This is a genomic window from Phormidesmis sp. 146-12 (genome assembly GCF_052939495.1).
Map to the genome: position 1 here is coordinate 1 of NZ_JBJPHS010000052.1, position 47,519 is coordinate 47,519.

Consider the following 47,519-nt stretch of genomic DNA (forward strand, 5'->3'; position numbering starts at 1 on the left):
GCCAAACTTTAGCTCAATCTGCTGACCTTGCTCAAAAATGGGCGAACCGTGAGTTGTTCGATCGGTAATGCAGAAATACGATCGCATCCCAGAGGTTTTGTGAAGTGCGCGCTGCTTCGCAGATACCGCAAGGGTCTCGTTCTGATGGTCGGTACCTTCAGTAAGCTTCGCGCTTCGCTTGGTCTTACTAATCGCGCTCAGTTATCGATCGCGCTTCCAACCAAGCCTCTAAATCAGCCAAAGTTGTGAAGTTGAGTAAGGCTTTGCTGAGGTCTTCGAGGAGTGGTAAGGAAAGAGAAGAAAGACGCGACCCTAGCGGTATCTGCGTAGCAGCGCGCATATTCTCAGAAAGTTCCTGCCTTAATCGTCGGGTTAATTGTCGGGTGATTAGCGATCGCCTCTTCTCCGCGTCCTTCTTCCAAAATCGCTTGATAAGTCACTGATTCCCGCATCACATCTCTCCTGATTAGTTGCGAAATCACTGCTGCCTCAAATTTTAGCCCCGAGAGCACATAAGTTGCTGCCATCGCTTCATGTTGCTTGCAAAAAAGTAACAGAATCAGCGCGAATCGGTTCGATACTGAGTTCGGTTTTGAGCACTTCAACTGAGACTTGAGGCGTACCGAGAACCCAACTAGCAAAGCGAGCGGGATGTTTTTCGGAAAGCAGCTTGCAGAGATTATCAAATGACATCAGAAGGCGGACTCAATGGCTTTCATAGTTCACCAGACGTTTGACTAATCTTTAGAAGCCAGTCTATCGGGATAAGACTCGCACCTTTTCTAAAAATTATCTGACCTTATTGCAAAATAGTCTCATCTAAGCATAAGATAAATGCAATTGAATTGCAGCCCTCCACCATCGATATTAATGAGTGGAGAAGTTTCATCTGTCCGATTTTCTTCAAAACGTTGCTGAAAAAGTGGGTTCGCTTGACTTGACCTGAGTTTCTGTTATTTGCTACGAGGATTAACTGTGAAGATTTCTCAATTATTCTATCCGGTCATCTGCATTACTAGCTTACTTCTAGCAGCGCGATCGGCTTATGCAAACCTGTTTTCTGTAAACGTTGCTCAGTCTACTAACCTACAAGACGCACCAGAAGTTTCTCGCGTGAAAGAGTTTCAGCAACCTTCTACGAATGCTCAACAGTTGGTACAGTCGCCGCCAACTATAGGAACTGAGCCAGAGGAGGAGATTACGGTAACCGGGACACGCACTCCTCGCTTACTCAACAACTCGGCGGGTACGATTTCGATATTTGATATCCAAGACTTAGAAAATACTTTTGTCCGTGATATTGGCTGAATGTAGGTGTGTTTAATCTGCTTAACCAGAAATACTTTCAGTGGTCAGATGTGCGCGGGGTTAGTGTGAACGATCGTAGCTTAGATCTCTACACTCAGCCTGGGATCAATGTAGCTGCTAGTTTGACAATTCGTTTTTAGTAGTAACTTAGTAACAAGGAGAAACGTGAATGACTGCACAATTTAGACAGATCATGCTGATGGTGGAGGATGTCTTAGCTACGGTTGAGTTTTATCACAAGGGGCTAGGACTCACCGTAAAGACAGCAAGCCCCTCCTGGGCAGAATTAGAGGCAAATGGAACGACGATCGCACTTCATGCTTCCCGCGAAAAACCACAGATTGGAAGCTCTCCAATTTTGAGCTTTCATGTTGCGGATGTATATGTAGCGATCGAAGATCTAGAAGCAATGGGCGCAAGGCTAGAAGGTCAAGTTCGGCAGCCTTCGTTTGGCAAAGTAGCAGCCGTTCGGACTCCTGATGGACATCTTCTCAGCTTACTAGAACCCGTCGATGATGAGCTATTGCGTAGTCTGCTTCACAACTCACACAACACAAAAGCATAATCTATGTCTCAGCAGCCTGTTCTCAAAGTGACAGCCCTACTCCTTGGAGTGTTTTTAGTTGCTTGTACTACCTCAAACGTCCAGCAGCCCCCGATGACACCCGTTTCGACGACAACACAAACCACACCGACTAGAGTTTCCAGGGTGGTTGCGCTCACTTCACTCTCCGCCGATATCATTCACCGCTTAGATAAAACTAAGTTGATCGGAATGCCAGGAAGCCGATTGCTCAGTCCAAATCCTGAGTTTGCTCAAGTTACCAAGGTTAGTGAGGGACGATCGCAGCCTAATCTAGAAAAAATCGTTGCTCTCAAACCAGATTTTGTGATTGGGGCTGCCGGATTTCATGATCCGATTGTCAACAGGCTCAAGTCGATGGGTATCAAAACTTTATTGACAAAAGTGGATAGTTGGCAATCACTCAATGAGTTAACGAGTGCGATCGCAGCTATTCTCCAGTCTGATCCGCAACCTTTACTAAAGCACTATCAGACTTTTATCGAACCGACAAACCAGCCTGCTTCCACCTTAGTTTTGGTCAGCCGTCAACCAATTCTTGCTCCCAATAAAACGAGTTGGGCAGGAGATTTACTAACTCAGTTTAGGACAAAAAATTTAGTTGCTGAGTTACAGGGACAAAGCCAGTTTGGAGGATACATTACGCTTTCAGCAGAGAAGGTTTTGCAGACAAATCCAGAAGTGCTAATTCTAGTTGATACAGGACAGGGAGAAGTCGAAAAATTTAAATCAGAACCCTTTTGGAGCAAGCTTAAAGCAACGCAAAACAATCGAGTTTATACATTTGATTACTACGGCTTGGTAAATCCGGGAAGTATCGATGCGATCGAGAAGGCCTGTACTCAGCTACAACAGATATTCAGCCAGAAAATACCCTGAGAACTTCTCAAATCTGCGTAAGCAAGTTGTGAACTAATCTCAAAAGAAGCGGCTTTGACGATGATTGCTCGGTCGCGGGGTGTGTTGGAAACCAAATGCTTTAATCGAGCAGCTAGAGCTGTAGCTTAAAGCCGAATCAGATAAAAATCAGAGCAATTGGAGGTTGAATCATGTTTCAGTTTGGCATCGAACATGAAGTCGCTTTTCTTAACAAACACGGGAAGTTTGCTGATTTTTCTTGCACTCAATTTGCAGACTTTGATCAAATCATTCGAGCATTACCCATCTACTCAGAAGACTATGCTCATTTGCGAATTGGAGATGCTGGAATTAAGCAAAAACGTTGGTATATAGAAGGCTTTGAGCGATTTGCAAACTCTGAAAAAGTAATCGATTGTGTCCCTAAAGGGATTGAAATCAGAACGACGATTCACTCGACAATTCAAGGTGCGATCGCTGAGTTGTCTCATAGTTTTGATTTGCTGCGAGAGGTCTCTACAAAGTTTGGGTTCACGCCCGTATTAGTCAGTTTCAATCCATTTCATACTAGCTTTTCTCCTGACCCACCGCTCAATGAGTACGAGATTCAACGCAGAAAAGCCTCACCCGAAAAACAGACGGCAAATATTCCAATGCTCACTTATGGGCCAGATCTCAACCTTTCAAGGGTAGGCTTGTCCACCATTCGCTTAATTGATATTGGTAAAAAACTGACGTTTTACAGTCCTTATCTAGTTCCTTTTAGCTTTAGTTCTCCCTTTCGAGGAGGTAGTTGTTGGCGCGGACTTTCAGCCCGAACGTTTGAGCGAACTGGAGCTAGACCTTCAGTCATGGTTTTTTTAGAAAGACAACAAGATTTGATTAAAAGTACGCCCTCTCTCACCAAAATTGCTCGCCTCGCGGCGGAAGTAGGCAGAATTGAGTTTAAGGCGTTTGATAGCTGTGATGATTTTGGACTTTATGCGGCTCTTTTGGCTTTATTGAAAGGCTTGATTTTAGAGGACTCTCTGACAGGTCGCGCCACAATTCCTGACGCAAAACTTCACCAACAAGCCGCGATCGCAGGTTTTGACAGCCCAGCAATTTTGCTTCCAGCAATCCAGGTTCTAAACGCAGCAGAAGCAGCCCTAGAAGGCGATCGAGATGTCGATTTACTCATACCGTTGAGAAAGTCTTTAGAAAACCAAAAAACACCTGCACATAGACTGATTGATACCTACAAGCAGGTAGGCAGTATCGAGGCGGCACTCCAACAAACTTATGCAAATTAAATGAGAATATCTTGCATTAGTCTTGCATTAGTAGAGTCATTGAGCTAACCTTTTGGTTGAGGAAGAACACAATCGATCGTAGGCAATACGTTGAAGCATCAGGGTTGGACGGATGCCTGCATGACAGTAAGAGATTTTTTTAGCTAGAGATTCAGCAGAACCTCACAGGAGCGGCTATGAGCCAATTTTTCTGTGCCCAGATGTCTCGCGAATCGGGAGAAGACATCATCGGCAGCGCCCCAGACCATCTGATGTATGTGTTGATTGAATGCCCCTATCCCTGGGCTGCAAATGAGTTTGATTCAAAAGCAGTGCCTCCTAATCTAAAAGCGTTCGTGGATGACCTTAAACAGGCAAAGTTCCCGATTCGATTTCTACTATTTGTGGGAGAACGCCACGCGCCAACTCGGACACGAGTCATGATTTTTCGCAAACCTCAAGGTCTGAGCAGGGGGTATCATAAGCGGGAATTTGAAGTGGGTACGATCGAACAGGTTGCTCCACTCCTTCAGCAGTATTTGACGAATAAAGGCTTAGACATCGACTGCCAAGAGACAACCACTCAAGACATTTTTGTTTGTACTCATGGCAGCCATGATAAGTGCTGTGCAAAGTTTGGGCACCCATTTTATCGTCAAGCGTTAGCGACTATCAATCAGCTACAGATTCACACTCAGATTTGGCAGGTCAGTCACATTGGAGGACATCGATTTGCACCAACGATCGTGACGTTTCCAGACGGTCGATACTACGGCGCACTGGATAACGCAGCGTTTACGGCAATCATGCAGCGAACGGGAGATATTCAATATTTGCAGCAAGTCTATCGCGGCTGGGGAGTTTTGCCAAATCAAGTTCAGGTAGTCGAAAGAGAAATCGCGCTACACCAAGGCTGGAAATGGTTTGAGTATCAGGTGGTTTACAAAATTCTGAATACAGACCAAAAGATATATCCAATGCACATAGAACTACAAGGTAAAAAGTTAGGAGAGCAAACGCTAATCTACACTGCAACTGTAATTGAGGGTGAAACGAGCCATTTAATCAGTTCTTGCAGTCACGATCGACCTTCTAAATTGACTCAGCTTGTTGTCAAAAATCTGCGTCTACATACAGAGCCTCAGCCCTCTTACTGGACGTGTTCACCTAGAAGACAAGGCGGTTGTTTGCAGGTATCTGGTCAATCACAACCAACGCCTCACAGTTAGTAGCCTCGCTGTTAGTAAGAGTAGCAAGGACACCAAACCAAAGACTCAAAGCTTACCAAAGTCCAAAGTCCCTAAAATATTTGTAGCTATCAACCAATAGACTTCCTGCGCGAATCCGGAAACGCCCCCTAAATCCCCCACAAGTGAGGGACTTTGAGCCAAGACTTGCGGTTTCAAAGTCCCCCAGAATGGGGGATTTAGGGGGCACAAGCCGACCCAAACGGAGCACGACCTAAGAGCAGGTGACATCAAAATTCTATTCATGCAGGAGGTGTAATGTACAAACCTTCTTAATCGTGCAACAAGATACGATGCTTGCGAAGGGGGGTTAGTTTTCCTTGACGTTCTAAATTTTTGAGTAGCCGTGTCACTGTGACCCGCGTTGTGCCGATAATTTCAGCCATGATTTGATGAGTTAACCGCATTTCAATGACTCGCCCTTGCTCGACTTCATCCCCAAATCGTTGCGCTAACCATTCCAGCAGCTTTAGCAACCGCAATGTTGTTTGTTTGGTTTGTAAGATGTTCACCAATGCTTCAAGATGCTGGACATGACGAAATAGCACATCAGTCAGGTGATGGTTAGATAAAACAAGCTCACTCATTCGCACTGGAGTCAAACACTCAATTTGGTAGGGATCAATTTGAGACAGTGGTTTGCCAACTATGTCACCCGTTCCCCAGATTCCCAGCGTTGTGACTTCACCCATGATGTCCCAGGTCAACGCCCTAACAAAACCACTTTCGATTTTCCATAAACGATCGCAGGACAAAGGCACAATGTCGCGATGTTGAAACGATCGCTCTGTATTCTGTGAAACAAGCTGCGACGGGTCGATCGACCACGCATTAGTCTGTATGGACAGCAATTCTTCAGTCAGGGTCAGTCGAGGAAAGCATTGAGGTTGCATTGTTCTTCACAGTTAAAATGAGCTTAGGCTTGAGGTCAGATTTGAGATGTCCCACGGTGCATTTGAAAGGGTACTCACCCGTAGAGTAACCGCATTCGTCACAGAGAACTTGAGGCGATCGTTTCAGTCGTTTTAACCCATCTTCTATCGCTAAAGATATCGCACCACCGAATTCTCACAACTCAAATAGGAAGCGATATTCATGAAAATCAGTTGTTTCTCAACGCTAAACGCTCAATCCAAAAAATATTCACGCCGTTAGAGATAGATTGCGTGAACGTGAATTGACCGATTGCCAAAACTCAAGCAGTCGGCTACTAACTAGCTCAGGATAAAAGTAATGAAAGAAATGACGACCCTCTGGACACTCCCATAGCCGATCTTCAAGCTTCATCCAGGGGAGCCAGTTTGACTGACCTAATGGATCGATGATTGAATCCGTCTGACTGCGACACACCAGCAGCGGCATTGAGACTCCGCCCTTAGACAACTCAGTGAGCTTAAACAAAGAGTGGGGACAGGGAGCCAAATCTAAGTCACGATCGAGCGCATCTAGCGAATTCTTAATCGGATAAGGCAACTGTTTTCCAAACAGACTCAACGCCATTTGAGCCAAAATTTGTTGGCGGCTACAAGGCAGTAAGTGCAGTTGAGTGTAGTAGTGGCTGTGCCAAGTGAGTGCGGGTTGGGCCGCGATCGAGAGTAGACAAAGTGATTTAACTCGCTCAGGGTAAAGCCGCGCATAAAGTAAACCTACGACTCCACTTATGCCGTGTCCTGCAAGATGAACGGGACGATTGTGAGCTTTGAGATACTCATGCAGTAGCGCGACAGCGGTTGCTAGACAGCTTCCTTCATCTGGTGTCTGATAGTACTCCCACTGCAAAACTTTAACTTGCTCAGATAGATGTTTCAGTAGTGGCTGATTGAGGCGCGTTAAACTTGGACTGGCACTAAGCCACAGAACGTCGTAAGACATGAAAACTCCCAAAAGAGGTGAGGTGAGGTAAATTTTCAGTAGATTATCATCTGTTTGGGACTAGACTTACAATCCAAATGCTTGCCTGAGTTGAGCAACCCAGGTTTTAATACGATCGTGAGTTAGCTCTGGTTGGTTATCCTCATCGATCGCGAGTCCCACAAATTTTCCATTACGAACTGCTTTTGATTCCTGATGTTCGTAGCCCTCAGACGACCAGTATCCAACCGTTTCACCGCCTAGACTAGAGATTTTTTCTTCCAAAATTCCCATCGCATCTTGAAAGTTATCAGCATATCCAATCTGATCACCTGCGCCAAAATAAGCGACTTTCTTCCCGCTAAAGTCAATGTTGTCTAATTCATCAAAAAAACCATCCCAGTCAGCTTGTAGTTCCCCGATGTTCCAGGTGGGGCACCCAATGATCAAGCATTCATAATCTTCAAAATCACTGGTGTCAGCGGCAGAAATGTCATACAGCGTCACAGCACTTTCACCGCCAAATTCTTCTTGAATTTTTTCTGCAATCGTTTGAGTGTTACCCGTTTGAGTTCCCCAAAACAAACCAATCTTAGACATGATAGACTCCTGTTGTGTATCAAAAGTTTTAAGCTGTAGCGCGTTTTAGCGTTTCTACTTGTGAAGGTTACACGGACTCGTGCTGGGTCAAATCGCCAACTACAGATTAATGACCCAGGCTGATTCGTCAATGCTGTGATCAGGTTTATAGCGATTGAGTAGAAAGATCAGGTGCGATCTCTTTGAGATACCCGCAAGGGATTGCGTCTGTAGCGTGTGAACGGTATTTGCGGGGATAAACACAAACATTCCAGGTTCTAATTTGACAAGCTCATCATTGACGGTGAGGTTACCATTGCCTTCCAAGACTGCGATCGTTACATCTTGAGCATCACAAATCTCTGGTAGCTCTACGTCTGCGCCTAAACTCATCATATTTTGCTGGTAGATTGCTTGATCGCCATAGCCCTGTTGAATGATTTCTACATTCAGAACTTGGTGTGGCTGGATTTGAATTGGCAATAATCGTAGATGAAACGATCGCCGCATATCAGATGCTTGCACCACAAAATCCTCCAAAGGTTTGCACGGTTTGGGAAATGCCCACAATGGACTTGGGTCGATCGCGGGCATAGAACAGCAATCTCAATCAAACTTTTAGGAAGCTTGTTGAGGTTTGGTCTCAATTGCCAACGAGAGTTATCTTAACAGCTTATTGAGATAAAATGTCAATAAAAATATGTGAACTAATATTAAAATCACGTCTCAAATCAAACAAGCAGTCCTGTAGAAAATTGTTGGCTCAGCTAAGATAATTCCGACCAGCGGCAAGAGTGGCTATGCTCCTAGTGAGTTCACTGCGATCGCATTCCATCCCCTGTTGCACCATCAGTTTTTTGATCTGAATGCTTTCAAACAGCATTGCTATCTACTTTCAATAACAAGACACCTTATTTAGTCATCAGAATACCTGGCGATTAAGCCCACTTTTCCTAATCCGTTGCCTGAACATAGCTTCTACCATAGAAAATCGCGAAAATGGCAGTTGCGTATGCAAATAAACTGTAGATGGCAGCAGGAACAGCCATATCAGGATTATTGAGCAACCCAGCAGTGATCGCGATCGCAAGTGTTCCATTTTGAATTCCAACCTCGATCGCAATACAAATCCGTTGAGCAAATTTTAGGTTAAATAGCTTACCAAACCAAAATCCGACCAACATGGCGATCACATTCAGCAGAACTACCGCAATCCCAACTTGGGCAATAAAGCCTGGAATACGGCTCCATTCTCGAATGACGATCGCTAAGATAATGAGAGCGAGGAAGGCAATCGCCAGGCGGTTCGCTACTTTCTCTAGTCGTCGAGCTAAGTCGGGAAACAGTTGTCGAATCACCATTCCTAGCCCGATTGGAACTAGCGTGATTGCAAAAATTTGCAGCATGGTTTGCCCGATCGGTAACGCGATCGCTGCACTGCGTCCAGCAAAATATTGCAGAGATAGATTTGTGAATATTGGAATAGTCAATACAGTAATGGCGCTACTCAAAGCCGTTAGCGTCACAGAAAGGGCAACATCTCCCTGCGCCAAGTAGGTAATCATGTTGGAAGAAGGCCCGCCTGGACAAAGTGCCAACACCATCAATCCCACTGCCATTTCAGGCTGCATCGGCACGATCGAAGCAACTAGAAAACCAACGATCGGGAGAAAGAGCAGTTGAGCGATCAATCCAATGGCAACCGCTTTGGGATAGCGAGTGACTCGTTGAAAGTCATCTGGTACGAGGGTCAGGCCCATACCGAGCATCACGATCGCGAGACCGACAGGTAAAAGCACACTGGTAAAGACATTAGCTTCCATAGATCAAGTTGGGTTTCAAGTTTTCTAAGTTCTAATGAGACTGTGATTAACCATCATCAAATCAGTCAGATGAATCATCGGAAATTGTGAGAAACAGCTTGACCAAAAATAGGTCGATCGCAGTCCCAAAGCCCATCAGCCGCAGCCAACAGATACCATCCTACTCGTTTGTGGGGACTCAAGATAGATTATTATGCAGTTCACCAGAATTGCTCTAAAAAGTTCCTAATGTTCTTGAATCATCGTTGAATTGTCCAAGGTTGAGGGACTGCTCATTGCGATCGAGACCCTCTTCTCTTCAGCGCAATCTTCTGTTCGGCGGCGGTACAGTTCCTGTCGATGTTCCTCAGATGCGAGAATACTTGCCCACTCCAAAAACGGCCGCTGTAAACGAGGGGAGTAAGCAGTCGCATGACTTAGTTTTTCTAGGAGGGGTTCAATTTGACTCGGTGCTAAGTTGGGTAGCGCTTGAACGTCTGGTTTTTGAGGAGGGCAGAGTTCTTGAGCGACCCACATCACATTCAAGTCTGAAATTAAGTCTTCACCCTCTAGACAATAAGTTCGGCTAGTTGCTTCATAGCTTGCTCCATTGCGGATTTGCCGATGAGTTGCGTACCCCCAAACCCTCAACCAACCCGCTTCTAAATTAAGCTGCACGGCTAAATAATAGTCTGCTGCCCAGTTTTCAATATCCACCCATTCTTGAGGGATGCAAAATTCAGAGACATTGCTTTTGTCATCCGGGATCAAGACAATCCGAGTCTCACCAACTGTCAGAACTGCTCCATTGACGAATTCCCAAATCGAGGCATCCAATCTTACCTGCAACGCTTGGGGGACAATATCCTCCTGGAGGTCAGCCAACAAAGAATTGAGACAAAGTGTGTTGAGATAACCATTCCAACGTGCAGCAGCATTCGAGTATCGGTGTTGAGTCGCTTCTTGCCAGGACTGTTGCTGTTCCTGTTCGGGTAGCTCTACCCATCGCTGCTGTGGGAAGATAACCATGAGATCGTTTAACGTGAGTGCCATGATGAACCGTCCTGGTTTGCCATATTATTCCTGTGCGCTTTATAACAATATTGTCTACGTGATACTGCTCTGCTAATAAATGGGTGTTGAAGGCAGATGATTATGCAATTTTGCTCCGTGATCCTGTGATTGTTTAAACGGACGTTCTCAGCAACGACGAGACTCCTCCAGCGATCGCTGCATAAGCAGGTGATAAAGGCACCCATTAGGTTATTAGAACCGCGTGCTTGAGTTTCACAAACAAACGGAACCTTATGCTCAACTATCTCCGCGTTAGTTCAGGAAAAGCTGCCGGGTCAAGCCCTAGTCCCTAAGAGAAGTCGGTGGAACTAATCACAAAAAAGACACCTGCAACAGATTTCTTCTTACGCCTCACCCTTCTTCTCTGGGAGCAATAGCGTAAAACAACTGCCTTCTCCAGGCTGCGATCGCAGGGTAATCTTGCCGCCGTGCAGTTGGGCTAGTCGCTGAGAAAGGGCTAATCCTAACCCTGTGCCTTCATATTTGCGATCCAGTCCGACATCCAATTGTTGAAAGGGCTGAAATAAAACAGCTTGTTCGGCTTCAGAGATCCCGATTCCGGTGTCGATCACCGCAAACTCAATGAAAGCGTCAAGACGGTCAATGCGCATCGTCACAGAGCCAAGGTCAGTAAACTTGATGGCATTGGAGAGGAGATTGAGCAAAATTTGTACCAATCGACGCTTGTCGGCTACGCAAGTTGACACGTCTGGGCTGATGGTGTAGGAGAATTCCAATCCTTTTTGGGCTGCTTGGTCGCGAACGATCGTCCAACAGGTCTGACAAACCTCTTCGACAGACAGCGTTTCTAGCAGTAACTCTTCTCGCCCAGCCTCAATTTTGGAGAGGTCTAGCAGGTCGTTGATCAAGTCTAAAAGCTGATGACCTGCGCTAGAAATTCGCTGCAAGTACTCAATCTGGTGATCGTTGAGGGAGCCAAAAATCTGTTTGAGCAGCACACTGGAGAAGCCAATAATGCTCGTGAGTGGCGTTCGCAGTTCGTGACTCATATTGGCGAGAAAGGCACTTTTCATCGCGTTGGCGGCTTCGGACGCTTGTTTCTCTTTTTCCAGTTCTTGAGTGCGAAGAAAAACTAATTGCTCTAACCGCTCTTCGGTCTGACGCAGCGTTGCTACCAGCACCAGTTCTGCACTGATCCGTCGCCCAAAAAAAGAAGCCATCAAGGCTAGAGTCAAAACCAGCAGCGCAGCGATGCCAATCACGATCGTCAGCAGCGATCGATCAATGGTGCCAACCTGCGACACGACGATCGCCCGCGCTCGAAAACAAAGCCCGCTCATGCCAATGTAGTGCATTCCCGAAATTGCGCCACCCATGATCAAAGCACTGATGACAGTTCTCAAACATTGATGAAAGCTAAGAGCGAGATGGGGAGAAAACGTCAGCCGAAGGGCCGCCATCGATGTGACGATCGAGACCACACAAGAGATGACAACTCGCCCCGGATCATAAATCTGGTCAGCCGCCAGCCGAAGGGAGGTCATTGAGAGATAATGCATCGCAGCGATCGTCGTCCCGATGAATGTACTTCCGAGTAGCCAGGGCAACCAGCCCAATTCTTTTTGACGGCTGATAATCCACAGTCCCAACGTGGCTCCTAGCCCAGCGACGACGATCGCAAACAGCACAATTCTCAAGTCATAGCGCACCGGGATCGGATACTGGTCAGCCAACATCGCGGTAAAGTGCATTGCCCAAATACTAATTCCCAGGGTTAGACCGCCCCCGATCAGCCACCAGCGTCGCGCCTGTCCTTGAGAGAGTGCAATTTGTTGGGCCATGTCCAGTCCCGTATAGGAACCGATGATCGACACTACCACCGACATGATGAGCAACCGAAAATCTGTGGTGATGGCAAGGTCTACACCGGGGTAACACATTCCTTTTTGCGCGGGATGGATGTTAAGTTGAGCTTTACTGACCAGACACCGCAGAGCGGCCCCTGTCTCTAACTATCAAACCAGATATCAAACTCGATTAGAACAGCTAGGCTCACCTGTTTAGAGAACTCACGATCGTCACAGCAGAATTTAGAGCAGCATTTTCAAGCGTAAGGTGTTTCGTTTGTTGAGGTGAAGACTCAGAACTGAATGTCTGTCAACAATAGAGAGGTTCTACAGTGTTTTTATCCGTCCTGAGAACTATCTTGAGCGGGGCAAGCGTCAACTTCTAAGCCTGAACTTTGATCACCCTGGATCACTCAACTCCGTTGTTTGTTGAAGAAAACTGGGCGATCGTAGTCTTGACCGCATCCTCAGTGACGATCGCAGTTTTTGGCTCCCCATTAATCGCCAGGTAAGACAGCACAATGTCGCGGGTTTTGCGAAGCTTCAGGGCGGGTTGGCGCGTTGGCTCAAAACGAATATTGCGAAGTGAGGAATCAGTGACCTGTTCTAGCAAAATTCCTGCTGATGGCTGAGGTGACCTTTGGCGCAGGGTAAAGCCCTCGATCGTCACCTGCTGCAAGGCTTTTTGAGAACGTGGCTGCACGATCAAAACCGCTTCTCCAGACTCAATCTGAGCGGTGAGAATGGTGCGATCGCTGCCCTGTCCGCGAACCGTCATTTGACCCTGATGAAGCTTGACGGGTGAAAACAAATCGATTTCTCCGATCGGTAGCTCGATTTCCACGCGATCGGTTTCAAACTGACGATTGAGCAACGCCTGGAGCGCTTTAGCATCATCTCGACCATCATTGGGAATGACCCCATACTCGATCGCACGTCTGACTTGGGTCGGGGTCGCCGCAACGGGAGCCGATCGCCATTGTAAAACCTCTTGCAAATCGCGGGTCGGGTTAAAGCCATCCGCCAGCCACAGCAGCACCATCACCAAACTCACCATCTGCGACACCAGCAAAAATCGAGAAGTCGAAAGCTTGACCCATTTGCGCCAGCCAGCACTCGCTTCCGAAACTTTCTGATTGCCGCGATTGACCCATTTTTGCTGCGATAGATTCATCTGAGTCCACACTTTAATTAATGCAGAACTCCAGAGCGCCACCACCAATAAGGGGAGGTGGATCAACTTAAGCGGCGATCGTCGTCCCCAAAAAATCACGATCAAATACAGCGGACGAGTCATCAAAACCCAGGCACACAGCAGCGCCACCACCAACCATTTAGCTTGCAGCAGGGCGATCGTTAACATGCCGGGCGTGATCAGCGCCGTCCAGATGCTCAACCGTTGATCGAGCAGACACCACCACAAAAACCAGCCTGTTTTGCCAGGGCCGAGTGCCAGGGCGCGGCCGTTACTTCGCAGCATATTGCCATACCAGCGCCGCATGTTTTCGTAAGCTCGACCCAGCAGCGATCCCGTGATCGTTTCGTGATTGTAGACCACCACGTCGGGCAGATAAATCATCTCGTAGCCTTGCTTGAGTACCCAAAACCAGCTACTCTTGTCGTCGCCAGAGAGAAACTTGAACTCGCCCCAAAGCCAATCGTCGAGGCGATCGTTTTCTAGCAGATCGATAAATCCAGAATCCAGCGCAGCCTCAGATCGAAAGAGGGCAAAGCGTCCTGTCAGGCAGGTGACTCGACGAGCGAGGGCGACTGAGCACATGTGATAATGACGCAGCGCCAACCGTAAATGAAACCATTCTGAAAACAGATAAGACCCAACCGTGTGAGCAGAGTTATCGGTTGTCAGTGCGCCCAGTTTGGGAAACAGCTCAAAAAAAGGTAAGCAGCGCTTGAGACTTCCTGGAGAGAGTTCTGAATCTCCATCCATCAATGCAACCAGCGTATTTGCAGGCAAATTAAGCCGCGCCAGCGCTCTCAATCCTTCTGCCATCGCCTTGCGTTTGCCTTCTCCGGTCTGTACCTGCTGAATCAGATGAATCGATCGCAGGGTGGGGTCGATCCTTCGCAAAATGGCCCGAATTCTGCTGTTTTCTTCCTCGCTGCTGCTGGTAACAAGCAGGGTCATCCGAGTGGGAAGCGTTAAGGCTTCTTGGGCGATCGCTCGAAAGACCCGTTCGGTAATCCAGGGTTTCTCTTGATAGGTCGGCACCAGCAAACAGACTCCAGGACAGGCTTGCAGAGAAATTGCGTCCGCCCGTCGTCGCCAGCGCGGAAAGACCCAATGCTGATAGATCCGACTCCGCAGCACTTGCACGCCTAGCCAACTCCAGCGCCAGGTGCCAATCAGCCCGACCCCCGCCAAGCCCCACCACTCCGTCCAATCTGTCAGATTCAAACCCTGAGAATGGTGCAGTGTGGCCAACCAAAACAGACCAACCAGGGCGCTAATCGGCAGCGTGACCCAGTGCAGACCGCGCAAAAAAACAGACTGAGCGTGCATTGTGGCTTTTAATAAGGGGAACTGGACAAGACAGTGAGTTGATAAAAACTGCGCTTAGATTAGGAATCTGAGAGCTATTCCGCACCTGTAAGGAGGTTACAGTTGAAATCTTGGCTTAACGTGAATTCGATGAAATCCCTCGCTGTGGCGATCACTCCAGGCAGCCCCTAAATCCCCCAAGTTTGAGGGACTTTGAGCAAGAAATCCTGTCCGAAAGTCCCCCAGATTGGGGGGTTGGGGGGCAAAAGCGTTAAATACCGAAGCGAAAAAACTCTATCGAATTCACGTTGGCTTAAAGCTGTTCAGAATAGGCGCTTTGGGGCAGAAGCCCAAAACAACAACGCGAAGAAACGCAGATCGAACCGTTAGTCGGATGGATAAAACAAGCCGTCAAAGTGCCTACAGCCCGATCGACTTCTTAGCAAAGGTCATCTGCGCCGATTGTCCCAGTCCGCAAAATTTTGTAGCCTGACCAAACTGAGGCGGCGGTGGAATCTTGACGATGACTTTGACTAGGGGCTGTCCCCCAACGTTGAGAGGAATGATAGGCGGCAGTGCCTCAGTCTGGACTGGCTTCGATCGCTCCGTTGGCATGATCGTGGGGCCGTTGCCGATCGGCTGCATCAGCGCAATTTGTCCACTGATTTTTTCTGACAGACCACTAAGCTGTACCTGGACTGGTTTTTGAGCATCAAGGTTGCCAGTTTGGTTGGCTGGAAGGACAACTTCTGCCCAGAGATTATTACAGTCCAAAAGCGTCACCAGCGATTCGGTGGGGTTGACCTGGCCGCCGCGATCCTGCTGGGTCGTGTAAACAATGCCATCTAGCGGAGCCTTAATTTCGGCATCTTGCTGAGTGCTGTAGATCGATCGCGCTTGTTTGAGTCGTTGGCGAGCGCTTTCTAGTTTTGCGGTTAACGTGCTGACGGCGACCGACTGCTCTTGAATGGTCTGGTTGAGCCGAGCGCGTTGGTCAGAGAGCGTGTTGCTGACGGCTGCTTTACTACTGGCAATGCCTGACTGAGACGCTTGCAGAGAAGATCGTGCCGCTGCCAGGGCCGCCTTTGCCTGATCAACTTCTGCCTGGACTGCCCGCCACGCATACTGAAGCTCGTCGGCTTTTTGGCGGGTGATGGCTCCTTCGGCGGCAAGTTGACGATAGCGATCGTATTCCAGTCGAGCGGCCTGGGCCTTACTGTTGAGGGACGCGATCGCCGCCTGTCGCTGGTTGACTTCTTGCTCTGACAAACTGACATCAACGGTTCGTACGCCCTGATCTTGACTGCCTAACCCAGCTAGTTGAGCTTGAAACAGAGAGCGGGCATTTTGAGCAGCCAGCAGTTGCGCCTCGTTGGATTGAATCTCGCCTTCGAGCGCCAAAAGCGTTTGTTCTTCTTGAGGGCTACGGGTGACTCGTGCCAACACTTGCCCAGATCGCACCTCGGCTCCGGGTTGGGCATAAAACTCTTTGAGATTACCGTCGATCGGAGACTGAACCTGGGTGACACGACCATTGATCTGCCCCCCTTCTGCAACGATATTACTCAAGCGATGGGTGGCGACGGCGGCCCCAATCAGACAGACGGTAGCCCCAAGTCCGACCGCCGTTAGCGCAATGCCCCACCGTTTCCACTGGGGATCTGAGGCGGCTGGGGGCGACGGCGCTTGGGCAGGCGTTAATTGCAAAGGCGTTGATTGCAAAGGTAACATTGGCTGACTGGGGGTAGGCGTTGGACTGGGTGACTTAAAGTAATTTCCTTGGGCGTAGGCAAACCCCATATCTCTGACGGAGTGTAGAGTCGCCTGATCGGTGACAGACTTGGCGATCGCTGACTCCCGATCCGCCGCAAAGATCGCTTGAATCAACGCCTGAGCCGCGAAGTTGCTCGTAAAATCTTGAATAAGCTGACCGTTGACTTTGATCCAATCGGTCGGCAGTTGACGATACTCGTGGATCGAGAGGTGGTTGCCCACAAAATCGTCCAGCACGACTCCGATCCCGATCGCTTTTAGATGTTGAATCAAGCTCAGGGCGGCGCAAAAATCCTGGGCGATCGCGTCTTCGTTTAATTCAACGCTGAGTCTTTGGGGGTTGATGTTGGATTGAGCAAGGGTGTTTTGCAGGTCTTGAGCCAGCCGAGTGTCGTAGATTGCGTCTTTAAAGAGATTGACTGACAGATGCAGATCCGGCTGGGTTTTGAGCACCTCGATGGTCTGGCTGAGAATGAAGCGATCGAGCTGTCGGGTCATTCCAGCAGCATCGATCTGAGACAAAAGATCTTGAGGAAGTTGAAGCTGTTGTTGAGCATCTCGCCATCTCAACAGCACTTCTTGATGAATCGTTGCCTGCGGATGCAGTGCGTAGCTGGGTTGAAACCAAAGCTCAACTTGAGCAGCGTCCAAAACAGGGGAACGGTGCTTTTCTTCTAAGGTGTGAAAATCAAAAGATTCACTGACGATCACTGAGTATCTCCGAAGTCTTAGGGGGTAGAAGCAGTTAACCTCTGTTCGCAGTCCCTTAACCAGCAAGCCTTGTTAGAGGCTGTACCAAAGGCATCATGTGGGCACCTTGTCAAACGAGAAGCGAACGGAGAAAGTGCTGACGATGGCTCAAGCAAAAATAGCTGAACCGACAGCATCCTTAAGCACAAGTCGTCACGGTTTTTTAAAGTAGGGCTTGACAGCGATCGATTGAGCAAGTCCCTAGAATTGGGGTGCCTGCGAATGAGGTAACACTCAATGAAACGCTAATCTCAAGACCAAAAAGTGTCGAGTTTTACGAAGGCTGCGATAAATCGTTTTTCAAGGTTCGCTCCTGGCTTAAATCTATCGGTGCAAATGGGTAGACAGGCTTGACAAATTAGACGATCGCAATTGGATAGAGAAGGCTCATCGTGAAAAGGCTCTGAGAGACAAGTTACTAGGTTGTTATCGTAAAGGTTTTTTTGAGTGAAAAAACGATCAGTAATTTTACTAACCGGAGGTTTTTGGTGAAGATTGGATGAAGCCAACCTGAATTCTGCTCTCGAACTCAGTATGATTTCGGAGTCTTCTGTTATTTCAGTCCTCTTCCCAGATGATATTGGGCATCCGCTCAAAGGCTTCATTGAGGTGACTCTCCCAAAATCGACGAATCTGAGCCAAATACGGAGAATCTGGCTGCAAACAGAGTTCGTGGTGAATTTTGAAGCTGTGGGTCTCATACATCACCAGATTGATCGGCGGCCCGACGGAAATGTTGGATTTCATCGTCGAGTCGATCGACAGCAGCGCACATTTGGCCGCCGCCGCTAAAGGAGTATCGAAGTTGAGAACGCGATCGAGAATCGGTTTGCCATATTTTGCCTCGCCAATTTGCAGAAAAGGGGTTGCTTGAGAGGCTTGGATAAAGTTTCCCTGACTGTAGACCATATAGAGAGCGGGTTCTTCACCTTGCACCTGACCGCCGAGCAAAAAGCTGCATTTAAAGTCGATGTGGTCTTTTTCGAGCCAGGGTCGATCCTGCGTTTGGATCTGCCGCATCTTTTCGCCGACGTAGCGCGCCACTTCATACAGACTGGGCAACGTGTGCAGATTGACTTCTGCTTTGACCTGCAAATCGCGCCGAATCAGCGTCAACACGGACTGAGTGACCGAGAGATTGCCAGAGGTACACAACACAAGTATGCGATCGCCCGGCAGCGAAAAGTTAAACAGTTTTTGATGGGTTGACACATAATCGACTCCCGCATTGGTTCGAGAATCAGCGGCCATCACTAAGCCAGCACGGGTGAGAATTCCAAGGCAATAGGTCATTGAGCGTGCGGAAGAATGACAGCCTTTAGATTTTAAGGGGCACTCCTCAAAAGTGAACCCCCAAATTCTAAAGTTGATGGTGACGGTGCCACTAACCCCAATTTCTGAACTAGCCGTAATGTCGCTGTCGGGAGTTAGTCGATCGCGAAACTTTAGCCCAAAGATTCCCTGGGTGGTGATTTGAATGTTGCCGCCTTGTACCGCATTTGCAGAAATGTCGCTGTTTTCTAAACCTAAAATGAGCCACCGATATCCAATCGAGCATTTGACCCAAATAGAATGAATGCCGTTGGGATTGACTAAAAACAAGCTGACTGGATTGCTGCTATTAACCGTTTTGATCAAGCCATCGATATTAGAAATATTACTTCCGGTGACTCGACTAAAGATAGTAGAAATATTCAGCGTGTTTACTAAATCGAATGTTGCCGTTCCGCCTGTGGGAATGGAGAAGGTTATAAAGCTGTGAAAGAGATTCGTTTCAGCAGAACTGCCGTTTGTGATGGTGAAGTTGTTGCTAGAGGGAGACGTGACGATCGTATTCATCGTGCCATCAGGACATCACTTGCGCCTGAACAGAACTACAGACCAAAAGACCTAATCCGCATTGAACTCGCCCAAAAATTCCTTTAAAGCTCAATCAACTCTGTTCTCTGTACAAGCAACTAGCGACTACAATCAAACAGATACGTCTGGCGATGGATGTATTATTGTTGTCCCTAAATGGAAAAGGGTGGTTCACTTGGTTAGGCATTCCATTCGACTCAATCCCCTATCGAGTGCTGCACTTGCGGTTCTGTGCCTCTTTGGGTTTGCCCCTCAGCCCGGAAAAGCGGCCGACGTGACCCTGCAAGTCGGCATTGTGCAGCGATTTGGCGACAGAATTAAAGATACGATGACGCTAAAGGTGGCTCCTGGCGATCGCATCACCCTCAAATTTGTGACCAATGGCAAGCCCCAAACCCTCACCACATCAGACCTCAAGCTCGAAACGGTGATGCAGCCTTTATCACAGCCCCAGGTTGAGGAGCGTGTCGTTTTTAGCACCCATCGCAGCTTTGAAACCGCCGAAGATCAGGCCCAACAGTGGCGCGCTCAAGGAATTGAAGTCGAACTAGCGCAACCCGATCGCTGGCAAGTCTGGGCAAAACGTGAAACCTACAATACGCCTTTGTTGAGACGGTTATTACTGCAAAGCCTTCAGGCAAAAGGGATTCAGACGGCCCGCATTGAGAGCAAAATTCTACGTCAGGTGCCGCGTCCGTCCTGGGTGCTAAATGGATTTCGCTACACAAGAGATTTGGTGGATATCTCATCGGGCAATGGGGTGATTCGCGTCGATCGAGAAAAAGACGAACAGCCGAGTCGCGTCTATGCCGGGAGTTTTCGCATTCAACCCAACGCCTACGGCAACTTCACGCTGGTCAACTTTGTGCCGCTGGAAACCTATTTGCGTGGCGTGGTGCCCCATGAAATCGGCGGCTGGGCCCCTCAACCTGTGTTGGAGTCTCAAGCCATTCTCGCCCGGACTTATGTATTGAGAAATCTGCGGCGATTTACGACAGACAACTATCAAATTTGTGCCACTACGCAATGTCAGGTTTATTGGGGAATTGATGGAGCGGTGCCTTCGACAGATCGGGCGATCGCTGCCACACGAGGCTTGGTTCTCACCTATCAAAATGAGCTAGTCGATGCCCTGTATTCTTCGACAACGGGAGGCGTGACGGCTGCTTTTAATGACGTTTGGCGAGGCTGGGAGCGCCCTTATCTCAAGTCGTTTGTCGATTCGGTGAGCAACGTTTGGGATCTCAACACTCGCACTTTGGCAGATGAAAAGAATTTACGGGCATTTATTGCACTCAAAAAAGGCTTCAACGAAGAAGGAACAGAAATGTTTCGCTGGCGGTATGAAAGTACGATCGCTGAAATGAATCAAGATCTGCAAAGGTATTTAAGAAGTGTGCAACATCCTTTGGCAAATTTTGGCACGATTCAACAAGTGCAAGTGACACAACGATCGACCGCTGGACGAGTTCTGAAACTGTCTGTGACCACCGATCGCGGCCGCCTCGACCTCGAAAAAGACGACATTCTTAATGCCTTCGATGCGCCAGCCAGTACGCTGTTTTATCTGGACGGTCTCTACGGCCCAAATAAGACGTTAAAGGGATATGCCTTTGTCGGCGGTGGTTTGGGTCACGCGGTGGGGCTGAGTCAGGTTGGGTCGTATCACCTGGGCAAATTGGGCTGGACAAGCGATCGCATTCTTGGTTTTTACTTTCCAGGCACACAATTGCAGCCGATTAATAACTCGATTACTTTGTGGCGCGATCGCTCAACGTCTGGTCTACAAGGCTAACTTTAATCAGATCGAAGATCACAAATTTTCATGTCGATCTCAAATCCTTTTAGGGGATCAATTCACCAAACTGCAACAATACAAATAGAAAAGTATTGACCTGTACGATCGCTTCAGGAGGTTGAAATGACGACTTCTAATCGATTGAATCAATTACGACAACTGTTTGCATCTGATTCGACAAGCTGGGGATCTTTAACGGTTCTGGCGATCGGCGTTGCGCTGTTAGTGTCTCTGATGGTGGCGTATGCTTACGGTTGGTCACTTTGAGCGTCTTGATACACGCGACCTTTCCATGAGCCGCCTTTGCCCTGCCAGTGACAACGAGCGGAATCTAATGTCATCAGCGTGTAGAGGAAGCCGATCGCAGGCAAACAAAACGCCAACCAAACTGGACAGCGATAAAATCGAATGATTGGCAAATACATCATGCTCATTAATAGATAGGTAAATAAATTGATGAATGCGAAGAGCCACAGTCCAGTAACGAATCCGAAAATGGCACCGATTAAAGGAACGAGATAAACGATCGTCATTCCTATCAGCGTTCCCATTAATAATAGCGGCGAGTAATTTAACTGAGTAAATGCTGTTCTCGCGACCATATTCCAGATTGTTTCTAATGAATCGTAGGGACGTAGGCTGTGAGCGGATTCGGTCAATCCCAGCCAGATGCGTTTAGACCCGCTTAACTTGATCACTTGAGCCAGCGCACAATCATCAATCAACGCCTGCCTGATCGCTTGAATTCCGCCAATCCGCACCATTGCCTCCCGCCGAATTAGACTACAGCCACCCGCCGCCCCAGCCGTTTTATTATCAGGCTGATTGATCCATCTAAACGGGTAAAGTTTTTCAAAAAAGAAGACAAAAGCTGGAATTAACAGTTGCTCCCAGACACTTTGACAGCGCAGCCGTACCATGAGAGAAACTAACTCACGATCGTCGCTCTCCGCCTTGTCTATTAGTTGTTGAAGATTGGTGCGATCGTGTTCAATATCTGCGTCTGTGAGCAAAAAATAATCGGGCTGCAAAGTCATCGCTTTCTGAATGCCCTGATCCAATGCCCAAAGCTTTCCTGTCCATCCAGTTGGCAACGGTGCGGCTGAGAGAATTTGTAGCTGGTCGGATTTTCCTAATGTTGCTGCCGTTTCCCTGGCGACATCTGCTGTGCCGTCGGTGCTGTGGTCGTCTACCAAAAAGATTTGAAGCGAACCGGAATAGTCTTGAGTCAGGAGCGATCGCAGCGTCGCCGACAACAAATCTGCCTCATTGCGAGCGGGAATAATCACACAAACAGACGGGCGTGAGGCTTGAGGTGTGAGGTGTGAGGCGTGTAGACGCTGATCGGTGCGCCAAAACTGACCTCGAAAACAAAGCAGGTAAATCCAGATAGTTAGAGACGATAGGGCTAGTCCGATTAGGCTCATCACACGCTTTCTCAAGTCAGAGGTTTGTGCATTTTCTCACATCTCGATTTTGTTTGCGGCCTGCTCAAGCTTCTATCTGAAAGTTGTTTGCGGGGGGCCGACTTAATTTTGACTTAATGATGACACGATCGCAGTCACGAGCATTATGATACCTGCTGTCACAAACAAACCTGTCAGATTAATTTCTAATAGCACTCCAGAAATCGCTTGAGAAAACGGATCGAGTGCAACCGATGCAAACATCACTAAACTCATCATTCGTCCCTGCATGGGAGTTGAGGCTTGCTGCTGTAGCCAGGTTAGTCCCAATACCCCAACCATGCCACCGCCTACGCCCATTAGCGCAATTACACCTGCCGCCATCCAAGCTTGTTGCACAAATCCTAGAGCAATTAGCCCGGCCCCCAGGGCGTGAGCAAGCAGAACTAGCGGTGTTTTCAGGTTCTTAATCGCGCTCAGTTGACTGGCAACAAAGACTCCTAATAAGGCTCCGATGCCATAGGCAGATTGTAAGTAGCCAAATGTAGTCGCACTACCGCCAAACCTCATCGCAACTAACTCAGCAACCCCAATCACCATCGGCCCCAAAACTGCAAAGTTAATCATTGCAATCATCTGCAAGCTCACACGAACGGCTGGTTGTCTCCAGGCATAGCGCAACCCTTCGATGATTTCTCCAGGTAAGGTAGCTGTACTAGCGTTGACAGAACCAGATCGCTCCTTAGTTTGAATCAATGAAATAAACCCACTGCCGATCGCAAATAACACGGTGTTGATGACAAGCGCGATCGAGAGACCTAACGTTCCGATAATAATTCCGGCTACAGCAGGGCCGATCACATTGGTAATTTGTTCACTCCCTTGCATCCAGGCGTTGGCTTGTCCTAATTGAGGTTTGCTCACCAACTGAGGCAATAGGGCAAGCATCGCGGGATACAGAAAAGCTTCTGACAAACCAAACAAAGCTGCAATCAGAATCACTGCATTGAGTTGGAAGGCATTCAGAAAAAGCAGCCCTGTCATCGCTCCAATCAACATTGTATTGACTAACGCAGCAATAGCAGCAACAGAATTAGTTGGCAGGCGATCGCTCATTGCTCCGCCCACCAGCATAAAGAGTCCGCGTGGAATTGCCGCCGCCATCAACACAGTTCCGATCGCATATCCTGAACCCGTTTTTTGTAGAACTAACCAGGTCAATGACACCAAGAAAAACTGAGATGCACAGAGGATCAGAGTTTGTCCTAACCAAAGCCAGCGAAAGTTAGGTCGTTGTAATGCAGAACGCAGCATGATTGACCTCACCACAACAAATCATTGATCAATCCATAGAAACCAGCGAAGTTGATTTTGCTGACTGCCCTCATGCATCGGATCTTTGCCTGAACACGGTTTACACCTGATGAGCAAAGTAGATTGAGTGGCGCGATCGCGACTGTGATCCAGGGAGAAAGTTTGTAGCGCAGAAAGCGAACCCAAACATAGCCCGATCGCATGAAACAGAATCTCATCATTGGCTCAAAAAGGTGTGATTTAAAACATTCAAGAGTTTGAAATCTACGCTTCTTCTAGCGTCAGTTCGATCTCTTCGAGTTACCCGTAAGGGGTCAGGCTTTTCGCTGCGTTGTTCAGCGCTTCTGCCCCCCAACCCCCCAATTCTGCTGCCGTGCACACACAAGTCGATCAATCTATCATTGCTGAGATCCTTCGCCCCCTAAATCCCCCAAAAATGGGGGACTTTGAGCCGTCGTCATGGCTTTGAACTTTGGAAATCCTTCCTTGGTCAAAGTCTCCCAGAATGGGGGATTTAGGAGCTGAAGCCGCGTGAAACGAAGCGATAACGACTTGTGTGTACACGGTAGTAATTTTGGGGGACTTTCGGATAAGAGTTTTGGCTCAAAATTTCTCACGGATAGTTACTGTTCTTTTAGCACGACTTGAATGCCATGCTTGGGGCGCAAAGTAATCGAAGGTTGAAGCTCGATCGCCTGATCGGAAACCAACTCTAGCTGAAACTTTTGGGCGATCGTCGCTAAAATTAACGCTGCCTCCATGAGCGCAAAACTCTTGCCAATACAAACACGCGGGCCGTCACCAAACGGGAAGTAAACGCCACGAGGTAGTTTTTTCTCCAAGTCATCTGCCCATCGCTCAGGAGTAAACTTTTCTGGATTGCCGAAGTAGCGAGGATCGCGGTGCATTACCCACTGACTACAAATCAACGTCGTGCCTTTTGGAATCAAATAGCCGCCGATTTCACAATCTTGAGTGGACTCTCGACTGACATCAGTAGCCGGGGGATAAAGTCGCATTGCCTCTTTGATCACGCTGTTTGTGTAGGACAACTGGGGCAGATCAGCGATCGTCGGTGTGCGCCCATTTAACACTCTTTTTAACTCCTGGGTTAGTTTAGTTCGCACTTCAAGATGTTGGCTCAATAGCATCCATGTCCAGGACAGTGTGTTAGCGGTGGTTTCATGTCCTGCCAAAATCATTGTGGCCACTTCATCACGCAGTTGGCGATCGCTCATCCGACTCCCATCGTCGGCATCTTGTATCTGCATCAACATTCCTAGTAGATCGTCACTGTCTGTTTTGTTAATCCGGCGGCGGTGGATCATTGCATAAACGGTTTCATCTAGAAGCGCGATCGCATTCTGGTAGCGACGATCAGCATCCGGCTCCTGTGTTGTAGCCCAGTTCATGGCAGCATCGAGGGCGTGAGCGACCTGCTTGGCTTCACTATCAGTCACGTCTTGATCAAAGATCGTCTTCATGACAATGTTGAGGGTGAGGCGCATCATTTCGTCATGCACATCCAAAACCTTGTCTTTGTGCCAGATTTGCAGCATTTGTTGAGTGTAGTTGACCATCACAGACCCACAGTTCTCAATGCGTTGCTGATGAAATACAGGTTGGATCAGCCGTCGCTGTCGTTGCCAAAAATCTCCTTCGCTAGTAAGTAACCCGTTACCGATCAATCCCGACAAACTTTGTAAGTCCTGAGCTTTGATAAACAGCAGTCGATCTTTGAGAACTTCGGTAATGTGATCTGGGTTGGTGAGCAGGCAAAATAGTTCGCCACATTCAAACTGTAAGGGGACAATCTCCCCAAATTCACGCGCACAGCGAGTCATAAAACTCAGGGGATCTCGGCTGTACTCCATCAGGGCAGCAGAAACTTCAGGACTGGGCAAAGTGAGCAAAGTTTGGGTCATTGTGATTTCTCCAAAACGATTTTTCCAGAACACAATCAGTCAGCGTGAATTCGACCTCTCATACCAAATTGATCTTTGAGTGCTACAGATCTTGGAGAGCAACCTAAATCCCCGACTTGTGGAGGACTTCAAGCTAAAGAAGTCTCGGATTCTCAAAGTCCCCCAGAATGGGGGATTTAGGGGGCGAAGCAACCAGGCAATCATCGATCTTATTCAATTCACGATCCTAAACCGGAGGGATTGGTCGGATTCACATCGAGGTTAAAATATGAGTGGAACTCACTTTTCTAAAATACGAGTAATCCTCATGTTTTGTCAAGAAGAATGTGAGTAATCCTCATGTTTGTTTAGAGAAGGAAGCGATCGCCATGTCCGCAGATTCATCAAAGCCCTCTGGAATGCGGCGACAGCCTCGACAAGCCCGCAGCCAGGAGCGAGTCAACCATATTTTGGATGTGGCAGAACAGTTGTTTATCTCTGAAGGCTACGAGGCGACGACGACGAATGCGATCGCCACTCGTGCCAAAGTCTCGATCGGGTCGCTCTACCAGTTTTTCCCCGACAAAGCCGCCATTCTGCACGCCTTAGCGATACGCTACACAGAACTGCTCCACCAACGATTTATGGCACTCCACACGGCTGAGATTTTCAGTTTGCCTCTCTCAACTTATGTAGATCAGGTGATTGACACGACAAATCAATTTTTCACTCAACATCCGGGCTATCATGCCATCTTTATGCAGGCACAGGGAACGATGCCAGATCTAGCCGCGATCGAAGAAGCGGCCGATGCCCAATATATCCAGGATCTAGCCGCCTTCTTGGCCCACTATGACTCACGGTTAGACCCGGCTGATTGTCCAACGATCGCCTATGTGTTGGTGAAAGCGATCGGCACGTTACTGTGGTTGTCCCTTGGTCAAGAAGAAACCTTCCGGCAACGCCTGGTATTGGAGACAAAGCGATTGATGTTGAGCTATTTACAAAGCTATTTTCCAGCGCACGAGGGATCACCTGATACCCAGCCAATACTCCTACCGGATGGTAACCTCCATCGTTCTTGATCCCGATTCATCCGCCCCCTACACCCTACACCCCACGCCCACTTTGCAGTATATTTAGCACAGAGAGTTCTCCAAAACAGCACTATGGCATTCATTCGATTAGAAGAAAACCTCTCGGTCAACACGCAATACATCATCAAGGTGAAGTGGAAGAGCAACCCTGAAACTGATGAACTTTCGGCAACGGTCTTTTTGGCGATCGATGACAAAAACGCTGTCGTCACCACGCGAGGAGAGTCCGCTTTAAATCTTTGGGATGCCCTTCACGCTAACGAAGACCCACCCAGTAGCGGTTTGCCCATCTCAAAGGTGACTCTAAAATCGGTGCGGCGCGGTTGGTAATCAAAACGTTGCTTTAAAGTTGCTTGGCGATCGAGACAGAGAGCAGCTTTAAGCTCCCAGATAAGTTGTCTCCAGGGATGTTTCTTTGACCTGATCTCCCACTTTTTCTACACGGTACGCTTTGGCATCGGGGCGAGAACTCACGATTGTTTGTAGAGAGTCGCCCACGAAATGCAGCCCAACGCCATCGTCAGCAGCATAGCCGTCGCGCAGCAAGCCCTCTTTCACAAGTCGATGGTAAGTAGGTCTTCTTTGCGGCTCACCGTCATAGTGAGGAGAATGGCTTCCTTTGAGAAAACCTAGACAGCGTAAAGGCTTGAGTGAACCATCAAAATCACTGACTCCGGCCTCAAACCAGCAAAGAGACCCGGCACTCAGTCCACACAGCACTACGCCTTTCTCCCAGGCTTCTTTGAGAATGCGATCGAGTCCCCAAGCTTCCCAGAGGGCAATCAAGTTTTTGGTGTTGCCGCCGCCCACATAGATGATGTCTTGAGACAAAACGAACGATCGCAAGTCCTCAGTTTGTAAATAGAACAGCGACAAATGGCAGGGAACAGAAGGAAATCTGAGGAACGCTGAATAGAACTTCACGATGTAGCGGTCAGAGTCTCCACTCGCCGTGGGCACAAAACAAACGCGCGGCTTCTCTTTAGGAATGAGTCCCAAAATGTATTGGTCGAGCCGTGGATTTTCAGGCTCCATTGAGAACCCGCCGCCGCCCATTGCGATAATTTGTTTTTGAGGAAGCGAGTTCGTCATGTTGCTAATTCCGCTTGCGAGTTCTTGCTTTGACAAAGCATAATGCAGTGGCGAAAAATGTTCAAAAGATGTTGAGTGTGAACGGGTGTCGGAATGCAAACACAAAGTATAGCAACAGTTTCTCAGCTTGAAGGGGCGATCGCTGCCAGCCAAAATTATCTGCTTTCTACCCAAAACGCCGCTGGTTACTGGTGGGCCGAGCTTGAATCGAATGTGACGATGACCGCCGAGGTGGTGCTGCTTCACAAAATTTGGGGCACCGATCGCACTCGTCCGATGCACAAGGCAGAGAAGTATTTGCGATCGCAACAGCGAGATCACGGCGGCTGGGAACTGTATTACGGCGATGGCGGCGAACTCAGCACCACGGTCGAAGCGTATATGGCGCTCAAATTGTTGGGGGTGTCTGTCAATGATCCGGGGATGGTCAAGGCGCGATCGTTTATCTTGGCGCGGGGGGGTGTGACCAAAACTCGAATTTTTACCAAGTTTCATTTGGGGCTGATTGGCTGTTATGACTGGCGCGGGTTGCCGTCGATTCCGCCGTGGGTGATGTTGTTGCCGTCTTTTTTGCCTGTGAATATCTACGAGATGTCGAGTTGGGCGCGAGGCAGTACCGTCCCGTTGTTGGTTGTGTTTGACAAAAAGCCCATATTCATCACGCAGCCGACGATTACCTTAGATGAATTGTATGCAGAAGGCATCACAAACGCCAAATTTGAACTGCCGCGAAATGATGACTGGTCAGATGGGTTTGTCGAATTAGACAAGGCGTTCAAACTAGCCGAAACGTGGAATCTAGTTCCCTTTCGAGAAGAAGGGCTTCGCGCCGCAGAACAATGGATTCTTGAACGTCAAGAAGCTTCTGGTGACTGGGGTGGCATCATTCCCGCTATGTTGAATTCTCTATTAGCGCTGCGTTGTCTGGGGTATGACGCATCTGATCCCATTGTTGAACGGGGACTCCAAGCCGTCGATCGCTTTTGCATTGAGTCTGATGATCTCTATCGCGTTCAGCCCTGTGTTTCTCCTGTTTGGGATACGGCGTTGGTAATGCGATCGCTGGTCGATTCGGGTCTTTCTGCCAATCATTCGGCATTAGTCAAAGGCGGCGAATGGCTCCTTCAAAAGCAGATTCTTGACTATGGGGATTGGGCTGTCAAAAACTCACAGGGTAAGCCGGGAGCCTGGGCCTTTGAGTTTGAAAACCGCTTTTATCCTGATGTAGACGATTCTGCTGTGGTCGTGATGGCGCTTGATGCGGTGCAGTTGCCCCAGGAAGACTTAAAACAGCGAGCCATCGATCGGGCTGTCAACTGGATCGCCACCATGCAGTGCAAACCTGGCGGATGGGCAGCCTTCGACCTCGACAACGATCAAGACTGGCTCAATGCCATCCCCTACGGCGACCTAAAGGCAATGATTGACCCCAACACCGCCGATGTCACCGCACGAGTCCTAGAAATGGTCGGCCAACTTCAAACCTCCTCCACGCCTCATGCCTCACGCCTCACGCCTCACGCCCTCGATCGTGCCCTTTCCTACCTGCTACAACAACAAGAATCCGACGGCTCATGGTTTGGCCGCTGGGGCGTAAACTACATTTATGGAACAAGTGGCGCTTTAGCTGCCCTTTCGACAATGGCACCTAGGGAACGGTTGAGCCTTGAACGAGGCGCAAATTGGCTAGTGAGTGTCCAAAATTTTGATGGCGGCTGGGGCGAAACCTGCGAGAGCTACAAGAATCCGTCACTTAAAGGAACGGGCAACAGCACAGCCTCACAGACCGCCTGGGCGGTAATCGGATTGTTAGCGGTTGGAGAAGCAACAGGACAGTTTAGTTGGGCAGCCCTCGATCGAGGCATCTACTATCTAATCTCTACCCAACAATCAGACGGCACCTGGGATGAAAGCGACTTTACGGGCACAGGCTTTCCGGGTCACTTTTACCTCAAATACCATCTCTATCAACAACACTTTCCGCTCACTGCTCTAGGACGCTATCAGAGAAGTCTTGTGAGCCATTTCAGCGATCGTACAGTCCGCAGATAAAGATTTCTAATTAGGAACGAGGATTAAATAGTAGACTTCCTGCATGAATACCTGGCGATTGAAATCGCTGCTATCAGAACAAAGTCCACCTCCGTGGACTAACGGTTAAAATCGCCTCTTTAGTGTGCGAAGGCACACTTTGCTCTTGTAGCCCCGACTTTAGTCGGAGGGCATCTATGATTCGTGCAGGAAGTCTAGTATCGAATTTGTAGAGTGCGTTTCTCGTGGCTCAACACAGGGAGCATCCCAATTGTGCAAAATCTCGGATTGCCCTCCTCACGAAGTGGGGCGAGAGCTTTGCCAGCCCATCTCCCCAGGAAGAAGGGAGTCAGGTCTCTTGTTCCCTCACTTTGGGGAGCGGGTTAGGGTGAGGGCAGAAAGACTGTGCTACACAAGAGTAGCGGCTGACTGATGAAAGCTTTAAAACTTCGATCTATCACTGGCTGGCAAGTAGAGTTTGCGCTAGAAAGTCGCTTTTGCAGCTAATCGTTACGCAAAAAAGAACTTAACAACTAAGCTTTGGTTTTGAAATCTGTCAGACGGAGCGAGGTTATTTGTTTAACACTGCTTCTTTCAATGTTGCGACCTTACCTAGCACTGTACTAATATCTTCTGGAGACACTCTCTTTGCTTTGTTGTAAGTTTAGTAGATTGAAAATAACTATCTCTCTAGTAGGTGACGAGCATTAAGATCCCCCTAGCCCCCCTTAAAAAGGCTACTGTGTACACACAAGTTGATTGATCCGTCATTGCCGAGACCCTTCGCCCCCTAAATCCCCCAAAATTGGGGGACTTTGAATGCTAGGCAATCTCTCTGGGTCAAAGTCCCCCAGATTGGGGGATTTAGGAGGCTGAAGCCGATTGAAACGAAGCGATTCCGGACTTGTGTGTACACGGTAGCTTAAAAAGGGAGGAATCTGGATTCAAAACCTTCCGAGTTAACATCAATTAGTAGCACTGTCGAGCAGGGATTGTTGTCTAGTTAGGCGGATTCTTGCACGATCGACAGAATACTAAATTGGAACCCATCCCCATCAATATGTCATGCTAAAAACTCTAAATTCAGTTCGGTGGAATAAATTAGAACACGCTTATGGTAAAGCGAATGATGTACCGCAACTGATTCGAGATTTGACTTCTAGCAGTGCAACAGTTCGCGAACAAGCATTGTGGGCATTGTATGGCAACCTCTGGCATCAAGGCACTGTTTTTGAAGCGACCGCTTACGCCGTACCATTTTTGATTGAGCTACTAGAACTGTCCAATTGCTCACCCACAAGCTTTCTGTTGTTCAAGCGGCGGCGGCTTACTTACCAATGCGGTTGAGATTCTACGAGCTTATGGCTTGCCTCAGAGACCAGAACGACTCCAGGCGTTTCTAGACGGACATCTGACCCCCCAAGATTCAGCCTGGTCTACGACTTCATTGGCATCACATTCCTGAGTAAGGCGATAAGGCTAAAGTTTGCGTCAGATCACTCAAAAGGACGCGATCGCAGAGATTAAACAGTTCTACGTCAGTCTGGGCCCGTCTCATCAAATGTAGGAAGTGACCTTCGGCATCAACACTCAGAGCAATGTAGTTGAGAAACATTTTGAGGTAGCCAACGCGCGATCGCACAGGAAACCGCGCCGATGTAGGACTTTGCCACAACCGATCAATATAAGTACGAACTTCGACAAAAGGAACAGGTGTAATTAGCTCTCCCCGCAATGCCTGACGAATTTGACTAAAAATCCAGGGATTCCCGATCGCCCAGCGGCCGACCATTACCCCAGCCGCACCTGTCTGCGCGAGCACTTCAAGGGCAGTTTTTGCAGAATAAATATTGCCATTAGCCAACACAGGACAATTGACCCGTCTAACCGCTTCCGCAATCAGGTCATAGTTCACGCTCCCGTGGTACATCTCTTTGACTGTGCGACCATGCAGACTCAGCAAATCAATGTGGTGTTGATTGATCAGATCAAGTATTTTGTAGAAGGTGTCTGTATTGTCAAAGCCGACCCGCATCTTGACGGTTAAGGGTCGATCGCTCACAGTCTGCCGTAGTTCTCCCAAAATCCGACCCACTTTCTCCGGTTCTCGCAGCAGTCCGCCTCCCACATTTTTGCGATAGATTCTGGGTGCGGGACAGCCCATATTCAGGTCAACACCAGCAATGTTATGGCGACAAAGTTCCTGAGCCGTTCTAACCAGATCTGGAATGCTCTCACCAATCATTTGAGCAAACACAGGGCGACCCGTATCATTTTCGGTGATCGATGCCAGAATGTTGCGATTGAGCCGTGAAGTGTCGTTGACGCGAAAGTACTCGGTGAAGAAATAGTCGGGACTGCCATACTGAGCAATGACTTTCATAAACCAGAGATTTGTCACATCTTGCATGGGCGCAAGCGCAGTGAGCGGGTGATCTGGATACAGCGATCGAGGAAGCGATACCTGAGACATAGAGATTTCAGCGATCGCCCTGTGTAGACAGCGAGCAACCAGACACCACTCTAGCAAAAAACGGCTACTCTCCCTGGGCATTCGTGATGAGCCGTAGTTGAAAACTGCTATGTTAATTCTTTTTTTATGCACCCGCTAGTTTCAATTGCACCGCTACAGAGGCTTCCGGCAGGAGTGATTGAGGGAGCATCCCAATTGTATAGCACAGTCTTTCTGCCCTCACCATTTCTATTCCCGCAGGAACTTGCGAAGCAAATTGTCAGCCAGAATGAGGAGTTGTTGAATTCTCAATCCTAAGTTAAGTGGCATTCCCTTAAAATAAAAGTATTGCCGCTTCTCCCCAAGGACACCTTTGATTCAAGCTGAGACTCTCGAACTGTTGGAATGGTCACGCCTCTGTCAGCACCTGTCCACGTTTGCTGCGACGAAGTTGGGCACGATCGCCGCTCGTCAGCTAAAAATTCCGACTAGCCGCGACGAAACGCTGACCTTACTGGCTCAAACTCAAGAAATCTACAATCTCGAAAGTCGTCAGTCTCTAAGCTTTGACGGCATCGAAGACATCGGGGAGGCACTCGAACGGGCCGCCCTACAAGGAATTTTGTCAGGCGCAGAACTGTTAGCGATCGCCAAAACGTTAGCGGGTGCCCGAAGCCTGAGACGCACGATCGACAATCAGACCGACGTTCCGGTATTGACCGATCTGATTTCTGAACTGCGAACCTATCCCGACCTTGAGCAAGAAATTTATCGCTGCATCAACGACGACGGCAAAGTTAGCGAACGGGCCAGCACCAAACTTGCCGAGATTCGCAGCAAACAAAAACAAGGGCGCGATCGCGTCTACGAGGTGCTGCAAAAAATTCTTCAGCGTCAGTCGGGGGCGGTGCAAGAACAGATCATCACACAGCGAGACGGACGATTTGTCATTCCAGTCAAAGCGCCACAAAAGGATGCAATTCCCGGCATTGTGCATGATGTCTCGATGAGTGGGGCGACGCTTTACATTGAGCCAAATTCTACTGTCCAACTCAACAACCAACTGCGCCAACTTCAGCGCCAAGAACAAGTTGAAGAAGAGATTATTCGTCGCCTTTTGACGGAGAAGGTGGCCGCCGTCCAGGATGATTTAGAACGGTTACTAGCGATTTGTACTACGCTCGATCTGGCAACGAGTCGCGCCCGGTATAGCTTGTGGCTAGGAGCCAATCCGCCCAGATTTATTGACTATTCAGCCGAAGCGCCGTCTCAAAATTCTCCCTCGATCGTGCTTCGTCAACTGCGTCACCCGCTTCTCGTCTGGCAACAACAGCATGAACAGGGGCGATCGGTCATTCCCACAGATCTGATCATTCAGCCTCAAATTCGAGTCGTCGCCATCACGGGCCCAAATACCGGAGGCAAAACGGTGACGCTGAAAACTCTGGGATTGGCTGTTTTGATGGCAAAAGTGGGACTGTTTGTTCCGGCGAGAGAGCCTGTCGAGTTGCCCTGGTTTGAGCAAGTTTTGGCAGACATCGGCGACGAACAATCTCTAGAGCAAAGCCTTTCTACGTTTTCGGGACACATTCGCCGCATTAGTCGGATTCTAAATGCGTTGGGGGGTGTAGAGGGTGAGGAGAGAGGAGGGAGGAGAGAGGAGAGAGGAGGGAGGAGGGAGGAGTCAGAAGAAGATTCATCCAATGAGTCAGATCTTGAAACTCAATCTTCAGAATTCGATTCACAACCTCAAAATTCAGAACCCCACCCCTCATCCCTCATCCCTCATCCCTCATCCCTTTCTAACTCCCTTGTTTTACTGGATGAAGTAGGAGCTGGAACTGATCCGTCTGAGGGGAGTGCTTTGGCGATCGCGCTTCTTAAATTCCTTGCTGACCATGCTGCTTTGACGATCGCAACCACTCACTTTGGCGAACTAAAAGCTCTGAAGTATGAAGACGATCGCTTTGAGAATGCTTCTGTAGAGTTTGATGATGTGTCTCTTTCGCCGACTTATCGGCTGCTCTGGGGAATTCCGGGACGCTCGAATGCGCTGACGATCGCGCGACGGTTGGGACTCAATGCCGAAGTTGTGAAGCAGGCTCAAGCCAATGTGGGCGGCGCTTCTGAGGATGTCAATCAGGTGATCGCTGGACTAGAGGCACAGCGCAAACGTCAGGAAACCAAAGCCCAAGAAGCGACTAAACTTCTAGAAAGTGCAGAGCGGTTGTATCAACAAGTGTCTGAAAAAGCCGCCAACCTACAAGAACGAGAACGCAATCTGCAACTGGCTCAAGAAAAAGCGGTTCAGGATGCGATCGCGCAAGCCAAGTCTGAAATTGCCAAAGTGATCAAGCAACTGCAAAAGGGCAATGTCACGGCTCAAGACGCTCAACAAGCTACTGACGCGCTTAACCAAATTTCAGACAAACATTTACCCACTAGACAGGCAAAACCCAAACCAGAATACCGTCCCAAAGTGGGCGATCGCATTCGCATTCCTCGCCTCAACCAGACTGCTGAAGTTCTCAACATTGCAGACGACGACGAACTGACGGTGCGCTTTGGCATCATGAAGATGACAGTTCCCATGCAGGAAATCGAGTCCCTGACGGGTGAAAAACCGCCCAAACCAGAACCCGTCGAAAAACAGCCCAAATCCAAACCTCACCCCGTTGTTGAAGCTCAACCCGCACCGCTGATCCGCACCTCTCGCAATACGATCGACATTCGCGGCAGTCGGGTCGCCGATGCGGAGCCGATTTTAGAAAAGGCACTCTCTGAATCCGATCGCGCCATCTGGATCATTCACGGTCACGGCACTGGGAAACTTCGTCAGGGCGTTCATGCTTTTTTGCAGCAGCATCCTCGTGTCAAGCGATATGAACTGGCAGAACAAAACGATGGGGGAACAGGGGTGACGATCGCTTACACCGCTTAAAATCCTCGATTAGACGACTCCAAAGATTTGCGAGACGAAGTTTGATGACTACGTAAAGTTTCAGTAGAAACACGAACAAAGCAGTAAAGGTTGAATTGCTTCTTGTCTTTAACCTCAAAAGTCAATCAGCAGGCATATTTCACCTTTTTGGCTAAATTTTTGTGGATTTGTCAAGACTACAATTGCTCAAGCTAGTTCCGTATATTCATTGAGTTCTATTTAAACTTCTAGTGAATTTTAGAGGGGTTACTTACGTGCATCTCAGAGAGGATGGTAAGTTAAAAACCACAACAGCAATTTGACCCAAAGGGATGATAATTTTTCTCAAAATTCTGCCTGCTGTGGATTGGAGATTTACAGTCTGTAAAAGGACGGTCTGTAAAAGGACGGTCTGTAAAAGGACGGTCTGTGAAAAGACATCGTTCAAACTTAGATTCTGCTGCGTTAGCCCCAACAAGTTTAATCTAAGACTTCTTCTCTACTAAGGTATTGACTAACACCCCAGCCATTTTGTTGAAGTCAATTCTTTTAAATGGCTTGCCCCCTGGGACTTTGAGACATAACCGTTGCCCCTTCAGCAAGTTGGCCCCAAGCGCGTTCTGTAAGCATTAGGGTTCATTCACGACAACTCTGTTTCGCGAGGCAATCTTGAAGAGACATGAATTTGATGAAATCTTTCGCTGCGGTTGTTAATCCAGGCAGCCCCCTAAATCCCCCACGAGTGAGGGACTTTGAAGCAAAAATCTTGTCTAAAAGTCCCCAGAATTGGGGGGTTGGGGGGCAGAAGCGCTAATCAACGAAGCGAAAGATTTTATTGAATTCACATTGCTCTAGCAAATCGGGACTGGTGACAGGGTTGCTCTATCAAAACTCAGGGAAAAGCTGGCATTTTTGGCTTCTCTACTACAGTGTGCTGCTCATTTTAGGGGGTGCTCATTGTTGGTAGTTAGGTTCCGTTTCTGAAATGCAGTAGGCGATCGACTATCGGGCAAATTCCAGCATCTCCTTACAGAATTACGCCTTGGGTTGTTGCATCCGTGTCGTTTTTGACGTTAAACAAATGCAAACTTTAATCAATCCTGCCCGTCCGTTGGAATTGGGGTTTTCTTCTGTGCTCGATCGCGCTGATAGTGATTCGACTTTGAGGAGTGATATAGATTCATCTTTGCGGTCTTCGGGGCGATCGAGCCTGATGGTGATCGATGTAACTGTCCCAAATGCTCAAACGCTCGCAGCAGGCGCACTACCAGGTCAGGAAGTCATTTTGCTCGATCCGTTACAAAATGGATTAGCTCAAATTAGCCAACTCCTCTCTGATCGCCACAACATCGCCAGCCTACATATCGTTTCTCATGGCAGCATTGGCAGTCTACAACTGGGCAGCGAAACGATCAACCTGGCCAGCTTAAAAGCTCATAGTAGCCAATTAAACCGTTGGGCAGACGCGCTCACACCCGACGCAGATATTTTGCTTTATGGGTGCGAAGTAGCCCAGGGAGAAAGTGGCTCTCATTTCGTCCAAACTCTGAGCCAGCTAACGGGGGCCGATGTTGCAGCTTCCATCGATCGTACAGGCAGCGCAACCCTGGGAGGCAACTGGATTTTTGAGACGCAAACAGGGTCGATCGAGACAACCCTCGGACTGCATTCTGAACTGTTGGCAGCCTACACTGCAATTCTGGCTAACCCCACCATTAACTACAGCAGCTTTACCAACACCGCCGGACTAGAACTGAATGGCAACGCAGTCCAGTCAGGTAGCGCTCTGCGATTGACCTCAGCCGTCACCAATCAGGCGGGCAGTGCTTTCTTTACGACCCCCTTTGAGATCGACGGTAATACCTCCTTTGAGACTCGCTTTCAGTTTCGTCTGAGTGGGGGACAAGGCACTAATGGCGCAGACGGCTTCACGTTTATGTTGCAAAACAGCACGGCTGGCATTGATGCCCTCGGACTTGGCGGGAGTAATCTGGGCTATGTGGGAGCGATCGCTCAGAGTCTAGCGGTCAAATTTGATAGCTTCCAAAACCCCGGAGAACTCAGCAACAACTTCATCGCCGTTCTGCAAAATGGGAGTTCGACTACTCTGGCGAGTAACAACGCCCCGATCGACCTCAATAGCGGCAGTTTGGTTAATGCCTGGGTAGACTACAACGCAGCCAGCGATCGCCTGGACATTTTTCTATCAGGAAGCACCCTCAAGCCGACATCCTCAACGCTTTCCTATACGGTGGATCTGGCGGCTGTGGTGGGTTCTAGAGCCTTTGTCGGATTTAGTGGCGCAACGGGTGGCTCAGTGAATGCCCAAGACATTGAGAATTGGGCATTTTCTACGTCAACGAGCAGTGGAGGCGGAACAGGCACTACTAGCGGAGACGGACTACGAGGTGAATACTTTGACAACCTTGATTTCACCAATTCGAGACTGACAAGAGTAGACTCGACCGTTAACTTTAACTGGGGAACTGGCTCGCCCGACACCAGAATTGGGCCAGATACCTTCTCAGTGCGCTGGACGGGGCAAGTACTCCCCACGACCACGGGCGCTTATACCTTTTTTACGACCTCAGATGATGGGGTACGGCTGTTTGTCAACGGTCAGCAAGTTATCAATCGCTATGTTAATCAGGCTCCAACCGAGGTCGCAGGCACGATTAACTTAGTTGCAGGGCAAAAATACGACATTCGATTAGACTACTTTGAAAACACTGGGGGCGCAGTTTCTCGGCTCTCTTGGGCTGGCCCCGGTGTGAGCAAGCAGATTATTCCTCAGTCTCAACTGTTTAGCAGTTCTGCTCCACTGCCCCCTCCTCCACCTGCTGGCAACGGCACGGGACTACGAGGCGAATATTATGACAACATTGATTTCACCAATCTGAAAGTCACGCGCACCGATGCTACGGTCAACTACAACTGGGGCACGGGGTCGCCTGATTCGAGCATTGGCGCTGATACCTTCTCGGTGCGTTGGACAGGACAAATTCAGCCCCTCTACAGCGAAACTTACACCTTCTTCACGAATACCGATGATGGCGTACGGCTGTTTGTCAATGGTCAGCAAGTCATTAACCGCTTTGTTAATCAGTCGCCAACGGTGAATAGCGGCACGATCGCGCTCCTCGCCGGACAGAAATACGACATTCGTTTGGAATATTTTGAGAACACGGGTGGCGCAGTGGCGCAGTTATCCTGGTTAAGTCAGAGTCAGACAGCGCAAATTATTCCTCAGTCCCAGTTGTTTGGCCCGCCTCCATCGGTTAATCCAGGCACGATCGTGCTGGGGCAAAACGCCATTACCGTCAATGAAAATGCAGGAACGGTGAACATTCGAGTCGATCGGATCAATGGCAGCGACGGGCCGGCTTCTGTGAACTACAGCACGGCTGAAGGGTCGGCGATCGCAGTTTCAGACTACACGGTGACGAATGGATTTTTGCAGTTTGCGTCGGGTGAAACCAGCAAAACCGTCAGCGTTCCTATTCTGAATGACACGACACCAGAAGACACGGAGCAATTTGGCTTTGGGCTGGGGCAAACCACCGGAGCTAGCCTTGGCACCAATCGCACCGCCCTGATCACCATTCTCGACGACGATGCTCCGAGCAGTTTTGCCTTTAGTGTGGCTGACTACCGAGTGAATGAAAATGACGGAACCGCGACCATTACCATTCAGCGAGCAGGCAATCGGACTCAGGCAGCCAGTGTTAACTATGCCACCAGCAATGACACTGCAACGGCAGGCAGCGATTATACAGCCGTCTCAGGAACGCTAAACTTTGCCCCTGGAGACAGTTCCAAGACCTTTGTGGTTCCGATTTTGGATGACACGATCGGCGAACGCAATGAGACACTCACCCTGACTTTGAGCAACCCGACCAGCGGGACTCTGGGCACTCAACAAACGGCAGTGATGACGATCGCAGACAACGACCCCGGCAACTTTAGTCTCGACCCTGTTATCACGGGACTGTCTGAACCCACCGCCTTTGACTGGAGTCCTGATGGGCAAACCCTGTACATCGCCCAAAAACAAGGCATTGTCCAGGTCGCGAGAAATGGAGTGCTGCAATCTACGCCCTTTATCGACCTCCGAGGAGAAGTCAACGGTGCTAGAGATCGTGGACTGTTGAGCATCGCCGTTCATCCACAACTGACCCAGGGCAGTCCTTATGTTTATCTGCTGTATTCCTACGATCCGCCCCAGGTCAACCAATTTTCAGGTCTGGCGGGGCCCGATGGCGTGGGTAATCGTACCGCGCGTCTAATTCGCGTCACGGCCGATGTCAACACAAACTACACCACCGTCGTTCCAAATAGTGCTGTTGTGATTTTAGGTAAAAATAGCCTCTGGCAATATATCAGCCGTCCCGATGGCAATAGTACCAACAATATCAACATTCCCGAATCGGGGCGCAATCCGGATGGGTCTTTTGTGCAGGACTTTTTGCCTTTAGATAGCGAGTCTCACTCGATCGGCACCGTCAAGTTTGGCACGGATGGCTTTCTTTATGTCAGCAATGGTGATGGCGCTTCCTACAATTCGGTTGATCCGCGTGCGATTCGGGTGCTGGATGTGAATAGCCTGTCGGGTAAAATTCTTCGCATTGATCCGATCACCGGAGCGGCTCCCGACAGCAATCCTTTCTTTGACGGCGATCCTCAAAGCAATCGCTCTAAAGTCTGGCAACTCGGCTTACGCAATCCGTTCCGCTTTACCATCAACAAAGACAACGGGCAGGTCTATGTCGGAGATGTAGGCTGGACAAAGTGGGAAGAAGTCAACACCGGGGACGGCGGAGAAAACTTTGGCTGGGTAGGCTATGAGGGCGGCAATCCTGACACGGGAGAGAGCTTTAAAACAGGGGGCTATTCTAGCTTGCAGTCGGTGATCAACTTCTACAACAGTGGCGCAACCGTAACGGCTCCTATTTATGCCTTCCAGCACGGAGGCTCCGGAGGGGACGCGATCGCCGTCGGTGACTTCTACACAGGCAACACCTTTCCCGCCATTTACGACAAGTCGCTCTTTATCACCAACCTGAGTAAAGGAACGATCGACACTTTATCCTTTGATGAAGCTGGCAAGGTGAGTGGAGTGCGGCGGTTTGCTTCCAATCTATTTGGTCTGACTCAGATCACGACAGGGCCTGACTCCAATCTCTACTACGCAAATCTCAATAGCGGCGTGATTGGTCGTTGGCGGCCGATCGCCTAGCCGTCACCAGAGGGGCTACTTCCATTCGTCGTGGCTGTCGTCTGCTCTGTTCTAATCTGTTCTAAACCCTTAAGAACACAGAAAGAACACAGATCCCCGCTTTTTTGAGGAGGGTGGAGATCTGAATACAGAAACTACGATCGCCTGCTTGCGCGTTTTTGCGGAGCGATCGTAGTTTCACAGACTCTTTACACAAGTATTTCTTTAGTAGAACGGAATTTCGAGGGTTTCACTGATTTTTGTGTAAAGGACTCTCCGATAGCCTCAACAACTTTTTATTGATACGTTGAAGTTCCAGTAAAAGCACCCACAGAACTTTTGAACTCGTGATACGGTCAAAACCAGTCAGCAAGGCTGTTGGGAACTCTCATATAGAGCCACTCGCCTTGCTAAGAACGCCAATCCCTTAAGGAAGTGGTGCCTTTTTCTAATGCCTACAGGGACAAATGACTTCACAAAAAACTTTTGGGTACTGCCTCTGTCATTAACTTTCGATGAAGTTTCAGCATAACTACTTACCGTCTATTTTCCAGGAGTGATAGGTTCGTACGCATCAGAGGAATCACGATTTCAACCGATTTCTCATCCATCGATAGAGGTAAGAATAAACACCATTTATTTTTCTTGATAATCGATGATTTTGTGAAAAGGTTCAGTCAGGTCAAAGCGCACCCAGTTGTTTTATCAATGGCACCATTTAGACCCTATTGACTCGGTTTCATTGAAGTGTGTTCGGCGTTGCTTAGCGATCGCTCAGTCATCGCCCCACTAGCTTCACCAACCGCACCCTGTGCAAAGCACAAAGCTTTCTCTAACAAAAATGCTCTCTTTAGAGCGCTCTATTTCCTTGTCTCATCAGGCAGGTTGCTCCCTGCTGCGGATTGGCTCAAATCCAATCAGACAGAAGCGTGCGTCGTTTGCTCGAATTTTATAAGTCAGGCACTAAGCAAATGCAAAATTTAGCCAGCAGTAACGGTCTGCTCAACTCAGATTTGAGTCTCTCTACTGTTAACAATCGTTCCTACTTTGATTTGGCTGATCTTCACGATCGCGCCTCCGCTGTGCGGTCAACCTCTAGCAGCCTTGTCATCCTCGACTCAACGGTGAAAAACTATCAGAGTTTAGCCGCAGGAGCCTTGGTAGGAGAAGTCGTGTTGCTGGATGCGACCCGCGATGGGCTGACTCAGATTAGCGAAGTGCTTGCCGATCGCAGCGGACTCACCAGCCTTCACATCGTTTCTCATGGCAGCGCGGGCAGGGTACAACTCGGAAACGCCACGATCGACCTGACTAGCCTCAACACACACAGCAGTGAATTGCAGCACTGGGCAACCGCTCTCACCGCCAACGCAGATATTCTTTTGTATGGGTGTGACGTAGCCGCAGGCGAAGCAGGTCAGACCTTTATTCAACAACTCAGCCAACTGACCGGAGCAGACATCGCAGCCTCTAGCGATCGCACCGGAAACACAACCCTCGGTGGCGATTGGGTCTTAGAACAACACATCGGAGCGATCGAGTCTGGACTAGCCTTTACAGATTCCGCCCTGCAAGCCTACGATGCTGTCTTGCCAACCTTTAACTTTGACGACTTCTCAACCACAACCGGACTGCGGCTCAACGGGAAGGCGGCTCAAGTGGGCAACGTCCTGCGGCTGACCCCCGCCCAACCGTTCCAGTCGGGTAGCGCCTTTGCGGCCACGCCCTTTGAGTTTGACGGCAACACCTCCTTCCAGTCCCGGTTCCGCTTTAATCTGTCAGGCGGCTATGGGGCAGTCGGAGGGGATGGCTTTACCTTTGTGCTGCAAAACAGTGCGGCGGGGGCGGGGGCGATCGGAGGCTATGGTGGCGGATTGGGCTATGCTCCCGACGGAGAAGCCGCAACAGTCCCGATTGGCTCTAGTGTCGCGATCGAGTTTGACACTTATCAGAACCCCAACGACCCTACCGGAAATCACGTTGCAATTCTGCAAAATGGCAATGCCGCCGCCCATCTGGCCCTGGCAAATCCCACCTTTGACATGAATGGCGGCAATCCGGTTAATGCCTGGGTTGACTACGATGCAGCCACCGATCAACTGAGTGTGTTTCTTTCAGAAGGCACCGTTAAGCCGACAGCGGCTCTGCTTTCTTATACGATCGACCTTGCAAGTGTGGTCGGTTCGAGTGCCTATGTGGGCTTTACCGCTGGGACAGGTGGCACCATCAACAGTCAGGACATTGAAAACTGGGAATTTGATACGACTACCTTTGATCCCGGTGATGGCACAGGCGCTCCTGGACGCGGCGACGGAATTTTAGGAGAATACTTCAACAATCGTGACTTCACAGACCTAAAACTGACGCGAATCGACCCCAACGTAGACTACAACTGGGGCCGTGGCACCCCCGATGCGAGTATCGACCCTGACACCTTTTCGGTACGTTGGACGGGTCAAATTCAAGCCCGATCGACGGGAACCTACACCTTTGCAGCGACGAGTGACGATGGGATGCGGGTCTTGATCAACGGTCAGCCCGTTATCGACAACCTGGTTCCAACAACTCCTGCTGATACCGAAGTTACGGGCGCGATCGATTTTGTCTCCGGGCAGCGCTATGACTTTCAGGTGGAATATGTCAATGTCACCGGACGCGCCTTTTCTCGCCTTACCTGGGAAGGCCCTGGCGTAGCCAAACAGGTGATTTCGCGGGCACAGCTTTTGAGCGCGCCGGGCACCAATCCGCCGCCTTTGCCACCCTTGCCAACGGGCACGATCGTGATTGGCGAAAATGCCGTAACGGTGAATGAAAATGTAGGGACGGCGACGGTTCGCGTCGATCGAGTAGGCGGCAGCTTTGGGGCCGCATCCGTCAACTACACCACCGTCGATGAAACGGCCCTTCCGGGAGCCGACTACACCACGACAGCGGGCTTCTTGCAATTTGCTGACGGTGAAACTAGCAAAACGGTGGCGATTCCGATTCTCAACGACACCCTTGCAGAAGACACCAAGCGATTTGGCTTTGGGCTGGGGCAAACGATCGGGGCGGCTCTCGGCACTAACCGGACAGCGCTGATCACCATTCTCGATGACGATGCGCCTGCCAACCTTGGGTTTAGTGTGGGTCAGTATACGGTCAATGAGGACGGCAATGCAGTCACGATCAGCGTACAGCGCAGCGGCAACACTGAAAACAACGCCACTGTGCAATATGCCACCAGCAACGGGACGGCGACCGCTGGCGCTGACTATACCGCTCAAACCGGGACACTGACTTTCTTACCCGGAGAAACCATCAAGACGTTCCAGGTGGCGATCACAAACGACGTGCTCGGAGAACCCAACGAAACGATCAACCTGACCTTGAGCAACCCGACTGGTGGCGTTTTAGATAATCAACTCACGGCCACGATTACGATCGCGGACAATGATCCGGGTCGGTTTGCTCGTGAGTCGCTTCAAACAGGGCTTTCTGAACCCACTGCCATTGATTGGAGTCCAGATGGGAGCACGATGTACATTGCTCAAAAGCAGGGCTTAGTCCGAGTCATGAGAAACGGCGTTCTGCAAGCTACTCCATTCATTGACATTACGAATGAGGTAAATGGGCCGAGAGACCGGGGACTGTTGGGCATTGCCGTTCATCCTCAACTGACTCAGGGCAGCCCATACATCTATCTGCTGTACTCCTACGATCCACCCGAAACGGCGACTCGTTCTGGTTTGGCGGGTCGAGATGGCGTGGGCAACCGCACGTCGCGCATGATTCGGGTGACTGCTGATGCGAATACCAACTACACAACGGTCGTACCTGGCAGCGAAGTTGTCATTCTTGGTAAAAACAGCGTCTGGCAATATATCAATCGCCCCGACCTCAACAGCACCAACAACTTCACGATCGCAGAATCAGGACGCAACCCAGATGGTTCTTTTGTGCAGGATTTCATTCCTCTCGACAGTGAATCTCACGCCGTGGGCAATGTGAAGTTTGGGCCGGATGGTTATCTCTACGTGAGTATTGGTGACGGGGCTTCTTACAACGCGGTTGACCCACGAGCTATCCGAGTTTTGGATGTCAATAGCTTGTCGGGTAAAATGCTTCGCCTCGACCCCATCACTGGACAAGGCGTTTCCAGCAACCCGTTCTTTAATGGTGACCCTAACAGCAATGCGTCTAAAGTGTGGCAATCTGGTCTACGCAATCCGTTCCGCTTTACCATCAACGAAAACAATGGCCAAACCTACATTGGGGATGTGGGCTGGACGAAGTGGGAAGAAGTCAATGCAGGGGACGGTGGAGAAAACTTTGGCTGGGTAGGCTATGAGGGCGGCAATCCTGACACGGGAGAAAGCTTTAGAACGGGCGGCTATTCTAGCTTGCAGTCGGTGAGAAACTTCTACAACAGTGGTGCAACGGTGACGGCTCCTATTTACACTATCGAGCATGGAGGAGCAGGCGGTGATGCGATCGCAGTTGGTGATTTCTACACGGGCAATACGTTCCCTAGCATCTACAATGATTCGCTGTTTATCACCAATGTTAGTAAGGGTTATGTAGATACCTTGTTCTTTGATGCAAACGGCAAGGTGGACAATGTGCGGCGATTTGAGAATAATCTATTTGGCGTTGTGCAAATGGCCACAGGCCCTGACTCTAATCTCTACTATGTGACGTTAGGCGGCGAAATTGGTCGCTGGCGCGCGCTGTAGACGTAAAGTTTGAGAGTTTTTGCGCCCTGATTTTAGATTTGCTTTGCTGCCTAAACCCCTTGTAGATGAAGGACTTTGAACCAGAAATCATGGCTTGAAGTTCCTCGAAATTGGGGGATTAGAAGAGGCAAGTCACGAAGCGAAAACCCCTTGTCGAACTGACGTTTTTACAAGTCGATCGTGGACGTGTTTACAAACAATTTAGACTTGATGCTGCTTGATCGCTCCCAGTATAATAGATCTCCTGCATGAATAGAATTTTCGATGTCACCTGCTGCTTAGGTCTTGCTCCGTTTGGGTCGGCTTGTGCCCCCTAAATCCCCCATTCTGGGGGACTTTGAAACCGCAAGTCTTGGCTCAAAGTCCCTCACTTGTGGGGGATTTAGGGGGCGTTTCCGGATTCGGGCAGGAGTCTAGTGAGGGCGATCGACTGGCGATCACTTAACTGTTGTGCCTGTTCTAGATGCCCTCAGTTAAGCAAGATCTGTCTATGCTTGTTTACAGGCATGTCCACACGTTGAAGAGATTAGGAATGATATGTCCCTCTCTGATTTTTCAAGTTCACCACAACCTGCCAATAACCTCAATCAGAGTGAGCTATGTAGTTACTTTATTACATTGGTTGAGTTGATCGGGGAGCATTTCAGCGCCGTCACTGCTCATCAACACAATAGAATTACACTATTTGTAACCCAGACTCCTCCATTGTTTCAGGTCTTTTTGGAGGCACTTCCGCCTGCTCTGCGCCAGGCCCATACCTGTTCTGCTTGTCGGAGGTTTGTGGAGCGCTATGGTGGCATTGTGTCGATCGCTTCAGATGGAAAGCTGATTCCTGTAATGTGGAATTGTGCAATTGTTCCAGCGCCCTATACAGCGGCGATCGCTGCGCTTTCTTCGGTGGTTTCTCGATCGCCGATTGACAATGTGTTTCTCTCAGATCAGTCAATCTGGGGAATTCCTCAAACCAGCACTTGGCAACATCTTGCTGTGGTTCCTTCGGATGATCTGATCTTTAAGCCTTCTTTGGTGAAAACGATCGCGCAAGTCGTTGCCGAAAAAAAGCAAGACTATGAAATGCTGCTGAGAGGGCTGGAGGAGTTTCCGCTTAAGGTGGTGAAGAAGGCTCACGCGCTACTTACTACAGAGACACTCTACCGCTCTGAAAAATGTATTGATGTTGCTGGATGGCTGGTTCGTCTCCATGAGCAACGGCAAGCGTCTCGCAATCTGCGGACTAGAGAAAATTTGACTTGGCTGGCGGTTGCTAATGCGCCCCCTGGGTTTTGTCATGTTCGCAGCAGCATGATTGGTACGCTACTCGAAGACATTCAGACGGATCTGCCCTTCGCTCAGATCAAACTCAGATTTGATGCCAAAATGAATCCGCTTCAGTATCTGCGCCCCACGGCTGCCCCCACTGATGGAAACATTGCTCAAGCCGAAAAAATCGTTGAGACGTTGGAGACTGCTGGCTCATTAGAGCGACGATTTGCAAAGCTTGACGACCTGCAAGCGGTATGGCTCCCGGCATCCTCTAAAACCACTGCCCAAAAGGACGGGATCTTCTCTCACTTGAGACAGTCTGCGTCGTCTACAACTGCACCGTTTGAGGTGCCACCCATTACAATGACGTGGGATAAGTTTTCTAAAACTGTTTTGCCAACAGCGGCGACGATCGAGTACTTTGTCCCTGCTTCAAATCAGTCCTACATGGCATTGATTACTGCCCAAAATCCAGATGCTCCGCCGATTGTTCAATGGGATTTTGAGGACAACCGAAACCCGGTAACCTGGTACTTTTATGTAGACAAATCGCCGCCTGCTCAGTGGAACTTGTCCTCTGGTGTTTATCATCCTGTGACAGCGATCGTGCTACAGCCCTCAATATGGAATGCAGCCAAAAACTTTGCTCACCACGGCGAAAAAGTGTTCTTTATTCTCAAGGATGCAAAAGACAAAGGCTACCGTCAGGGATGTGGCTTCTTTCCACAGTTTCTCAAAAATGAGTATCACGGAGTTCGGTCTACGATCGAAGCCTATGCCAAAACTGCTGTGGTGCATGGTAAAGATGAAGCCGAAGGCTGTGGTCTTGGACTACAAAAGGGCAACACCTGGAATCAAGTCTTTCGCGTCACTTCAAACGATCAGATGCAGGTCGTTTACAAGCTCGATCGCTGGGATTGATAGCCCGCAAAAAACACTAGCCTCTAAACAATAAGCTACCGTGTATACACAAGTCGTTGTCGCTTCGTTTCACGCGGCTTCAGCCCCCTAAATCCCCCAGTCTGGGGGACTTTGACCAAGGAAAGAT

The 47,519-nt window shown here is 49.2% G+C and carries 33 protein-coding genes; 15 read left to right on the forward strand and 18 right to left on the reverse strand.

Going from position 1 to position 47,519, the window contains the following annotated elements:
- Positions 1-187: 187 nt before the first annotated feature.
- On the reverse strand, positions 188-388 hold the full coding sequence (locus ACKFKF_RS20495; RefSeq protein WP_446869457.1) for a DUF4351 domain-containing protein: 201 nt from the start codon (positions 386-388) through the stop codon (positions 188-190).
- Between the two features lie 143 nt (positions 389-531).
- Positions 532-693 (reverse strand): hypothetical protein, encoded by a 162-nt coding sequence (locus ACKFKF_RS20500; protein ID WP_446869416.1) that lies wholly within the window; start codon positions 691-693, stop codon positions 532-534.
- Between the two features lie 282 nt (positions 694-975).
- On the opposite strand from ACKFKF_RS20500, the gene ACKFKF_RS20505 reads away from it, so the two are divergent.
- The 5 genes from ACKFKF_RS20505 (at position 976) to ACKFKF_RS20525 (ending at position 5,249) form a co-directional block, all read left to right on the forward strand.
- Complete coding sequence (locus ACKFKF_RS20505) at positions 976-1,308, forward strand: hypothetical protein (protein WP_446869417.1); 333 nt, start codon at positions 976-978, stop codon at positions 1,306-1,308.
- Positions 1,309-1,477: 169 nt separating this feature from the next.
- Positions 1,478-1,873 (forward strand): VOC family protein, encoded by a 396-nt coding sequence (locus ACKFKF_RS20510; RefSeq protein WP_446869418.1) that lies wholly within the window; start codon positions 1,478-1,480, stop codon positions 1,871-1,873.
- 3 nt (positions 1,874-1,876) lie between these two features.
- Positions 1,877-2,770: an ABC transporter substrate-binding protein gene (locus tag ACKFKF_RS20515; RefSeq protein ID WP_446869419.1), complete on the forward strand. Its 894-nt coding sequence runs from the start codon at positions 1,877-1,879 to the stop codon at positions 2,768-2,770.
- 170 nt (positions 2,771-2,940) lie between these two features.
- Positions 2,941-4,041: a glutamate--cysteine ligase gene (locus ACKFKF_RS20520; protein ID WP_446869420.1), complete on the forward strand. Its 1,101-nt coding sequence runs from the start codon at positions 2,941-2,943 to the stop codon at positions 4,039-4,041.
- A 176-nt stretch (positions 4,042-4,217) separates the two neighbouring features.
- Positions 4,218-5,249 carry a sucrase ferredoxin gene (locus tag ACKFKF_RS20525; RefSeq protein ID WP_446869422.1) on the forward strand — a complete coding sequence of 344 codons (1,032 nt, stop codon included), beginning with the start codon at positions 4,218-4,220 and terminating at the stop codon, positions 5,247-5,249.
- A gap of 290 nt (positions 5,250-5,539) precedes the next feature.
- Here the strand turns inward: ACKFKF_RS20525 and ACKFKF_RS20530 are convergent, their stop codons facing one another.
- The 10 genes from ACKFKF_RS20530 to ACKFKF_RS20575 all read right to left on the reverse strand — a co-directional run bounded on the left by ACKFKF_RS20530 (position 5,540) and on the right by ACKFKF_RS20575 (position 19,243).
- Entirely contained in the window at positions 5,540-6,160 is a 621-nt protein-coding gene (locus ACKFKF_RS20530) for a Crp/Fnr family transcriptional regulator (protein WP_446869423.1), read from the reverse strand.
- A 250-nt stretch (positions 6,161-6,410) separates the two neighbouring features.
- A complete protein-coding gene (locus ACKFKF_RS20535) occupies positions 6,411-7,139 on the reverse strand; it encodes an alpha/beta fold hydrolase (RefSeq protein ID WP_446869424.1) in 729 nt (242 codons plus the stop codon).
- 66 nt (positions 7,140-7,205) lie between these two features.
- Positions 7,206-7,718: a flavodoxin FldA gene (fldA, locus tag ACKFKF_RS20540; RefSeq protein ID WP_446869425.1), complete on the reverse strand. Its 513-nt coding sequence runs from the start codon at positions 7,716-7,718 to the stop codon at positions 7,206-7,208.
- Between the two features lie 99 nt (positions 7,719-7,817).
- Positions 7,818-8,222 (reverse strand): cupin domain-containing protein, encoded by a 405-nt coding sequence (locus ACKFKF_RS20545; RefSeq protein ID WP_446869427.1) that lies wholly within the window; start codon positions 8,220-8,222, stop codon positions 7,818-7,820.
- Positions 8,223-8,650: 428 nt separating this feature from the next.
- Positions 8,651-9,520, reverse strand: a complete 870-nt coding sequence (locus ACKFKF_RS20550; protein ID WP_446869428.1) for a bile acid:sodium symporter family protein — start codon at positions 9,518-9,520, stop codon at positions 8,651-8,653.
- Positions 9,521-9,745: 225 nt separating this feature from the next.
- The gene (locus ACKFKF_RS20555) at positions 9,746-10,552 is read right to left on the reverse strand and encodes a DUF1822 family protein (protein ID WP_446869430.1); all 807 of its coding nucleotides are present in this window, start codon (positions 10,550-10,552) and stop codon (positions 9,746-9,748) included.
- A 365-nt stretch (positions 10,553-10,917) separates the two neighbouring features.
- Positions 10,918-12,474: a sensor histidine kinase gene (locus ACKFKF_RS20560; protein ID WP_446869432.1), complete on the reverse strand. Its 1,557-nt coding sequence runs from the start codon at positions 12,472-12,474 to the stop codon at positions 10,918-10,920.
- Between the two features lie 316 nt (positions 12,475-12,790).
- Complete coding sequence (locus tag ACKFKF_RS20565) at positions 12,791-14,902, reverse strand: glycosyltransferase (RefSeq protein ID WP_446869433.1); 2,112 nt, start codon at positions 14,900-14,902, stop codon at positions 12,791-12,793.
- A gap of 399 nt (positions 14,903-15,301) precedes the next feature.
- Complete coding sequence (locus tag ACKFKF_RS20570) at positions 15,302-17,365, reverse strand: EAL domain-containing protein (RefSeq protein ID WP_446869434.1); 2,064 nt, start codon at positions 17,363-17,365, stop codon at positions 15,302-15,304.
- A 597-nt stretch (positions 17,366-17,962) separates the two neighbouring features.
- Complete coding sequence (locus ACKFKF_RS20575) at positions 17,963-19,243, reverse strand: two-partner secretion domain-containing protein (protein WP_446869436.1); 1,281 nt, start codon at positions 19,241-19,243, stop codon at positions 17,963-17,965.
- Between the two features lie 187 nt (positions 19,244-19,430).
- On the opposite strand from ACKFKF_RS20575, the gene ACKFKF_RS20580 reads away from it, so the two are divergent.
- Both ACKFKF_RS20580 and ACKFKF_RS20585 read left to right on the forward strand, forming a co-directional pair.
- Entirely contained in the window at positions 19,431-21,059 is a 1,629-nt protein-coding gene (locus ACKFKF_RS20580) for a SpoIID/LytB domain-containing protein (protein ID WP_446869438.1), read from the forward strand.
- A gap of 126 nt (positions 21,060-21,185) precedes the next feature.
- Positions 21,186-21,329 (forward strand): hypothetical protein, encoded by a 144-nt coding sequence (locus tag ACKFKF_RS20585; protein WP_446869440.1) that lies wholly within the window; start codon positions 21,186-21,188, stop codon positions 21,327-21,329.
- Here ACKFKF_RS20585 and ACKFKF_RS20590 read toward each other — a convergent pair.
- The 4 genes from ACKFKF_RS20590 to ACKFKF_RS20605 all read right to left on the reverse strand — a co-directional run bounded on the left by ACKFKF_RS20590 (position 21,311) and on the right by ACKFKF_RS20605 (position 25,707).
- The gene (locus tag ACKFKF_RS20590; RefSeq protein ID WP_446869442.1) at positions 21,311-22,489 is read right to left on the reverse strand and encodes a glycosyltransferase; all 1,179 of its coding nucleotides are present in this window, start codon (positions 22,487-22,489) and stop codon (positions 21,311-21,313) included. The genes ACKFKF_RS20585 and ACKFKF_RS20590 overlap by 19 nt on opposite strands.
- Positions 22,490-22,591: 102 nt before the next feature.
- Positions 22,592-23,782, reverse strand: a complete 1,191-nt coding sequence (locus ACKFKF_RS20595) for an MFS transporter (RefSeq protein ID WP_446869443.1) — start codon at positions 23,780-23,782, stop codon at positions 22,592-22,594.
- An 8-nt stretch (positions 23,783-23,790) separates the two neighbouring features.
- A complete protein-coding gene (locus ACKFKF_RS20600) occupies positions 23,791-24,000 on the reverse strand; it encodes a hypothetical protein (protein WP_446869444.1) in 210 nt (69 codons plus the stop codon).
- A gap of 405 nt (positions 24,001-24,405) precedes the next feature.
- Positions 24,406-25,707 carry a cytochrome P450 gene (locus tag ACKFKF_RS20605; protein WP_446869445.1) on the reverse strand — a complete coding sequence of 434 codons (1,302 nt, stop codon included), beginning with the start codon at positions 25,705-25,707 and terminating at the stop codon, positions 24,406-24,408.
- 326 nt (positions 25,708-26,033) lie between these two features.
- Here ACKFKF_RS20605 and ACKFKF_RS20610 point away from each other — a divergent pair, with 326 nt between their 5' ends.
- Both ACKFKF_RS20610 and ACKFKF_RS20615 read left to right on the forward strand, forming a co-directional pair.
- Positions 26,034-26,771 (forward strand): TetR/AcrR family transcriptional regulator, encoded by a 738-nt coding sequence (locus ACKFKF_RS20610; protein WP_446869446.1) that lies wholly within the window; start codon positions 26,034-26,036, stop codon positions 26,769-26,771.
- A gap of 84 nt (positions 26,772-26,855) precedes the next feature.
- Positions 26,856-27,113 carry a hypothetical protein gene (locus ACKFKF_RS20615; protein WP_446869447.1) on the forward strand — a complete coding sequence of 86 codons (258 nt, stop codon included), beginning with the start codon at positions 26,856-26,858 and terminating at the stop codon, positions 27,111-27,113.
- A 48-nt stretch (positions 27,114-27,161) separates the two neighbouring features.
- Here the strand turns inward: ACKFKF_RS20615 and ACKFKF_RS20620 are convergent, their stop codons facing one another.
- Entirely contained in the window at positions 27,162-27,875 is a 714-nt protein-coding gene (locus ACKFKF_RS20620) for a Type 1 glutamine amidotransferase-like domain-containing protein (RefSeq protein WP_446869448.1), read from the reverse strand.
- A 93-nt stretch (positions 27,876-27,968) separates the two neighbouring features.
- Between ACKFKF_RS20620 and shc the strand changes: the two genes are divergently transcribed.
- Positions 27,969-29,927, forward strand: a complete 1,959-nt coding sequence (gene shc, locus ACKFKF_RS20625) for a squalene--hopene cyclase (RefSeq protein WP_446869449.1) — start codon at positions 27,969-27,971, stop codon at positions 29,925-29,927.
- 1,044 nt (positions 29,928-30,971) lie between these two features.
- A complete protein-coding gene (locus ACKFKF_RS20630) occupies positions 30,972-31,253 on the forward strand; it encodes a hypothetical protein (protein WP_446869450.1) in 282 nt (93 codons plus the stop codon).
- 106 nt (positions 31,254-31,359) lie between these two features.
- Here the strand turns inward: ACKFKF_RS20630 and ACKFKF_RS20635 are convergent, their stop codons facing one another.
- Complete coding sequence (locus tag ACKFKF_RS20635) at positions 31,360-32,379, reverse strand: tRNA-dihydrouridine synthase family protein (protein WP_446869451.1); 1,020 nt, start codon at positions 32,377-32,379, stop codon at positions 31,360-31,362.
- 352 nt (positions 32,380-32,731) lie between these two features.
- Here ACKFKF_RS20635 and ACKFKF_RS20640 point away from each other — a divergent pair, with 352 nt between their 5' ends.
- The 4 genes from ACKFKF_RS20640 to ACKFKF_RS20655 all read left to right on the forward strand — a co-directional run bounded on the left by ACKFKF_RS20640 (position 32,732) and on the right by ACKFKF_RS20655 (position 47,392).
- Positions 32,732-35,299, forward strand: a complete 2,568-nt coding sequence (locus ACKFKF_RS20640) for an endonuclease MutS2 (RefSeq protein WP_446869452.1) — start codon at positions 32,732-32,734, stop codon at positions 35,297-35,299.
- A gap of 1,060 nt (positions 35,300-36,359) precedes the next feature.
- Entirely contained in the window at positions 36,360-40,514 is a 4,155-nt protein-coding gene (locus tag ACKFKF_RS20645) for a PA14 domain-containing protein (protein WP_446869453.1), read from the forward strand.
- A 908-nt stretch (positions 40,515-41,422) separates the two neighbouring features.
- The gene (locus ACKFKF_RS20650) at positions 41,423-45,208 is read left to right on the forward strand and encodes a DUF4347 domain-containing protein (protein WP_446869454.1); all 3,786 of its coding nucleotides are present in this window, start codon (positions 41,423-41,425) and stop codon (positions 45,206-45,208) included.
- A 537-nt stretch (positions 45,209-45,745) separates the two neighbouring features.
- Positions 45,746-47,392, forward strand: a complete 1,647-nt coding sequence (locus ACKFKF_RS20655) for a hypothetical protein (RefSeq protein WP_446869456.1) — start codon at positions 45,746-45,748, stop codon at positions 47,390-47,392.
- Positions 47,393-47,519: the final 127 nt, after the last annotated feature.

Coding starts and splice junctions, on each gene's coding strand:
- ACKFKF_RS20500 (WP_446869416.1), bottom strand. CDS start 693: ATGTCATTTGATAATCTCTGCAAGCTGCTTTCCGAAAAACATCCCGCT.
- ACKFKF_RS20510 (WP_446869418.1), top strand. CDS start 1,478: ATGACTGCACAATTTAGACAGATCATGCTGATGGTGGAGGATGTCTTA.
- ACKFKF_RS20515 (WP_446869419.1), top strand. CDS start 1,877: ATGTCTCAGCAGCCTGTTCTCAAAGTGACAGCCCTACTCCTTGGAGTG.
- ACKFKF_RS20520 (WP_446869420.1), top strand. CDS start 2,941: ATGTTTCAGTTTGGCATCGAACATGAAGTCGCTTTTCTTAACAAACAC.
- ACKFKF_RS20525 (WP_446869422.1), top strand. CDS start 4,218: ATGAGCCAATTTTTCTGTGCCCAGATGTCTCGCGAATCGGGAGAAGAC.
- ACKFKF_RS20530 (WP_446869423.1), bottom strand. CDS start 6,160: ATGCAACCTCAATGCTTTCCTCGACTGACCCTGACTGAAGAATTGCTG.
- ACKFKF_RS20535 (WP_446869424.1), bottom strand. CDS start 7,139: ATGTCTTACGACGTTCTGTGGCTTAGTGCCAGTCCAAGTTTAACGCGC.
- fldA (WP_446869425.1), bottom strand. CDS start 7,718: ATGTCTAAGATTGGTTTGTTTTGGGGAACTCAAACGGGTAACACTCAA.
- ACKFKF_RS20550 (WP_446869428.1), bottom strand. CDS start 9,520: ATGGAAGCTAATGTCTTTACCAGTGTGCTTTTACCTGTCGGTCTCGCG.
- ACKFKF_RS20555 (WP_446869430.1), bottom strand. CDS start 10,552: ATGGCACTCACGTTAAACGATCTCATGGTTATCTTCCCACAGCAGCGA.
- ACKFKF_RS20560 (WP_446869432.1), bottom strand. CDS start 12,474: ATGTGTTACCCCGGTGTAGACCTTGCCATCACCACAGATTTTCGGTTG.
- ACKFKF_RS20565 (WP_446869433.1), bottom strand. CDS start 14,902: ATGCACGCTCAGTCTGTTTTTTTGCGCGGTCTGCACTGGGTCACGCTG.
- ACKFKF_RS20575 (WP_446869436.1), bottom strand. CDS start 19,243: ATGAATACGATCGTCACGTCTCCCTCTAGCAACAACTTCACCATCACA.
- ACKFKF_RS20585 (WP_446869440.1), top strand. CDS start 21,186: ATGACGACTTCTAATCGATTGAATCAATTACGACAACTGTTTGCATCT.
- ACKFKF_RS20590 (WP_446869442.1), bottom strand. CDS start 22,489: ATGAGCCTAATCGGACTAGCCCTATCGTCTCTAACTATCTGGATTTAC.
- ACKFKF_RS20595 (WP_446869443.1), bottom strand. CDS start 23,782: ATGCTGCGTTCTGCATTACAACGACCTAACTTTCGCTGGCTTTGGTTA.
- ACKFKF_RS20600 (WP_446869444.1), bottom strand. CDS start 24,000: ATGAGATTCTGTTTCATGCGATCGGGCTATGTTTGGGTTCGCTTTCTG.
- ACKFKF_RS20605 (WP_446869445.1), bottom strand. CDS start 25,707: ATGACCCAAACTTTGCTCACTTTGCCCAGTCCTGAAGTTTCTGCTGCC.
- ACKFKF_RS20615 (WP_446869447.1), top strand. CDS start 26,856: ATGGCATTCATTCGATTAGAAGAAAACCTCTCGGTCAACACGCAATAC.
- ACKFKF_RS20620 (WP_446869448.1), bottom strand. CDS start 27,875: ATGACGAACTCGCTTCCTCAAAAACAAATTATCGCAATGGGCGGCGGC.
- shc (WP_446869449.1), top strand. CDS start 27,969: ATGCAAACACAAAGTATAGCAACAGTTTCTCAGCTTGAAGGGGCGATC.
- ACKFKF_RS20630 (WP_446869450.1), top strand. CDS start 30,972: ATGCTAAAAACTCTAAATTCAGTTCGGTGGAATAAATTAGAACACGCT.
- ACKFKF_RS20635 (WP_446869451.1), bottom strand. CDS start 32,379: ATGTCTCAGGTATCGCTTCCTCGATCGCTGTATCCAGATCACCCGCTC.
- ACKFKF_RS20645 (WP_446869453.1), top strand. CDS start 36,360: ATGCAAACTTTAATCAATCCTGCCCGTCCGTTGGAATTGGGGTTTTCT.
- ACKFKF_RS20655 (WP_446869456.1), top strand. CDS start 45,746: ATGTCCCTCTCTGATTTTTCAAGTTCACCACAACCTGCCAATAACCTC.